Annotated in this window: 53 protein-coding genes and 2 pseudogenes (1 of these 55 running past the window's edge); 43 read left to right on the plus strand and 12 right to left on the minus strand. The window is 38.5% G+C overall.

What is annotated here, in order from left to right; genetic code table 11:
- Window positions 1-250 precede the first annotated feature (250 nt).
- The 7 genes from J2S11_RS08170 to J2S11_RS08200 all read left to right on the plus strand — a co-directional run bounded on the left by J2S11_RS08170 (window position 251) and on the right by J2S11_RS08200 (window position 4,889).
- Complete coding sequence (locus tag J2S11_RS08170) at window positions 251-829, plus strand: histidine phosphatase family protein (protein ID WP_307393297.1); 579 nt, start codon at window positions 251-253, stop codon at window positions 827-829.
- Between the two features lie 185 nt (window positions 830-1,014).
- Window positions 1,015-1,299 (plus strand): hypothetical protein, encoded by a 285-nt coding sequence (locus J2S11_RS08175; RefSeq protein ID WP_307393302.1) that lies wholly within the window; start codon window positions 1,015-1,017, stop codon window positions 1,297-1,299.
- A gap of 23 nt (window positions 1,300-1,322) precedes the next feature.
- On the plus strand, window positions 1,323-1,454 hold the full coding sequence (locus J2S11_RS08180) for a hypothetical protein (RefSeq protein WP_307393304.1): 132 nt from the start codon (window positions 1,323-1,325) through the stop codon (window positions 1,452-1,454).
- A 167-nt stretch (window positions 1,455-1,621) separates the two neighbouring features.
- Window positions 1,622-2,011 carry a GntR family transcriptional regulator gene (locus J2S11_RS08185; RefSeq protein ID WP_307393307.1) on the plus strand — a complete coding sequence of 130 codons (390 nt, stop codon included), beginning with the start codon at window positions 1,622-1,624 and terminating at the stop codon, window positions 2,009-2,011.
- Window positions 1,998-2,894 (plus strand): ABC transporter ATP-binding protein, encoded by an 897-nt coding sequence (locus J2S11_RS08190; protein ID WP_307393309.1) that lies wholly within the window; start codon window positions 1,998-2,000, stop codon window positions 2,892-2,894. Before J2S11_RS08185 ends, J2S11_RS08190 begins: the two co-directional genes overlap by 14 nt.
- A complete protein-coding gene (locus J2S11_RS08195; RefSeq protein ID WP_307393312.1) occupies window positions 2,881-3,597 on the plus strand; it encodes a hypothetical protein in 717 nt (238 codons plus the stop codon). The genes J2S11_RS08190 and J2S11_RS08195 overlap by 14 nt, the downstream gene beginning before the upstream one ends.
- A 251-nt stretch (window positions 3,598-3,848) precedes the next feature.
- A complete protein-coding gene (locus J2S11_RS08200; protein WP_307393315.1) occupies window positions 3,849-4,889 on the plus strand; it encodes an ABC transporter substrate-binding protein in 1,041 nt (346 codons plus the stop codon).
- A gap of 95 nt (window positions 4,890-4,984) precedes the next feature.
- On the opposite strand, the pseudogene ppsA reads toward J2S11_RS08200, so the two are convergent.
- The 3 genes and pseudogenes from ppsA to J2S11_RS08215 all read right to left on the minus strand — a co-directional run bounded on the left by ppsA (window position 4,985) and on the right by J2S11_RS08215 (window position 10,742).
- Window positions 4,985-7,587, minus strand: a pseudogene (gene ppsA, locus J2S11_RS08205) (phosphoenolpyruvate synthase).
- 265 nt (window positions 7,588-7,852) lie between these two features.
- On the minus strand, window positions 7,853-9,601 hold the full coding sequence (locus tag J2S11_RS08210) for a B12-binding domain-containing radical SAM protein (RefSeq protein WP_307393317.1): 1,749 nt from the start codon (window positions 9,599-9,601) through the stop codon (window positions 7,853-7,855).
- Window positions 9,602-9,710: 109 nt separating this feature from the next.
- On the minus strand, window positions 9,711-10,742 hold the full coding sequence (locus tag J2S11_RS08215; RefSeq protein ID WP_307393320.1) for a phosphotransferase: 1,032 nt from the start codon (window positions 10,740-10,742) through the stop codon (window positions 9,711-9,713).
- Between the two features lie 166 nt (window positions 10,743-10,908).
- On the opposite strand from J2S11_RS08215, the gene J2S11_RS08220 reads away from it, so the two are divergent.
- The 10 genes from J2S11_RS08220 (at window position 10,909) to J2S11_RS08265 (ending at window position 21,685) form a co-directional block, all read left to right on the plus strand.
- Complete coding sequence (locus tag J2S11_RS08220; RefSeq protein ID WP_307393322.1) at window positions 10,909-12,015, plus strand: glycosyltransferase family 4 protein; 1,107 nt, start codon at window positions 10,909-10,911, stop codon at window positions 12,013-12,015.
- Between the two features lie 68 nt (window positions 12,016-12,083).
- Complete coding sequence (locus J2S11_RS08225; RefSeq protein ID WP_307393325.1) at window positions 12,084-12,542, plus strand: NUDIX hydrolase; 459 nt, start codon at window positions 12,084-12,086, stop codon at window positions 12,540-12,542.
- Between the two features lie 170 nt (window positions 12,543-12,712).
- On the plus strand, window positions 12,713-13,222 hold the full coding sequence (gene def, locus J2S11_RS08230; protein WP_307393327.1) for a peptide deformylase: 510 nt from the start codon (window positions 12,713-12,715) through the stop codon (window positions 13,220-13,222).
- Between the two features lie 150 nt (window positions 13,223-13,372).
- Window positions 13,373-13,948, plus strand: coding sequence for a histidine phosphatase family protein (locus J2S11_RS08235; protein ID WP_307393329.1), 576 nt, complete (start codon window positions 13,373-13,375; stop codon window positions 13,946-13,948).
- Between the two features lie 56 nt (window positions 13,949-14,004).
- Window positions 14,005-14,409 carry a CoA-binding protein gene (locus J2S11_RS08240; RefSeq protein ID WP_307393332.1) on the plus strand — a complete coding sequence of 135 codons (405 nt, stop codon included), beginning with the start codon at window positions 14,005-14,007 and terminating at the stop codon, window positions 14,407-14,409.
- Between the two features lie 119 nt (window positions 14,410-14,528).
- Window positions 14,529-15,587 (plus strand): type 2 isopentenyl-diphosphate Delta-isomerase, encoded by a 1,059-nt coding sequence (gene fni / locus J2S11_RS08245; protein WP_307393334.1) that lies wholly within the window; start codon window positions 14,529-14,531, stop codon window positions 15,585-15,587.
- Between the two features lie 77 nt (window positions 15,588-15,664).
- Window positions 15,665-16,876, plus strand: a complete 1,212-nt coding sequence (locus J2S11_RS08250) for a CapA family protein (protein ID WP_307393335.1) — start codon at window positions 15,665-15,667, stop codon at window positions 16,874-16,876.
- 55 nt (window positions 16,877-16,931) lie between these two features.
- Complete coding sequence (locus tag J2S11_RS08255) at window positions 16,932-17,228, plus strand: HesB/YadR/YfhF family protein (protein WP_307393337.1); 297 nt, start codon at window positions 16,932-16,934, stop codon at window positions 17,226-17,228.
- 604 nt (window positions 17,229-17,832) lie between these two features.
- Entirely contained in the window at window positions 17,833-19,581 is a 1,749-nt protein-coding gene (locus J2S11_RS08260) for an ABC transporter ATP-binding protein (RefSeq protein WP_307393341.1), read from the plus strand.
- Window position 19,582: 1 nt separating this feature from the next.
- On the plus strand, window positions 19,583-21,685 hold the full coding sequence (locus J2S11_RS08265; protein ID WP_307393344.1) for an ABC transporter ATP-binding protein: 2,103 nt from the start codon (window positions 19,583-19,585) through the stop codon (window positions 21,683-21,685).
- A gap of 169 nt (window positions 21,686-21,854) precedes the next feature.
- Here J2S11_RS08265 and J2S11_RS08270 read toward each other — a convergent pair whose 3' ends face one another.
- Window positions 21,855-22,652: a YfkD family protein gene (locus tag J2S11_RS08270; RefSeq protein ID WP_307393347.1), complete on the minus strand. Its 798-nt coding sequence runs from the start codon at window positions 22,650-22,652 to the stop codon at window positions 21,855-21,857.
- Window positions 22,653-23,141: 489 nt separating this feature from the next.
- On the opposite strand from J2S11_RS08270, the gene J2S11_RS08275 reads away from it, so the two are divergent.
- The 4 genes from J2S11_RS08275 (at window position 23,142) to J2S11_RS08290 (ending at window position 25,007) form a co-directional block, all read left to right on the plus strand.
- Complete coding sequence (locus J2S11_RS08275; protein ID WP_307393349.1) at window positions 23,142-23,384, plus strand: YuzF family protein; 243 nt, start codon at window positions 23,142-23,144, stop codon at window positions 23,382-23,384.
- Between the two features lie 33 nt (window positions 23,385-23,417).
- Window positions 23,418-24,314, plus strand: coding sequence for a manganese catalase family protein (locus J2S11_RS08280; RefSeq protein ID WP_307393352.1), 897 nt, complete (start codon window positions 23,418-23,420; stop codon window positions 24,312-24,314).
- A 194-nt stretch (window positions 24,315-24,508) separates the two neighbouring features.
- Window positions 24,509-24,754: a stage VI sporulation protein F gene (locus J2S11_RS08285; RefSeq protein WP_307393353.1), complete on the plus strand. Its 246-nt coding sequence runs from the start codon at window positions 24,509-24,511 to the stop codon at window positions 24,752-24,754.
- Between the two features lie 34 nt (window positions 24,755-24,788).
- Window positions 24,789-25,007 (plus strand): hypothetical protein, encoded by a 219-nt coding sequence (locus J2S11_RS08290; RefSeq protein WP_307393355.1) that lies wholly within the window; start codon window positions 24,789-24,791, stop codon window positions 25,005-25,007.
- A gap of 187 nt (window positions 25,008-25,194) precedes the next feature.
- Here the strand turns inward: J2S11_RS08290 and J2S11_RS08295 are convergent, their stop codons facing one another.
- Window positions 25,195-25,338: a YjcZ family sporulation protein gene (locus tag J2S11_RS08295; RefSeq protein ID WP_307393357.1), complete on the minus strand. Its 144-nt coding sequence runs from the start codon at window positions 25,336-25,338 to the stop codon at window positions 25,195-25,197.
- 267 nt (window positions 25,339-25,605) lie between these two features.
- Here J2S11_RS08295 and J2S11_RS08300 point away from each other — a divergent pair, with 267 nt between their 5' ends.
- The 7 genes from J2S11_RS08300 (at window position 25,606) to J2S11_RS08330 (ending at window position 32,250) form a co-directional block, all read left to right on the plus strand.
- Window positions 25,606-26,472 (plus strand): deoxyribonuclease IV, encoded by an 867-nt coding sequence (locus J2S11_RS08300; RefSeq protein ID WP_307393359.1) that lies wholly within the window; start codon window positions 25,606-25,608, stop codon window positions 26,470-26,472.
- Window positions 26,473-26,968: 496 nt separating this feature from the next.
- Window positions 26,969-27,625: an SGNH/GDSL hydrolase family protein gene (locus J2S11_RS08305; protein WP_307393362.1), complete on the plus strand. Its 657-nt coding sequence runs from the start codon at window positions 26,969-26,971 to the stop codon at window positions 27,623-27,625.
- A gap of 140 nt (window positions 27,626-27,765) precedes the next feature.
- Window positions 27,766-29,019 carry a CapA family protein gene (locus tag J2S11_RS08310; protein ID WP_307393363.1) on the plus strand — a complete coding sequence of 418 codons (1,254 nt, stop codon included), beginning with the start codon at window positions 27,766-27,768 and terminating at the stop codon, window positions 29,017-29,019.
- Between the two features lie 116 nt (window positions 29,020-29,135).
- On the plus strand, window positions 29,136-30,002 hold the full coding sequence (gene sigJ, locus J2S11_RS08315; RefSeq protein WP_307393365.1) for an RNA polymerase sigma factor SigJ: 867 nt from the start codon (window positions 29,136-29,138) through the stop codon (window positions 30,000-30,002).
- Window positions 30,003-30,149: 147 nt separating this feature from the next.
- Window positions 30,150-30,587, plus strand: a complete 438-nt coding sequence (locus tag J2S11_RS08320; protein WP_307393368.1) for a carboxymuconolactone decarboxylase family protein — start codon at window positions 30,150-30,152, stop codon at window positions 30,585-30,587.
- A 146-nt stretch (window positions 30,588-30,733) separates the two neighbouring features.
- Window positions 30,734-31,240 (plus strand): hypothetical protein, encoded by a 507-nt coding sequence (locus J2S11_RS08325; protein WP_307393371.1) that lies wholly within the window; start codon window positions 30,734-30,736, stop codon window positions 31,238-31,240.
- Window positions 31,241-31,293: 53 nt separating this feature from the next.
- On the plus strand, window positions 31,294-32,250 hold the full coding sequence (locus J2S11_RS08330; RefSeq protein ID WP_307393374.1) for a glycerophosphodiester phosphodiesterase family protein: 957 nt from the start codon (window positions 31,294-31,296) through the stop codon (window positions 32,248-32,250).
- 77 nt (window positions 32,251-32,327) lie between these two features.
- Here the strand turns inward: J2S11_RS08330 and J2S11_RS08335 are convergent, their stop codons facing one another.
- Window positions 32,328-32,582, minus strand: a complete 255-nt coding sequence (locus J2S11_RS08335; RefSeq protein ID WP_307393377.1) for a hypothetical protein — start codon at window positions 32,580-32,582, stop codon at window positions 32,328-32,330.
- A gap of 446 nt (window positions 32,583-33,028) precedes the next feature.
- Here J2S11_RS08335 and J2S11_RS08340 point away from each other — a divergent pair, with 446 nt between their 5' ends.
- The 4 genes from J2S11_RS08340 to J2S11_RS08355 all read left to right on the plus strand — a co-directional run bounded on the left by J2S11_RS08340 (window position 33,029) and on the right by J2S11_RS08355 (window position 38,203).
- Entirely contained in the window at window positions 33,029-33,895 is an 867-nt protein-coding gene (locus J2S11_RS08340; protein ID WP_307393378.1) for a pentapeptide repeat-containing protein, read from the plus strand.
- A 258-nt stretch (window positions 33,896-34,153) separates the two neighbouring features.
- The gene (locus J2S11_RS08345) at window positions 34,154-35,344 is read left to right on the plus strand and encodes a M14 family metallopeptidase (protein ID WP_307393379.1); all 1,191 of its coding nucleotides are present in this window, start codon (window positions 34,154-34,156) and stop codon (window positions 35,342-35,344) included.
- Between the two features lie 169 nt (window positions 35,345-35,513).
- Entirely contained in the window at window positions 35,514-37,463 is a 1,950-nt protein-coding gene (locus tag J2S11_RS08350; protein WP_307393382.1) for an elongation factor G, read from the plus strand.
- Window positions 37,464-37,741: 278 nt separating this feature from the next.
- The gene (locus J2S11_RS08355) at window positions 37,742-38,203 is read left to right on the plus strand and encodes a DinB family protein (RefSeq protein ID WP_307393387.1); all 462 of its coding nucleotides are present in this window, start codon (window positions 37,742-37,744) and stop codon (window positions 38,201-38,203) included.
- Between the two features lie 154 nt (window positions 38,204-38,357).
- Here J2S11_RS08355 and J2S11_RS08360 read toward each other — a convergent pair whose 3' ends face one another.
- The 3 genes from J2S11_RS08360 to J2S11_RS08370 all read right to left on the minus strand — a co-directional run bounded on the left by J2S11_RS08360 (window position 38,358) and on the right by J2S11_RS08370 (window position 41,183).
- Complete coding sequence (locus J2S11_RS08360; RefSeq protein WP_307393390.1) at window positions 38,358-39,797, minus strand: hypothetical protein; 1,440 nt, start codon at window positions 39,795-39,797, stop codon at window positions 38,358-38,360.
- Between the two features lie 37 nt (window positions 39,798-39,834).
- A complete protein-coding gene (locus J2S11_RS08365; protein WP_307393393.1) occupies window positions 39,835-40,683 on the minus strand; it encodes an RNA polymerase sigma factor in 849 nt (282 codons plus the stop codon).
- 62 nt (window positions 40,684-40,745) lie between these two features.
- Window positions 40,746-41,183: an Lrp/AsnC family transcriptional regulator gene (locus tag J2S11_RS08370; protein ID WP_307393396.1), complete on the minus strand. Its 438-nt coding sequence runs from the start codon at window positions 41,181-41,183 to the stop codon at window positions 40,746-40,748.
- Window positions 41,184-41,361: 178 nt separating this feature from the next.
- Between J2S11_RS08370 and J2S11_RS08375 the strand changes: the two are divergent.
- The 4 genes and pseudogenes from J2S11_RS08375 to J2S11_RS08390 form a co-directional block, all read left to right on the plus strand.
- Window positions 41,362-42,396 (plus strand): annotated as a pseudogene (locus J2S11_RS08375) (alkene reductase); the annotation flags it as partial.
- 124 nt (window positions 42,397-42,520) lie between these two features.
- Window positions 42,521-43,678 (plus strand): PQQ-dependent sugar dehydrogenase, encoded by a 1,158-nt coding sequence (locus J2S11_RS08380; RefSeq protein ID WP_307393398.1) that lies wholly within the window; start codon window positions 42,521-42,523, stop codon window positions 43,676-43,678.
- Between the two features lie 201 nt (window positions 43,679-43,879).
- Window positions 43,880-44,230: an SH3 domain-containing protein gene (locus J2S11_RS08385; protein WP_307393401.1), complete on the plus strand. Its 351-nt coding sequence runs from the start codon at window positions 43,880-43,882 to the stop codon at window positions 44,228-44,230.
- Window positions 44,231-44,340: 110 nt separating this feature from the next.
- Entirely contained in the window at window positions 44,341-46,641 is a 2,301-nt protein-coding gene (locus tag J2S11_RS08390) for an ATP-dependent DNA helicase (protein ID WP_307393405.1), read from the plus strand.
- Window positions 46,642-46,749: 108 nt separating this feature from the next.
- Here the strand turns inward: J2S11_RS08390 and J2S11_RS08395 are convergent, their stop codons facing one another.
- On the minus strand, window positions 46,750-47,223 hold the full coding sequence (locus tag J2S11_RS08395; protein WP_307393408.1) for a DinB family protein: 474 nt from the start codon (window positions 47,221-47,223) through the stop codon (window positions 46,750-46,752).
- A 65-nt stretch (window positions 47,224-47,288) separates the two neighbouring features.
- Here J2S11_RS08395 and J2S11_RS08400 point away from each other — a divergent pair, with 65 nt between their 5' ends.
- Window positions 47,289-47,999, plus strand: a complete 711-nt coding sequence (locus tag J2S11_RS08400) for an ArsR/SmtB family transcription factor (RefSeq protein ID WP_307393412.1) — start codon at window positions 47,289-47,291, stop codon at window positions 47,997-47,999.
- A 123-nt stretch (window positions 48,000-48,122) separates the two neighbouring features.
- On the opposite strand, the gene J2S11_RS08405 is transcribed toward J2S11_RS08400, so the two are convergent.
- Entirely contained in the window at window positions 48,123-49,346 is a 1,224-nt protein-coding gene (locus tag J2S11_RS08405; protein WP_307393415.1) for an S-layer homology domain-containing protein, read from the minus strand.
- 180 nt (window positions 49,347-49,526) lie between these two features.
- The gene (locus J2S11_RS08410; RefSeq protein WP_307393417.1) at window positions 49,527-53,480 is read right to left on the minus strand and encodes a S8 family serine peptidase; all 3,954 of its coding nucleotides are present in this window, start codon (window positions 53,478-53,480) and stop codon (window positions 49,527-49,529) included.
- 413 nt (window positions 53,481-53,893) lie between these two features.
- Here J2S11_RS08410 and tpx point away from each other — a divergent pair, with 413 nt between their 5' ends.
- The 6 genes from tpx to J2S11_RS08440 form a co-directional block, all read left to right on the plus strand.
- The gene (gene tpx / locus J2S11_RS08415) at window positions 53,894-54,400 is read left to right on the plus strand and encodes a thiol peroxidase (protein WP_307393420.1); all 507 of its coding nucleotides are present in this window, start codon (window positions 53,894-53,896) and stop codon (window positions 54,398-54,400) included.
- Between the two features lie 230 nt (window positions 54,401-54,630).
- Complete coding sequence (locus J2S11_RS08420; protein ID WP_307393424.1) at window positions 54,631-55,503, plus strand: amino acid ABC transporter substrate-binding protein; 873 nt, start codon at window positions 54,631-54,633, stop codon at window positions 55,501-55,503.
- Entirely contained in the window at window positions 55,490-56,191 is a 702-nt protein-coding gene (locus tag J2S11_RS08425) for an amino acid ABC transporter permease (protein ID WP_307393911.1), read from the plus strand. Before J2S11_RS08420 ends, J2S11_RS08425 begins: the two co-directional genes overlap by 14 nt.
- A gap of 21 nt (window positions 56,192-56,212) precedes the next feature.
- The gene (locus J2S11_RS08430; protein ID WP_307393427.1) at window positions 56,213-56,947 is read left to right on the plus strand and encodes an amino acid ABC transporter ATP-binding protein; all 735 of its coding nucleotides are present in this window, start codon (window positions 56,213-56,215) and stop codon (window positions 56,945-56,947) included.
- Between the two features lie 88 nt (window positions 56,948-57,035).
- On the plus strand, window positions 57,036-57,407 hold the full coding sequence (locus tag J2S11_RS08435) for a YybH family protein (RefSeq protein WP_307393429.1): 372 nt from the start codon (window positions 57,036-57,038) through the stop codon (window positions 57,405-57,407).
- A gap of 101 nt (window positions 57,408-57,508) precedes the next feature.
- Window positions 57,509-57,671, plus strand: partial view of a DUF6501 family protein gene (locus J2S11_RS08440; RefSeq protein ID WP_307393432.1) — the 5' portion only. The gene runs 41 nt beyond the window's last position; the window shows 163 of its 204 coding nt (coding positions 1-163); it begins with the start codon at window positions 57,509-57,511; its stop codon lies off the right edge, out of view.

Genomic DNA, 57,671 nt, shown 5'->3' on the forward strand with positions numbered 1-57,671 from the left:
TTGTCTTGCCCCACTCATTTGTGACACCCTCTCCGTCTTCTTTCTTTTATTATCTACGTGTCTTTTATGAGTGTCCACTTTTTATTCTAACTGCACTTCCTATCTTATTTTCACTATTTCATGAACACCTAAACATGCCATCTAGTTAGGAATTTTTTGTATAGATACGACCATTTTTTTGTTGTGCAATTGACTGAAAGTCATGTTATGGTAAGAAGATGCTAGTCATGAATGGTGAGGTGATATAGGTATGAACACCGTATATGTGGTTCGACACGGTGAAACAGATTGGAACAAAGCAGGGAAATATCAAGGGATTGAAGATATAGAGCTGAATCAAGAAGGAGAGAAGCAAGCTCATCAATTAGGTCGGTCTTTAAAGGGAGAGCACTTTGATCTTATTGTTTCTAGTCATTTACAGCGAGCCTATAAAACGGCGTTAATTATTGGTGAATATGTCGGCATTCACAAAGTACAAGTGGTAGATGGGGTTCATGAGCGAGATTTTGGTGACGCTTCTGGATTAACCAAGGAGGAGCGCAAAGAGCGTTATCCAGATCAAGTGATTCCTGGCATGGAGCCATGGGAAACCTTTCAAGAACGGGTTGTACAGGGGCTTGTTAACGTTATGAATACGTATACCAATAAGAAAGTTATTATGGTTTCACATGGAGGCACAATTAACGCTATCTTACACAAGTTTTCAAACGGTGAGATTGGTACAGGAGTGACAAAGCTTAATAATACTTGTGTGAATATCCTTCATTTTAGTAACAATCAATGGCAGATAGAAAAGTTTAACTGTATTAAACACTTAGAAATAGGGTAGATACAAAGTAATAGAAGCCAAGGAACAAAGCAATAGAAGCAAAGAAACCAAACAAAAAAATAGTAAAAAATATTTCTCTTGAAAAATGAAATAAAAGCAGTATAATTGATCTAATTCAAGATTCTGAACATTCATTAGGAAGCTTAGCTAAGATAGTTAGCTTAACTAAGAAGGGAGGCGTACGTATGGATCTATATCTGCTGATAGAACATGACTTACTTGATCTGCTCTATACCTTCGTCTCAATGCTTAGCTTAAGCTTGTTATTTTACTATATCCATGTAAAGCTTGAGCTGAATAGATTAATAAGATCTTCACATTTAAATAAGGGTCGACTTATTAATAGAATTATTCAGCTGAGTGAGCTGGTTGTGTATTGGTTCCTTGATTGGCTGCATAAATTGAAGCCAAAGATTGCTCCAAGGCATGCTCTTTTCTGTAAATCGTTAATCAACGTAGAAAGACGATAATAATACAGAAAAGAGGAGATCATATGAAATGGGTTATTTATATTAGTGAAGGCTTCTTATTTTTAACACTTATGCCAATTCTAATCGTATTTTCAATTACTGTTGTTCGTTCATTATGTGAATACTTCGCAGACATGACTACATTTTCAAAGTAAATAAACCATAATTTTTCTGACCAAAATCCTTTTTGACTAAAGGGTTTTGGTCTTTTTAATGTAAAATTAAGTTCTTATGCTTGAAACCGATATTGACAATGTGACATTTTACTTATATGGTTAATTACAAAAGCAACTAACCAATTAAGTGATGGGGGAGGGAAGCTATGAAATATTCTCTTGATGAATCAAAGCCAATTTTTATTCAAATTGCGGAAGGTATTGAGGATGAAATTATAAATGGATCGCTTAAGGAAGGAGGGCAGGTCCCTTCAACTAATCAATTTGCTTCCTATTATCAAATCAACCCTGCTACAGCGGCTAAAGGAATTAACTTACTTGTAGAAGAGAAGATCATTTACAAGAAGAGAGGGATTGGAATGTTTGTTTCTGAGGGAGCAAAGGCAAAAGTTTTGGAAAAAAGAAAGGAGCAGTTTTTTGCGGATTATGTCCTAGCTATGCTTAAAGAAGCGCAGAAGCTGAATATTTCATCATATGAGCTAATCAAATGGATAGAATCCCACAAACAGGAGGGAAATGATCATGAAGGCAATTGAGTGTAGGGGATTAACAAAAAAGTATGGCACACAGACAGCTTTGGATGATCTCAGCTTTGTCATAGAGAAAAATAAATTTTATGGCTTGCTTGGACGAAACGGTGCGGGTAAGACTACTCTTCTTCACATCTTGAATGGTGAATTGTCACAGTCATCAGGAACTATTTTAGTTGATGGAGAAGCTCCCTATGAAAATAGAAATGCTCTGCAAAAGGTTTGCTTTATCAAGGAAGGTCAGAGCTTCAAAAAAGTTGCGAGGGTAGAAGACGTTTGCCTAGTGGCCTCAATCTTCTATCCGAATTGGGATCAGGATTTTGCGGAGGAGCTACTTGAAACGTTTAATTTAAATCTCAAAAAGTCTGTTAAAGAGCTATCTAAAGGAATGGAGTCGGCACTTGGTGTAACGGTTGGTTTAGCAAGTAGAGCACCGATCACGATATTTGACGAACCATATATTGGGATGGATGCCGTAGCTAGACAAAAGTTCTACGATTTACTCCTTGAGGAGTATACCGAGTGCCCACGAACATTTATTCTTTCCACTCATTTAATTGATGAGGTAAGTAAGCTGTTCGAGGAAGTGATTATGATTGATCAAGGCAAGCTATTGCTTCATAAAAATGTTGAGCAACTAAGGGAAGAGGCATTTTATTTAAGTGGAGAGATAAAAGCAGTGGAGAGCATTGGAGCAAATAAGAAAATCATTTCTAAGGAGATCTTTGGTCAATCAAATACATTAGGCGTTTATGGTCGTTTATCGGATGAGGAAAGAAAGAAAGCCATACAGCTTAATGTATCCATTGAACATATGCCATTACAAAAATTAATGATTTACTTAACATCGTTAAAGGAGAAGGAGAAACATAAGGATGCAAAACATTAAGGGAGTCATGACTTTACACTGGATAGATCTAAGAAAATCCTTAGTTATTTTTTGGTCTATTCTCATTCTTTTCACATTAGTAGCATTGCTTTTTACTCTAACAGTAGGAAATAGATCTATCATGATGAGCGGAAATATTGCTGCTTACGTATACCTAGGTATTACAGGTTTTATTAGTATTAGAGAGATTTTTTCTTATGCACTCGGTTTTGGAAGCACAAGGAAAAATTATATGATTGGGACGTTCTATACGTTTACAATCCTTGCTTTCTTTATGACTATCCTTCAATCCATCTACCATCACTTTGGGGAATGGCTTTTCGGATTTTTTGGTGTAGCTCCTTCTGTAGAAGAAAGAAAAAGTATATTTTTATCCATGTATTCATTTGTTGAAGGAGATACTTCGTTTCTTTTAATCTTTCTTCTAGATTTTTTTCTTGCTTTGCTTATTCTTATTGTTGGTCATTTTATAGGAAGCTTGTTATTCCGTTTTGGAAGCTTTATTACGTTAAGTTTAATAGGACTTATTGTAGTTTCTGCTATTACTCCAGGAGTGAATAGTATATGGGTAAATATGTTTGAATACTTATTTTTGTCTAACCCTAACTGGATTGTTCATTTGAATATATTGGTACCTCTTATTAGCTTAATCCTATTGTTAATCAACTGGGGCTTTATGAGAAGCTGCCCGACCCATAAATAATAATCATTAGTAATATACAATTATATCTATGTAAAACGAGATTGAATCTATAAGTCATGATATATAGACTCTCACTAAAAAGTAGGGGTGATTTAAATCAGTTACCCCTGTAATGACTAGTGGGGGTTTTTATTTTGCTTTTAAAAGCTATATTGACAGGGAAGAACCTTTTTGATACATTTTAATTGATAATGATTATCATTATTACATATTGTTGATTTTCACATGTTAACATGAATAGGGGAGAGAACATGGTTAAATTTTTGAAAGAAAGAAAAGCAGTCACTATTTCGTTATGTATAACTTTAATCATGCTACTTTTGGTAGCTTGTGGCTCTAACGAAGAGGAGAATCTTCAAGAAACGAATGCTCCTTCGAATATGGTAACGCCAGGGAATTCTAGTGAAACAGAAGAGTCGGAGGAAGGAGCGAGTGATGAGCCTGGAAAATCTGGATTTCGTAGCTTTGATACGATAAAAGGGGCTGTTGATATTCCTGAGAACCCTTTACGAATCGTAACCGATTACTATGGTGGTGAGTTATTATCTGTAGGAGCTAACGTCATAGGAGTTGAGTCCAGTACGTTTAAAAATCCTTTTTTAAAGGATCTCCTTGTGAATATTGAAGATGTTGGTGTACCGATTAATGTAGAGAAAACCTTAGAGCTTGAGCCTGACTTAATTGTTGTGATGTATGATGATCATTATGAGGAGTTAAGCAAAATTGCACCAACCCTACACATCCCTTATGGGACCACGACAAACATCTATGAAACGGTTGAGTTTTTTGGAGAGCTTGTAGGGAGTCCAGAAATCGCACAGGCGTTTATCGATGATTTTAATCAGGTGGCCGCTGAAGGGAGAGACAAATTGCAAGGTATTATCCCTGAGGATGCTACGTTTGGTCTTTATGAGCTAACGGATATGGGGGATCTATGGATCTTTGGAGATAATGCTGGAAGAGGTGGTCAAGCGGTATACAATGGACTCCAATATTCCATGCCACACCAACATACTGATGGGGAGCAAACACTGCAGCTTTCAATGGAGGTCCTTCCTGAGTATGCCGCAGATTATATGTTTCTGACAGCGTATGATCCTGAAAATAAAGGTGAAGCCTTGGAAGAGCTACAGGCTTCAATGGTGTGGAGCGGGCTGGATGCCATTCAAAATAATACATTGTTCATCAATGATTTTGATACGTTCTATCGTTATGATCCTATAGCAATAAAGGGACAAATCGATCTAATCGTCAACATGCTAATAGCTCGACATGAGGAGAACAAAAACTAAAGAGAGTGTTTTGCAAATCCCCCCCGAAAAAAGGGGGATAAGGAGTACTCTACTAAAATTCCTCTAAAGTACTCCTTGCATAAGATATTCAGAAATTACAATATTTCTATATACCCTTCTGTTCCATGCACGCGAATTCGTTGTCCATCTTTTATCAGTTTGGTAGCATGGTCCACTCCGACAACTGCTGGTAGGCCATATTCACGTGCTATTACTGCTCCATGAGTCATCAGTCCACCAACTTCGGTGACTAGGCCTTTTATGGACACAAATAATGGTGTCCAGCCAGGGTCTGTAAAGGAGGTAACTAATATATCTCCCTCTTCTAGATCGGCTTCTTCCATATTTAAGATAACACGTGCTCGTCCCTCTATCACCCCGGATGAAACAGGTAAGCCTACAATCGCTTCGGCTGGAAGGTTTTCTCGTTTGTACTTACCCGTAATGATTTCACCATCAGAGGTGATAACACGTGGGGGAGTTAGTTTTTCATATAATTTGTACTCGTCTTTACGTTTGCTGATGATCTGGTAATCAACTTTATTTGTGATCACAACTTCGCGAAGTTCTTCAAAAGTGAGATAATATATATCTTCTTTTTCATGAATAACGTTTGCTTGTACTAGTTGTTCGGCTTCTTTCAATAAAGCTTGCTTATAAACGAAGTAGCGATTAATCATGCCATATTTGGGATATTCACGATAACCGATGAAATTCCGGATTAGGTCTATCATTCGTTTTGTTTCTTTGGCTTTTTGTTTTCCATCTGGTAATTTCTTTAATCTATCTAATATCTCTTGTTCTTTTTTCAGAGCTTCCTGTCGCCCTTGTTCAAATTTGCGATTGCCTGAGCCAGGCTCAGATTCTTTTATGTGATTGAGAATCATTGGAACAAGAGTAGTTGGTTTTTCACGCCAACGAGTTTTCGTTATATCGATTTCTCCAGCACATCTCATGCCATACTTGTTGAGATAAGCTATTATGGCGTCTTGGGTTTCCTGTCCACCCTCAAACTTAACCAGTTCATCTAAAAAGTTATCATCCCTTACATGCTGTAAATAATGAATTACTTCTGGATAAGGACGAATCACATCTGCAACATCCAACAGATCCAGACCCATTTCCGAAGTAATATTGTTGGGTACAGATTGAGAAAGCGTGTCTGCTACATTTTTCTCACCTAACCATTTGTTCATTTTTTCATTGATCCATGTAGAAGCATCCATGGCAGCTATAATCACACCCAAGCTTTGTGGATCAAATAAAATCTTTGTTAATTGCTGGATATCTTCTAGAATAAAATCAAATAAATCTGATCGTGATTTCGTTTGAATGTTATGTTTTAACTCTTCTATTGATGTTTGACTACTCTTGATCAAATCAGAAATGATTGTCGGATCGTGGTCGATTTGTGCTTGAAAACCTGAAGAAGGCATACCGTTGCTGCTTTTTTGGGAACTTTATCATTTGGTAACACTTTTATAAAATCCCCACGCTCTATAATGGTCATCAGAGCGTCTTTTATGAGAGGATCGGATTCACCCATGGTATTTAATATAATATCTCTTTCGGATGAAGACAATTGATTTGTTACATCAACAAACAACCTTCCTCCAGCTTTATGCATTGGTGCAGGAGTCGTAAGCAGGAAAAAAGACAATCCCAATGGTTTCATGGGCTCGGTCATCATTTGTTGATGACTGACAGAGACATAGACGTGATTTTCTTGATCATTTGCTTCAGGGATAGGGTATAAAGTAGTGATAGGCCGACTCTGGACAATATAAAATGTATCATCAGCCAAACACCATTCAATATCTTGTGGGCTACCAAAATAAGCTTCGATCTGCCTTCCTATGCGTGCTAGTTGTAAGATTTGTTGTTCGGTAAGTGTTTGAGACTTTTGTTGAGTAGGATCAATCCGCACGGTCTCAGTTCCGCCTTCTTTTCGTCCAAAGATAGCCAATTTCTTGGTTGCTATCCTCTTATCGACAATTTTATCTTTCAGTACTGTATAACAATCGGCAGAGACCAAGCCTGATACCAGTGCTTCTCCAAGTCCAAAACTAGCATCGATTGATAGCAACTTTCGGTTAGAAGTAATCGGATCAGCTGTAAATAAGATCCCTGATACCTGTGGGAAAACCATCTTTTGAACGATTACGGATAAAAAAACTTGGATGTGGTCAAATCCATTTTGCTTTCGGTAGATTACCGCACGGTCGGTAAATAGTGAAGCCCAACATTTTCTGATATGCTGCAAGATGTCCTCTTTTCCGATGACGTTTAAATAGGTGTCATGTTGACCAGCAAAAGAGGCATGTGGTAAATCTTCCGCAGTTGCACTAGAACGAATGGCATAAGCACATTCTTCGCCATACTGGGAGAGATAATGAGTAACTGCTTTCACAATATCGGAAGGAATTTCTACTTCCATAATGATGTTTCGAATCTTTCTGCTGATATCACCAATTTGATCTCGATCCTCTACTTTTAGCAGTGTTAGTTGATCCAGCAATGTTTGCAACATTTCGTTCTGTTTCATGACTTTTTGATATCCCACTGTTGTAACACAAAATCCTTCTGGTACTTGTATTCCTTCAATTTTTGATAGTTCTCCTATATTCAACCCTTTTCCGCCAACGAGCAAAAGCTGAGTGTTTTCCATTTCATGAAACCCTAGCACCAAAGAACTCATTCTACATCTCTCCTCACCAGTAATGTCTATCAATTTTAGCAGCAGCCAATAGGAATAAACAGTCTATATTTACTATTTTTGATGTGCTATAATTTAATTAGGAAGAGGCTATACTCTACTGTTAGTAAGTTGTATCATTTGGCCAAAGAATTGTTACTGTTTCGTATTTCATCGTTAATCCTAAAGTTTTATTGTGAGAATAAAACCCCTACATCATACTAAGTCAATCAGTATGTTGTAGGGGCTTTTATTTCGTAACTTTTCGCTAGATCATTTGAGAAGAAGTAAAAGGAAGAGCTTTTGTCTCTGTAGGATCAAAGTACACAAACAGGTAGGTAGGCTTTCTTAGTACAACTCCTGTATCAAAATAGGTGTCGAGATCAAAGACGACTCGATCCAGCATCACATGCTTATGCAGCTCCTGCTCACGTAAACCTAATTGAGCAAATGATTCTGAGATAAGGGTAGGGGATTCACTTACAGCGTGCAGAAGCTTAGCTCTCTCACTCTTGTCTAAGCTACTATTCCACCAAACTTTTCTAGGCTTATACTTATGGTGAATAAAGAAATCATATTTCATCAATGATTCAATAATCTCTATATCTTGAACGGACTGCTCCACTAAAAACTGATGCAGTCTTTGGAATAAGTCTTCCAGTTGGTGCCCGATTTTTGACCAGCCTTGTTCCTCCCAATACGTTCCAAATTGCTGAAAGAAATCAAAAGGGGTTGGAAAAGTATATGAAGTCAGATACTTGATCGTTTGATCCATTCGATGAGCGTTCCAATATTTCTCTAGAATATCTTCTACCTGCTTAATTCGTACCATGTCGGAAAAAGAAAGAACGTTATTAGATAAAATTTCGTACGGTGCATGATCCATAAATACATAATCATGCTTTTCAGCCTGCAAGCGTACACCAGTTCCTCGTAGCATTTTTAAAAAGCCTAATTGTAGCTCCTCTGGCTCTAGATCATAGACATCGTTAAACGTCTTTTTAAAGGAATCATAGTCTTCCTCTGGTAATCCAGCAATGAGATCAAGATGCTGAGTAATTTTTTTTCCTTCGCGAACAAGCGTCACGGTTCTGGAAAGCTTAGAGAAGTTCTGCTTTCTCTTAACCAGTTCGTTTGTAAAGTCATTCGTGGATTGAACACCAATTTCAAAGCGGAAAATCCCTTCAGGTGCATGTTCATTCAGAAATTCAATGACCTCAGGTCGCATAATATCTGCCGTAATTTCAAATTGAAACACACAGCCCTGATGATGATCAATGAGGAACTGAAACATTTCTAACGCATAGTCCCGTTTGATATTGAATGTGCGATCGACAAATTTAATGAGCTTTGCACCATTAGCTATTAGAAAAAGGATTTCCTTTTTCATTTGCTCGATATCAAAGTAGCGAACTCCAACCTCTATGGAAGAGAGACAGAACTGACAGCTAAAGGGACAGCCACGGCTTGTCTCAATATAAACAATCCTTTTGGATAAATCTTCTAAATCCTCATTAAAACGAAAAGGAGAAGGGAGGGTTGTTAGGTCAAGCTTTGGTCTTGGGGGATTAACAATCGTTTCACCTGTACGAGAACGATACGCTAATCCAAATACAAGATGATATTTTTGCTCACCCTGAAGCTCGGCTAGTAGGTGCTTAAACGTTTCCTCACCCTCCCCAACGACGATAAAATCAATATCATTGGTGCGTTCCATCCAATAGGACACATCATAAGAAACCTCAGGACCTCCTAAGATGATCTTAACCTGAGGTAAAACTTTTTTTAGCATACTGATAATCGGTAGCGTTTGTTCAATATTCCATATATAACAGCTGAATCCAATCACATCTGGTTTTAAAGAATATAGATCTGAAACAATGTTCATAACTGGATCTTTAATGGTGTATTCCTTCATTTGTATAGGAAATTCTGGCTCTGCATAGCTTTTCAGATAACGAAGAGCAAGACAGGTATGAATATATTTTGCGTTTAGCGTACTTACAACAACGTTCATGGCTTGTTTCCCTCAATTCTAAAATGGCTTATGGAGAAAATTATAAGCATAATAGAACGTTCTTGCAAACAAGTGATCTTTTTCTATTAGGATATTCAAGCTTCTTCCACTAGCGTAGTCTTCTAGTTGGCTTTAGTTTTTCCCCGTACTGATCCAAACGACTTAGGAAGTCTCCCATTTTCCTTTCAACACCTAGTGCGCGTTTGTATTGCTTAAGTAGCTTTCTTTTTTGATGAGCTGTTTTTGGCCATTTTTTAAAAAGAAGCTCTATTGTTCGAGGAAATCTAAGCCAAACCTTAGCCAATTCAAGATCTATTGGCTTTAATTTTACAACGGAATGGTAACCATTCAAAATAGCTTCAGCAATAGCGAAGTTCCAGCCGTAGTCCTTACAACTATTATAGATGACTCGATACAGATCGTATGCTGGTAGATCTAAACGTAACGTTTCAAAATCAATTAAGTAAACCTGAGAGGAAGTAAATATAAAGTTAGATGGACCGCCATCTCCATGACAAACCTGCGTGTATGGTTTTCTGCATTCTTCTTGATATGGACTAGAGGCAAGCAAAGCAGAAGACTGTGTGGCATACTGTAATATTTCAGCTTGATTTTTGTTAAAAAAGTGAGCAAGGCCACTTTTCTTTTCATGCTGGATAGCTGATTTGATTTTCTGAGCAAGCAGCTGTTTTTTACCTTCTAGCTCTCCCGTCCACGTTTGTAGCTTGTTTACGGATTTTTCAGCTTCAGGTTTTATAGATTTACCCGCCAAATGAAAGTGAGCAAGAGTTTCACCACACCGCTTCATATCTTCCAATGATAGTGGATTTGGCCAGCGTCCTTTTATCCACGGCATTAACGCATAAGGTGGACTTTTTGGATCTAATCTGACAAATAGCTTTTTCCCATAGGATTTTTGAGCATTACGCCAAGCTAGATTTCCAAACCCTTCCTGTCTGATTTGTTGCAGAACAGAATCGATCCAACGCAGTCTTTTTATTGGATATGAGATTTTCTTTAAGCAAAGTCTCTGCCCGTTTTTTAGTTCAACCTGATGGACACCTTTGTACGTGGAGGTTGATCTTTTAACTTTTATTCCAAATTCTTTAGCTAAAAGCTTTACTTTCTTTTTCTCCTTCATCCTACTTCAGCTCCTTCAAGACAGTTTATGATCTGCCTGTTGAAGGGTTCTTCTTCCTTAAAATTTTGGTCCATACATTTCTCGTTAAAGTAGGTATTTACTAAGTTCAAAAAGGGTTTGTCTTACATAAGTTAACTACATACTTATGTTTCAAGGGGGTAGCTTTATGAAAGTGAATAAGACAGTATGGGTCATGTCGAATGAATATGCCCCACAAATCATTGGAGGCTTAGGAACGGTAACGACACAGCTAACAAGAGCATTAGATAAAGAGAAAGTAAAAATCGTTGTATTAACATCTGGTCAATCATTTGATCAATTGCTTGAGCAGGATCAAAGTACTCCACTGTATAGATTTCCTTATACTCAGGCGTACTATAATAGTAAAAAACGTTTTTTTAAAGTCGATCCTGTTGTAAAATATATGGAACAGTCTGGAGTGAACCTACCTACTTTGATTCATATCCACAGTATGGAGTTTGTCGAGATCGCTTTGTATTATAAAAGAAAGTACAACTGTCCAATTGTGTATAGCTGTCACTCTTTAATTGATAGAGACACAAAAAGATACTCTCTTGTTTTACAGAAAAAAATGCTTAGACAAGCCAGTTGCATTGTAGTTCCTAGTATTTGGCAAAAGAATGATCTTGGAAGGAGATATCCCTTCGCAAAAAAGAGAACAAAGGTTGTTAGACACGGTGTAAATCTAGTACAGGCTTCATCAACCGCATCTCATTCAAAGCTACTTTTTGTTGGACGAGTGGTTCCAAATAAAGGTGTAGAGGAGTTAATTAGAGCGATTAGTATTTTGAAGAAAAGAAACAGGAATGTACAATTAGATATTATTGGAAAGGGTTCTGTAAATTACATGAAACGCTTGCATCAAATAGCTCGCCGTTATAAGGTTTCTGCTAACGTAAATACACGGGGTTTTTACCCTCCTGATCAGATTCAGACACTCATTACTCAATATGGGGCCATGGTTATGCCAAGCAAAACAGAATCCTTTGGATTAGTTGCTCTAGAAGCGATGGCAAGTCAGGTACCGTTAGTATCTACTCGTTCTGGAGGCTTAAAGGACTTTGTGAGATCAACAAGAGCTCAGATTATTCCAAACGTTAACAGCAAGTCTATCGCAAAAGCCATTCAAAACATGTGGAGTAAACCGAATCTCACGGCCAAACGAGTTAAGCATGCATACAACTATGCTCAGAGGAATAGCTGGTCACAAATAGCGAAAAGCTATATGGAGATTTTCAACCGCTTACAATAACAGGTTGGAGGTAGCTTTTCTTCGGTCATAGGGAGTAAAAACAGATAAAGTGAGGTGAAGTATGGGGTATGGGTTATGTTGAAGCTTTAAGAAAGCTTGTTGGGCACAGGCCATTAATTTTTGTTGGTGCCGTCGTTATTATAGTGGACGAGCAAGGTAGACTGTTGCTCCAGCAGAGGAGAGTTCCCTACGGTAAATGGGGCCTCCCTGGTGGTTTAATGGAGCTAGGTGAATCAACAGAGGAAACGGCTCGTCGTGAAGTGTTTGAAGAAACCAATCTAAAGGTAGGAAAGCTTCATTTAATCAACGTCTATTCTGGTGCAAATCAGTTTATTAAAGCGGAAAACGGGGATGAGTTTTACGTTGTTACGATAGCGTACTATACGAATGAGGTTCATGGTGAGCTTATTGCGGATAAGGAGGAAGCTATTCAATTTAGATATGTTACGCCAGAAGAAATTCCTGATGATATGGTGAAAAGTCATAGACGGATGCTTAATGATTTCTTTAAAATGAAAAACACATAGGGAGTAAGCTTTCAATGTGTAAATGTCGAAAATTGGAGTAAAATCACTTAATCCATGTACCTCCCTGTTTTTAGTCTGCAATCTTCTGTATAATAAAAGCAGCGGGACTTCACCACACGAAGATGACCTACATATAGTAGTAATCATCAAGGGTAAAGGTGGGATTGGAAGTGGCTGTTAAAGAGATTGTTTTGCTAGGAGAGCCTATTTTGAGAAGGGTGTGTCAGCCAATCTCAGAGTTTGGAGGTAACGAGCTTCAGCTACTAAATGATTTGACTGATACTCTGTATGCTGAACCAGGTCGGGCAGGACTTGCTGCTCCTCAAATTGGAATAGCAATACGTATGGCTGTCTTAGATTGTGATGGTGAGCTTATCGAGCTCATTAATCCTGTTTTATTATCTTCTTCAGGTGAGCAGGTTGGCTATGAAGCATGCTTATCTATTCCTGAAGTGTTTGGTCAGGTAACAAGAGCTCACTCAGTAAAGGTTCAAACTTTAACACGAACAGGGAAAGAAGTGGTTATTGAGAGGCAGGGCTTTACAGCCGTTTGTATTCTGCATGAGTTAGATCATTTAGATGGAAAACTGTTTTTGGATCATGTTGAACAGGGTTATTTGTTTCATGAGTTGACTGGTGAAGAGTTAGATGTACAAGAGTGGATTAGGCGTTCTAAGTAAAAAGCTTTATACATCTGTTAGATATTTTGCAAGAATGGGTATACCATTAATAGGGCGTAGGATAGACAATAATATTGGTATTGATTTAGAAAATGGATAGTAAGAAGACGGATGCATAAAGCTCTATATAAAAATAAAGGGGAGTTTAGCATGTCAAATAGGAAACTAATTTTAGTTAAACATGCCTTGCCAATTATTGATGAAGAGAAAGCGTCTGGGGAATGGCATTTATCTGATGAAGGAAAAGAGAAATGCAGGGATTTAGCTAAGCTTTTAAAGGATGTACATACTCATTCTATTTATTCGAGCTATGTGCCTAAAGCGAAGGAAACGGCAGAAGGTATAGCGGAGGTTTTGGGCTGTAATGTTGTAGCTCATGAGAATTTGCATGAGCATTCAAGAAATGAAGTGAATTTTATGCCTCGTGGCGTTTTCATAGATACAATGATGAAATTCTTTCAGTATCCTCATGCCTTAATTTTCGGAGAGGAAACGGCAAATGAAGCGAAAAATCGCTTTACTCAAGCTGTGAAAGAAATTGTTTATCAGACACCACAGGAGGATGACATTGTGATTGTGGCTCATGGAACGGTGAACACGTTGTTTGTATCTGAGTTTAATGAGATTAATCAATTTGAGTTTTGGAATACGCTGGATTTACCGTCTTATGTCGTTTTAGATGCAAATAGCTTTAAATTGGTTGAGCTTGTTGAACAAGTTGGCTAAGGGCTATAAATAAATATATTCTACTCATACTATGATTGTAGAAAGGAGAATGTAAGATGGCTCAATTAAATCAAGAAGAAATTAAACAATTGCTTAAAGACGCAAAAAGAATTGCTGTGGTTGGACTATCAGACAAGCCTCATCGTACAAGCTATAAAATTGCTGAGTATTTACAGCAGCAGGGATATACGATTGTTCCTGTAAATCCTACGGTAGCAGAGGTCCTTGGTGAAAAAGCGTATCCATCCATCCTTGATATCGAAGGAGATATTGACATTGTAAACGTGTTTCGTAGAAGCGAGGAAACGGTAGAGCCAGCAAAGCAAGCAGCTGAAAAAGGAGCTAAAGCTCTTTGGCTACAGTTAGGAATTGAAAACGAAGAAGCTTATCAAATCGCCTCAGAGGCAGGCTTACAGGTTGTTATGAATCGTTGTATTCTTGTAGAGCATCAGAAAGGCTAAGAGTTCAATCTTAGCCTGCTAGAAGAGGGCTTACTCAAGCTTTATTGAGTAAGCCCTCTTAAACTGATTGAAGCTATTATTAGAGGCAAGCTGTTGTATATAAAGGGAGGTAGAGATAAATGAATCATTCTGAGGACAAGCAATCAAAACTACCGACGACTACTGAGAAGAGAAAAAATGAACATATTGAGGTATGTCTACAAGAGGATGTTCAAGGTGTTGGGATTACCAATGGCTTTGAACGCTACCGTTTTATACATAATGCCTTACCAGAAATCGATTTTGAGGATATTCAGACAGCAACGACATTTTTATCTAAGACAATGCCTGTACCCTTTTTAATAAGTTCCATGACAGGAGGAACTCAGCTTGCTTGGGAGATTAATCAGCGAATAGCACAGGCTGCAGAAGAGCGTGGCTGGGCCATGGGGCTTGGGTCGATGAGAGCTGCACTTGAAAATCCTGAAGCTGAGTTTTCATTTAAAATTAGAAAGTACGCACCTTCAATCCCTGTATTTGCTAATATTGGTGCAGTTCAGTTCAACTACGGCTATGGTGTAGAGCAGTGTTTGCGAGCTGTTGACATGATAGAAGCGGATACCTTAGTTCTTCACCTTAACAGTATGCAAGAGGTTTTTCAGCCTGAGGGGGATAAAAATTTCAAACAGCTGTTAAATAAGATGGAAAAGGTTATACACTCTTTACCGATACCAGTAGGGGTGAAGGAGGTAGGCTGGGGAATATCAGCCGATTCCGCTAAGCGCTTGAAGGAAATAGGAGTACAATATATTGACGTAGCTGGAGCAGGAGGAACGTCATGGAGTCAGGTAGAAAAGTATAGAACCAAGGATGCTCTATACAGAGAAATGGCGGAGACGTTTGCAGGCTGGGGAAATCCGACAGCTGAATGTGTGAAGGAAATTAAACAGCAACAAGCCGAGTTGCTTTGTATTGCAAGTGGCGGAATCAATAATGGGCTGGAAGCGGCGAAAGCAATTGCGTTAGGGGCTCATATGGTTGGTTATGGTCGATCCTTGCTACAGTCCTCAGTTGATTCAGTTGAGCAGCTCGCTGAAAGGCTTACAAAGATTGAACTAGAGTTAAAAATAGCCATGTTCGGAGTCGGTGCAGCAGATCTATCAGAGCTGAAGGGTACTAAGCATTTGAAGTCAATTTAACGTTTTTGTTAGATAGATAAAGTGCCATTAAAAGGACACATACCCTATAGATCTTAATAATAAAAGGGGGAAGAAGCATGATATCCTATAAAAAAGGGCTCCTACTATTAATTCTGCTAACTCTTGTTCTCTCAGGCTGTAGCTTGCTTCAAAGTGATCATAGTCAGGACTCGAACATCCCCTCTCAGGAGGAGCTGAACCAAGCTAATGGTGATGAAGAAAAAAAAGGGAATATCGTTGAAGAAGAACCAATTGATTTCGAGCCCATAGTTTCAAAAGTGACCTTACAGGCTGTAGGAGATATGCTCATTAGTGATTCCATTATCAGTGATGCGCAGCAGTCGGATGGTACTTACGACTTTACAGGAATGGTGGCTAGAATTAAGCCGTATCTTCAAACGGCAGATTTAGCGATCGTTAATCAGGAAACGATAATAGGTGGGGTAGATTTAGGGTTATCAGGATATCCGATGTTCAACAGTCCTGTTGAGGTAGCTGATATGTTAGTCGATACAGGCTTTCATGTAGCTACTTTAGCTAACAATCATACATTGGATCGTGGTGAAGAGGGGATTTTAAATGCCTTAGCTTATTATCAGACTTTAGACATTCTAACGACTGGTGCGTACGTATCAGAGGAGGATCGTAATCAAACTCCCCTCATTGAAATCAATGATATTCAATTTGCTGTTTTAAATTATTCCTATGGTACAAACGGCATTCCTGTACCAGAAAACAAAGAATACCTCGTCAACTTGATTGATAAAGAGCTGATTGAAAGGGATGTCAAACAAGCGATTGAACTGGCAGACGTGACGATTGTAGCGATGCACTGGGGCAATGAGTATGAAATTATGCCTAACGAGGAGCAGATCGAGCTTGCTCAATTTATGTCCGATTTAGGAGTAGATATTATTCTAGGCACACATCCCCATGTTTTACAGCCACCAGATTGGCTTACTGGTGAATCAGGGAACCAGACTTTTGTGGCGTACTCATTAGGAAATTTTCTGTCATCACAGGATCGCTTAAATCGTTTGATCGGTGGCGTAGTAGGCGTAGATGTGACCAAAACGATCCATGAGGATAGGACAGAAATTGAGCTTGCAGCTCCTAGCTTTCTTGTTACCTATAACTATTATTCAAACTGGAGAAACTTTGAATTGTTTCCTATGGATGAAGTTACAGAGGATCGCTTAGCAGGAGTGAATGAGGAGTATGAGCAAATCCAGCAGCATTTGAGAACGTTTATTCCAGACCTGACCATCGTCCAATCTAAAGATTTTTAAGCCAATAAAGATCAAAGAAATTAATTTATTAGTGGTTAAACAAGGAGGGTTTGTCATGGAAATCAAAGTTACACAGCCAGCACTTCATTGGTTCCAAAGAGAGATGGATGTTAAGGAAAAGGATGCTGTTCGTTTTTTTGCTAGATATGGTGGATGCTCCACCGTTCAAAGTGGATTTTCAATAGGAGTTAACAAGGAAAGTCCCAAAGAAATCGGGGCACAGGATACGGTAGGAGATGTCCTGTTTTTTATTGAGAAGAATGATTTATGGTACTTTGATGGGAAGAATTTGACCGTTAAATATAATCAAAAGCTAGATGAGATTGAATATGTTTATGAGGAACAATCTTAACCTATTTTCATTAAAGATATTGTATCATTGGCAAAAAAGTTGTTGACAGAATATAGCATTCAATAATAAACTATAAAAGTCAAAATAAGAACATTGTGTGACAAACAAATTCTATACTTAAAATAACTGAAGGGAGGGCTTGTCATGTTGAATATGAATCAAACAGTAACTTATGGCACTTTAACTATATTTAATCTGCTGGCCCGCCCTTTTGATCTGCTATGTACCGGAGCTTAATAACACGATTAGTTTCAGTGTGAGAAAGAGCTTCGAACGTAATCTTAGCCTTTGAGCTGAGAATACTTTATGCATATTCATTCCGATAGATCGTTTAGATCTGGCGTTGGTCATGGAAGAGTGACTGATTCCAGATCTTTTTAATTTTGGAAAAGGCACTCGTATGCCTTTTCTATTTCTTTTGAAAAATGACTTGTTGAAAACCCCAAAGAGCACCAGCCTGGTACTCATTTGATGATTTTATAGATAGCATTGAAAGTTAGGAGTTGGAAGGTATGATTTGGCGAAGGTTGTTCTAGATAAGCAAGGGATTACATGAAGCGCCATGTCTTCATGTTGTAGATTTGAGTTGGAAGGAAGTGTACTTGTGTTTTCAATATTTAAGAAATTAGGCTGGTTTTTTAAACAGCATAAAAAGCGATATATAACGGCTATTTCATTACTTATATTTGTATCTGTTCTCGATATTATACCTCCAAAATTAATCGGAGATGCGATTGATTACATTATTTCTGGCAATATGACCTCAGAGAGACTAACAGAGCTACTGTTATTTTATGGCGGATTATTGATTACCAGCTATGTTGTCACATACGTTTGGATGTATCAGCTATTTGGTGGTGCTTTTCTAGTAGAGCGGATCATGCGTTCAAGGTTAATGAGACATTTAATTAATATGACTCCTACCTTTTATGAGAAAAATCGTACGGGAGACCTTATGGCTAGAGCTACCAATGATCTTAAAGCTATCTCCATGACGGCCGGCTTTGGAATACTAACTTTAATTGATTCTACAGTTTTTATGGCTGCCATTATTGTAACAATGGTTGTATTGATCAATTGGAAGCTTACTTTAGCAGCGCTAATTCCCTTACCCATTATGGCGTTTCTGATCAACAAATACGGGAAGAAAATTCATGATCGCTTTATGAAGGCACAATCTGCATTTGGTGACATGAATGACAATGTATTAGAATCGATTGCGGGTGTCCGAGTTAATCGTGCTTTTGTACAAGAGAAAGCTGACGTAGAACGCTTTAAAAATATGACTAATGATGTGTACAACAAAAATATTGAGGTAGCCAAGATTGATTCCTTGTTTGAGCCGAGTATTAAGGTGCTAGTAGGATTCAGCTATATTATTGGCTTAGGCTATGGAGCATATCTTATTTTTCAAAATGAAATAACCATTGGAGAGCTAGTTTCCTTTAATGTCTATTTAGGAATGCTCGTTTGGCCAATGTTTGCTATAGGTGAATTAATTAATGTGATGCAAAGAGGAAATGCTTCCCTTGAGCGTGTGCAAGAGACATTAGCTTATGAGCAGGATGTACAGGATCATCCTGAGCCAAAGTATGTATCTGTACCTCAGACAATCGAGTTTAAGAATGTTAGCTTTCGTTATCCATCAGCTCATGAGGATCAGCTTAAGGAGATTTCTTTTACTCTAGATAGAGGTCAAACCTTAGGGGTAGTGGGTAAAACTGGGAGTGGTAAGACAACTTTATTAAAGCAATTTATAAGGGAGTATCCATTAGATCGAGGAGAAATTGTAATTTCTAATGCTTCTTTAGATAGAATTCCTATTGATCGAGTTCTAAGCTGGGTGGGCTATGTTCCGCAGGAGCAGATTTTATTCTCCAAAACAGTCCAAGAAAATATTGTATTTGGAAAGGACGAAGCAACGGAGCAGGACGTTCAGCGTGCTTTAGTGCAGGCCTCCTTTGAGCAGGATATTCAGCTGCTACCTGAAGGATTAAACACTCTTGTGGGAGAAAAAGGTGTAGCCCTGTCGGGTGGACAGAAGCAACGTGTCTCTATTGCACGTGCCTTACTGGTTAATCCTGAAATTCTTATCTTAGATGATGCCATGTCAGCTGTTGATGGAAAAACGGAAGCAAAGATTATGTCTCATTTGCGACAGGAACGAGAAGGGAAAACAACTCTCATTTCTACACATCGTCTTACAACGGTGAAGCATGCCGATTGGATTATCGTTTTAGATGATGGCAAAATAGTGGAAGAAGGAACACATGATCAGTTGATGCATCTTGAGGGATGGTATAAAACTCAATATGAAAAACAACAGGCTGAAAGCAGCAAGGAGGTGATGTAGCATGTCAAATCAAGCAAAGGATTCAGTACAATATGAAGTAGTGAGTGAGGAGAGTAGAAAGAAAACAACTAGACTCCTTTTTCAATACGCCTTACGCTATAAAAAGACAATTGCTATCGCTTTGATTCTCTTAACGGTTGCTGTTGTAGCAGAGCTAGCTGGTCCTTTTTTAGCCAAAAGGTTAATTGACAATCATATTGTAGGTGTTGATTCCTATCCTTGGCATATCACGACAGAACAAGGGACTGATACTGTTGAATATGGCGGAAGCTTGTACAAACGGAGCGATCGAATGTCCGCTGGAGAAGCTTCATTAGGAGAAGCACGTATCCTACAGGTTGGAAAGACATTCTACTTTCTCGAAGGCTCCATTGACTTTGATGGAGAACGCAGGATAGCTGGTAACAAAATGATTATCAGAAACGGAGAGCAAGAGGTGTCATATGATGTGACTCCTTTAAGCTTAAGTGAGCTTACTTCTTTTTATCAGCCGGAGATAAAATATATTGTTCAGTTACTAGCGATTTATTTGGGATTGCTCATATTTGCTTCATTTTTTCAGTATGGAAAATCTTATTTGCTTCAGGTAGCTGCAAATCGAATCATTCAGAATATCCGATTAGATGTGTTTCAGCACATTCAAAAAGTACCGATCCAATACTTTGATAATCTGCCAGCAGGTAAGGTAGTATCTAGAATAACAAATGACACGGAAGCGATAAGAGAGCTTTATATGAAGGTTCTTGCTGTATTGTTTACAAGTGTTATCTATATGACGGGAGTATTTGTTGCCTTATTTCTTTTAGATCCTACTCTAGCATCTATTACCTTACTTGTTGTACCTTTTCTTATCGTATGGTTCATTCTATACCGTAAGTTTGCGTCAAGATACAATCATATCATTCGCTCACGCCTAAGTGATATAAATGGTAAAATCAATGAATCTATTCAAGGAATGCGAATTATACAGGTATTTAGACGTAAGAAAGCGACAAATGATGAATTTACAGCTATGAATGACGAGCATTTTAAATATCAAAATAAACTCCTTAGCTTAAACGCATTAACGTCTCATAACCTAGTTCATACGTTACGGAATATCGCCTTTGTCGTCATGATTTGGTATTTTGGTGGAGCATCATTAGGAGTTGGAGCGGTCATTTCTGTTGGATTGCTGTACGCTTTTGTTGATTACCTCAACCGATTATTTAATCCAGTAACTGACGTAGTCAATCAGCTAGCTGTACTACAGCAGGCACAGGTAGCTGCTGAACGTGTATTTGAGCTTCTTGATGAGCCAGGTGAGGAGGTAGCAGAGGGTGAGATTGAACGCTACCAAGGAGATGTTAGCTTTAAAAACGTGTGGTTTGCTTATAAGGAAGATGAATACGTATTAAAGAATATCTCATTTGAAGCAAAGCAAGGGGAAACGATAGCCTTAGTTGGACACACTGGGTCTGGAAAAAGCTCGATTATGAATCTTCTATTTCGCTTTTATGATCCAAACAAGGGAAGCATTGTGATTCATAATCAAGATATTAAGAATATGCCTAAGCAACACCTGCGCAGTCACATGGGCATCGTTCTACAGGACCCGTTTTTATTTACAGGTTCCATTGCTTCAAACGTAAGCTTACATGATCCGAGGATTTCAAGAGAGCAGGTTATGAAGGCTTTGAAGGAGGTTGGAGCTGATTCTTTTATTGAATCTCTCCCACAAGGCTATGATGAGCCCGTTATTGAAAAAGGAAGTACACTTTCGGCAGGGCAACGCCAATTAATTTCCTTTGCACGCGCCTTGGCCTTCAATCCAGCTATTCTGATCCTTGATGAAGCAACAGCGAACATCGATTCAGAGACAGAAGCATTGATCCAGGATGCCTTAGAGGTATTGAAAAAGGGAAGAACAACGTTTATCATTGCCCACCGTCTATCCACGATTGTGAACGCTGATCAGATTATTGTTCTTGAACGCGGGGAGATTCTGGAGCGTGGAACACATCTTGATCTACTGAAGCTTCGTGGTAAGTATTATCAAATGTATCAAATGCAGCTTGGGCAGACTGGGAAGGAATTAGAGCTGACAGAGCAGGTATCTATGTAAGGCTTTGACGGTTAAGTTCCTTAGAATATGCTGGGCAGTTAAATTAGCTCTCAAAAGTGTGTGTCTCACTTTTGAGAGCTTTTTATTTAGCTTGAAAATATATTGTAGCTTGAAATGCCTTAGTTGCTATAAATCCCTTTTTACTTTTGGTCACTAATCTAATTATTTGTTACTTATACTTCGACGACAGCATGTATTTAAACGAAAGCTTATCTTGAACAGGAATCCAGGCACCTACACCTTTTTGTGTTACATTTTTAATAATGATTTTCTTTTGAGAGCCTTTAACATCTAAGTAAACTTCTCCGTATGTGACAATTCCTCTTTCACTTGCAGCAGGTACAAAGGCATGCAAATATCCAAGCTTGCCCACTGGAACCTTCATCAGCACTTCATGTTTTGTTCCCTTTCCTATTTTGCTCTTAAAGGCTAGATTTAAGCCTGTGTTTTTCTTTGCCGCAGCAATCATTAGTTTCCTTACATCTTCCTCAGCATGTACCTCAGTTGTAAGCCCACCGAGCACGGTGTACTCCTCATTTTGCAGATAGGTTAGATCAACCTTATCACGCCCATGTAAATTATCGAGCTTATTCAGATTGGCCTCCTTGTACTCCCAATTCACTGATGTTTCTTTTGATTGATAATCTAAGGCCCAATTACCTAAATAGATATTAGCATGAAAGCCTACAGATAGCTTTGTAGTCTTAATGTTGCTTTCATTGAGCAGGCGAATCAGATTAGGGTTGGCAATGTCATACTCACAGGTTTTAAGTAGCTCAGTTGTAGAAGAGCTAGGCTCGACATATTCGGGATCAATGTCGGAGTTGGGGTACGTATTTACTCTTGAAATATCCTTTACGGATTCAGGAATTTTAATTTTATTTGTCGCCCCAAGAATGGGTTGAGTAGGAGAAAATAGACAGCATAAAAGAACGGTACAGATTAATACAAGTACTTTTTTCTTCATAAATGTAGCTCCTTTTTGTCATTGTAAATGATTCTGAGTCTTAGAATGATCGGCTTTTTAAAAGTTCTTGTACACATTTTTCCACAACAATCGGAAGGTTATGTAAAAATAAGTTGTTAATTAATTCAAGTTCTAGGACGTGTCGTTTATTCCATAGGCTAGAAGAGAGGAGGTGAGAAGAAAAATGGCATACTACACAACTGTGTTTCACATCTTAGGGTTTAAAATCCTAAAAAGAAAGAGTGGCCATTATTTTTACAAGCTGGGGAACGGGAAAATAAGAAAGCTAAGAAGCTAAGCGATGAAAATCGTCAAATACTGGACTTGGAGGTCACATGCAAATAGAAGAAAAAGTCAGCTGGTTCAATCGATCAGTCTCTTATGTAAAATGGATAGGCTCGTCTTTAGAACGATTAAGCATAAGGTAATGATGGTGAGGCACATCATTACCTTATTTTTTAGGACATACATGGAGGAGAGTGTGACTAGATGAATGCTCAAGATGGATTAAGCTATTATCGAGAGGTTTCTCCAGAGCTGATAAGCTCGATTGATCCTTACGTCTATCAAGCCCTACAAAGCTTAAAAGGTAAAAAGGTAGTGGTTGAAACGGTCCGTGGGAGTGTCCGCGGGAATGTTCAGGATGTGAAGCCAGATCATGTTGTCGTTCAGGCACATGGTTCTTCTTTTTATATTCGTACGGCTCAGATTGTATGGGTTATGCCAACCTGAGTAATGGATTGATGGAAAAGGAGGAGAATGAAAATGTTCAAACGAATCAACAAGCTACTTATTCCACTGCCAGAGCCAGAATATCCGGACGCAAATGCGGCAGCTGCTGTTCAAGAGCTGCTTGGTGGAAAATATGGTGAGATGTCTACCTTAAACAATTATTTATTTCAATCTTTTAATTTTCGTGAAAAGAAAAAGCTGAAGCCCTTTTACGACTTAGTAGCAAGTATTACGGCTGAAGAGGTGGGGCATGTTGAGCTTGTCTCAAATACAATTAATTTGATGATTAAAGGAACTACTTTTCCAGGTGATCCAGACATTACTCCTATGCAAAACGCCAAAGACAAACGCAATTCTCATCACTTCACCTTTTCAGCGCAAACTTCCCTACCTGTCGATTCTATGGGTCGACCTTGGACTGGAGAGAATGTATTTACGAGTGGAAACCTTGTGCTTGATCTCTTGCATAACTTCTTTCTTGAATGTGGGGCTAGAACACATAAAATGAGGGTTTATGAGATGACAAATCATCCAGTAGCTAGAGAAATGATTGGCTATTTGTTAGTACGAGGGGGAGTCCATATTCTTGCCTATGCGAAGGCATTAGAAATAGCTACGGGTGTAGATGTTACTAAAATGCTTCCTATCCCTAACCTAAGTAATAAAGCATTTGAGCATGCTCGGAAATTTGAGGAGCAAGGCGTTCATCGAAAGCTATATACGTTTAGTGATCAGGATTATAAAGATATAGTTTTAATTTGGAAAGGTCAACACCCTGAGGATGGGCAATCTTTAGAAGTTATCCAAGGAACACCACAGGGAGCTCCAATTCCTGATTTAGAAGAAATTCCAGAGGAGTTTGCCCCGGGGATTTCTAAGGATGATTTTATGGAAATTGCTAAGAGATTGCAGCGTTCGGCGGGGATATAAATAGATACTGATATTTAGACCTTTTAGTTATGTAGAATTGCATAGCAACATGATGACCAAGCCGACACTCTGTTGGCTTTTTGTTTTTGAATTTTTGAAGGGGAAATTCCGCGTTTATCCCTGTTCCCCTTTTTGCTTTAGCTCCATACGATAAAAAGAGTACAAGTTTGTATGACATGGAAGGAGTGAATGTGATGAACCTTTTCAATAATATCGAAAAGTCAGCAAAAGTAGATATGAAAGAGATTCTAAAGCTTGCTAACAGCTTAAAGGGAGCAGACTTTAAAGACGAAAAAACGATAAGAAATGTAATTACACAGGTTTCAAAAATAGCAAATACACCTGTTTCAAAAGAAAAGGAAGAGAAGATTATTAAAGCAATAAAAGAAAATAAGGTCCCTAGTGACTTGGGATCCATTTCAAAAATGCTAAAAAAATAAATTATTTATCTGTCAATGTAAAGGAAGCTGAAATATGATCGTCTTAACAAACATCAAAAACTTCTTGATTCACAAAATTGATCATGGAAGTATTAACTTTGGTGTTCATGTCAGTAAGGGAAGTAAGGCTGATAGCAAAGAAGTTGGTGGTCAATCTATGATTGGTGACCACCATCATTATACTAAAGGAAATAATAAGTGGAACACCTTAAAATATAAAAAGAAAGCTAAAAATAGAAAAAGGAGCAATTAAGAATATGCAGGAGCAATAATCAAAGATCGGATATGCCGATCTTTTTTGTTCCAAATTTTTAAACCACCACACAAATGGAAGAGCCACTTCTTTCTGAGAAACTTTCTCATGAGAAGTAGCTGTTCACAAATTGTTTATTTGTTTCTTACGCTAGTCAAATACAAAAATGTTACTCAGAAAGATTTGCTTAATAGTAAGGTCTACCGTAGCCACACGGACTACAGCCACCACCGTAGGCAACAGGGCCACCATAGCCACCCATACAGCCACAGCCAACAATAATTAATAAAACAAACAGAACAACAATTAATGGAAAGTTAAATCCGCCCATGATAATATCTCCTTTCAAGTATACTTTTAGCTTAGTCATGCTGCATGAAGAGTTCACACAGAGACAAAGCGTACACTTTATCATATTGACAGATGTATAGAATTGACAGGGCGCTTATACTAGATATAATGAAAATTGGGTACCAACCTACCCAAGCTAATTTGATGCTCATACAGGTTGTAAATTACATGCTATAATGAAGGATACAAAGAATTATATACATGAAGACTAGAGACTAATATGTGAAAATATGGGGAGGAATTGAACTTGAAAATAGGGGCTAATGTAAGTATTGCAGGTACAGGATTGCTTAATGCTGTAGAGGAAAGTCTTGAATACGGAGCTACTACTTTTATGATTTATACGCGAAGTAATCGTGGGGGAAATGCTCGAGATATTACAAAGTTCTCAAAGGATGAGGCGTTTGCTTTGATGAAAGAGAATGGTTTAGACATTAAGGATGCAGTTGTACATGCTCCTTACTATATAAATTTGGCTGGAGAAGGAAAGGCCAGAAACATTGGGAAGGCTGTATTAACGGATGAAATTAAGCGTACAGAGTTTTTAGAAATTCCGTATTTGGTTTTTCATCCAGGTTCACATGTGAAGCAAGGAGTTGAGGTCGGAATTCAAAATATTATCAACTCCTTAAATGAGATTTTAACGGGCGATGAGAAAGTATTTGTCCTTTTAGAAACAATGGCCGGTGATGGAAGTAAGGTTGGAAACAGCTTTGAGGAAATTGCTCAAATCATTAATGGTGTAGATGAGGACAAGCGTCATGTTCTTGGAGTATGTATGGATACCTGTCATAATTTTTCCTATGGCTATGATATTGTCAATGATTTTGATAAGGTTATTGAAGATTTTGACCAAATTATTGGTCTAGATCGCTTAAAGGTTCTTCACTTAAACGATTCTAAATATCCGCTTGGAGCTAAAAAGGATAGGCATGCTAATATTGGATCAAGTGATGGAAATATTCCAAAGGAAGCTTTAAGAGCTATTTGTCAGCATAAGGCGATTAAAGACTTACCAATTATTCTTGAAACTCCTTTCGGACAATATAAGGAAGAGATTGAATATATGCGAGGAAATGATGATGCTAATCTTTCTGAGCAATCTTTGAAGTAAATAAACGGGAAGGAGCTGTTTCTAAAGTGGTAAATCTACTTTGGGACAGCTTTCTGTCTGCCTAAATCTCTAACGGACATAGCAGCCTCTTAGAGAGGGATTTTTAGCTATTTCTATTTCTAACGGACATTTGAGACCCTTAAGGTGAAAAAATCCAACCATTTTCCTCAAATACTCGTCTAAGCTGCATTTATGACCGTTAGAGATTGCAGAACTCAGAATAACACGGCTAAGGTGCAAATATGTCCGTTACAATTCACATCTGTTAGATAAGGTATCCTGAGCCGGCATGTAGTCAAACCGACCGCCATCATGAAGTGCTGTACGTGCGCTGGGAGCTGCGCTCGGTGCGATCATTTTCTTTTTATAAAAGTTAATAGAATTGAAGATATACTAGATTTATTTCGACCTTATACAGGCGTGTGCAGTTACGTTTCTATCTTTACCTGAATATAAAAATAGTAGATTTAATTTCAGGTAAAGGATAGAGCTGCTCATGGATAATCAAAGTAATGTTAGTGAAAAACCATTAGTATATGTAGCTTTGGGGGACTCCCTATCTGTTGGGATTGGAGCGATTCTAAAGCCTGGCTTTGTTAAAAGATACGCCAAAATGGCAGAGCTAGAAATTGGAAGAAAAGTGATTTCAATAAACTTTGCTATGCATGGATTCACATCACAGGATGTGGTTAAAAAGCTGGAACAGTCTGTCGTCCGCTTTACATTACGTCAAGCAGATTTAATTACGATTAGTGTTGGAGGCAATGATCTAAGGAACGCTGCTAAGAAGTATTTTAAGAACGGTGATGAAAAATTGTTAAATAGGGCTATCCTTCAGTTTAAGAGGAATATGGATCGGATCTTGTTTGAAATTGCTTTAATAAAGAAGAATAGCACAACCCCCTACCTTATTAGACTCGTTGATGTATACAACCCATTTCCAAATAGAAAGGATACTCATGTTTGGGTGCAACGGTTCTATGCCCTTTTAAAGAGCTATGAGCAAAAAAATGTTTCTGTGACGAATATATATAATGAGTTCCTCGGCAAGGAGAATAAACTGTTATTTCTCGATAAATTGCATCCTAATGCAGATGGATATCAATCTATCGCTTTAGCGTTACACAAGCTTGGATACAGAAGCTTAATATAAGCTGATTTGTTTTTGTAAAAAGCGATTTAATGTACTCGCTTTTTTTGTTTTGAGTCACATTTTTGTAACTTTTTATGAAATCAAACGTTTAAGATGTTGAGGGAACTTATATATTTTATAAATAGATTGGATGATACATAATGAGTCGTATAGAAAGAATGAAACGCAAGAGAAGGCAAAAGAGGCTTCATCTGGCTTTATTAAGCTTTTTCATCATGCTTACATCTGTTCTAGTGATAGGAATCATAAATCTTGAAAAAATCCAGCAAGCACAGCAGACAATTAGTTCTGAGCAGAAGGATTTATCATCAGAGGAAGAGCAGAATGATTCACATAATGGAGATTCAATTGATGTGAACGATGAGCTGGAATCTGAGTCTGGCCATGAAGAACCTAATGTTTCTGATGGGGAAAATGAGCAAGAAACAGATCCTATTGAAGAGGTAAAGGGACAGGGCTCCATTACCCTTGCATTTGCTGGAGATACAATGGCTGCTGGGAAGGTTGCACCTATCTTAGCAGACAGAGGCTATATGTATCCATGGGAGCAAGCAAAGCCTTACTTTACAGAAGCGGATTTAGCAATGGTTAATCTAGAGACTGCAGTTAGTACTAAGGGACATGAGGCAGAAGATAAAACCTTTGCATTCAATAGTCACCCGGACTTATTAAAGGGTGCAAGCTGGGCAGGAATAGATCTTGTTACGTTAGCGAACAACCATGCTCTTGATTATGGGAAAAATGCTTTCCTAGATACACTACACTATTTACACGATCACAGTCTTGAGTATGTAGGTGGTGGAAAAAATGAAGCTGAGGCCTTTGCCAGAGTGGATAAGGTAGTAGAAGGTAAAACGATTGGGTTTTTAGGCTACAGTAGAGTTCTACCCGCTGTTTCTTGGTATGCAGGAGTTGATACACCTGGTCTTGCAAGTGGGTATCAGGAGGAAAGAGTGTTAGAGCATATTGCAAAAGCGGCAGAGGAAACAGATCTTACCATCGTATATATGCACTGGGGTAAGGAGCTAGCAGATGAGCCTGAAGAGAAGGATCGAGAATTAGCGCGTAAAATGATTGAGGCAGGAGCAGACATCGTTATCGGATCGCATCCACATGTTTTACAGGGCTTAGAATATTACAAAGGGAAACTTATTGCGTATAGCTTAGGTAACTTTATTTTTACCATGAGTCATAATGAATTAGGTAGACAGTCTGCGATTCTGCAGGTGAACATATCTGAAGATGGACAGCAGAGCGCTCGTCTGATTCCGATGAAAATAGAGCATGGGGCTGTATGGGATGCAGATGATGAAACATATAAAGAAATTATGCAACGCATGGCGCGTCTATCTCATGGGGGACATTGGCACGATAATCAGTTCTTACAGAACTGAGAATATGTATGATTTTTATAAAGTCACTCAAGTAAGAGGAGGGTGACTTTTTTATGTACTTCTTTTGAGATGAATGATAGAATCAAAAAATTAAGGGTAGGAGGTGATAGGCCTTCATGCAGGAATCTATTTATGTAGAATATAAATCCTTTTTACTTTCTATGGCTTATCGTTTATTAGGTTCAAAGACAGATGCTGAAGATATTGTTCATGAAGTTATGATTAGAATAAGGGATACGGATCTGACACAAATCTCTAATTTGAAAAGCTATTTGACAAGGTCCGTCACAAATTCATGTTTAAACTACTTAAAGTCTGCAAAAATTAGACGAGAACAGTATACTGGGCCATGGTTACCAGAGCCAAACGTAAGCTATATACATAAAGCGAAAGAGGATCCGAAAGATATTCTCGTTCACAGGGAGGAAATTTCTTATGCTTTGCTAGTATCTATGGAGCAACTTGACCCTGTTGAAAGAGCGGTTTTTATATTAAGGGAAGCATTCAGCTATGAGTATAAGGAGATCGCCAATTTATTAAATAAGTCTGAAGCTAGCTGTCGGCAAATACTTAGTAGAAGCAAAAGAAAGCTTAAAGTTGATCAGATGGATGAATTTGTTTCTTTTGACGAAGAGGATCACTTTATCCAAACCTTTCTAGATGGTTCTAAGATAGGCAATTTTGATGAATTTATTCGTTTACTAACAGATCAAGCAACGCTTACTACAGATGGTGGCGGAAAGGTACGAGCTGCTTTAAGACCAATAGTGGGAAGAAAGAGAATCTTAGCTCTTTTTAATGGAATTTCTTCAAAAGGTATTTTTGAAGGAGGGGTTGAGTCTGTCCGTATAAATGGCAATAGAGGAGTTATCCTTACTATGGAATCTTCCGTTAGTATGGTCATCTGCTTTAAAGTTAATATTGAAAGAATGATTGAACATATTTATGTAATATCAAACCCTGATAAGTTAAAGCATTTATAAGGTAAGAATAATCATAATCTGTCACAAAACTAAGGGCTATCTTGTTTAATAAGTGAGGATAAGAAGCTATGACAATTAAAAATATAGGGCAAATGTTTTAGTCATAGCCGATTTCTAATCATTTATTGCATACAGGAGGTTTTCATGATGAAAAACCGGTTTTTAATGACAGAAGTTAATCCTAAGGGCTATGAGGCAATGTTTGGTTTGGAAAAGTATATGGCAGCATCTGGTCTAGATAAGAGGTTGTATGAGTTAATCAAGATTCGAGCATCGCAAATGAATGGCTGTGCATTCTGTATAGATATGCACACTAAGGAAGCTAGGAAAATAGGTGAAACAGAGCAGCGGATCTATGCGTTAAATGCTTGGCGGGAAACCCCGTATTTTACTGACGAGGAAAGAGCTACGCTTGCTTTAACGGAAGCTATTACGTTTGTTACTGAGGGGCATGTATCTGATGAAGTATATAACAAGGCTAGGGAGTACTTAAGTGAAGAGGAGATTGCTAAGATTATTATGGCAGCTGTAACAATTAATGCTTGGAATCGAATTGTTATTTCAACTAGGGTGAGTCCAAGCTGATTTATGAACGATCGATAAAAGATACAAGGTCTCGTTGAATTAGACGAGGCCTATTTTTTATTCTATAAAAGGAGAAGTTCTATGAAAAGGTGAAGGGAGAATATGGTATATTTATAGTGTATATTCAAAAATAAGGAGTGGTTGTGTTGTCACTAAGAAAGGGAATGCTAAGTCCATTGTTCGGATTATTGTTTTTCATTCTTTTGTTATCTGGATGTAGCAGTACCGAGAACTCAGCGACTAGTCATTACTATCTATCCCTAATGGGGGAGAGTCAGACTTGGAATTTGATTGGATATGAAGTGATGATAACGCCAGAAGATTTGAAAGTTGGTAACGGTACGCTACATATGAAAAATGAAGACGAATATATCGCAGAATTTTTTCGATTTAGGACCCACGCTGTTATTAATGGTGAGGATACAGTATTACAATCTAGCTCAGTAGCGGGCAATGGAATTAATATTGCGCAAGATACAACAGGGTCAGTAGAAAGTAGAGGATATGTGAACAACCAAGGAGATGCGATTAGACTTCATGAAATAAATGAAATTTATATGGTTGTTGAATGGTGGGATTTAGATGAAAGTGAAAGGAATAGCGAAAGAATAGAATTATATAATGATAATAAAGGAAGCTCCTTTTTAAACTAAAAAAGTGTTTTACGTGAACGGTTTAAATACATTTTACACTGTGAGGTAGAAACATGAACAAAACGGTAAATCCTGAGCATGGAATTGAAAAGAAGCCATCTAAAATAAGGGGGAGATTGCTTCGCGGAGTTGTTCTTCTATTACTCAGCTTTTTGGTGTGTTATGGTATATTTGCTTTATTTATACCAAAGAAAGATACCATGCCATTTTTTGAAGCTAAAGAGACCCCTCTAGTGATCGCCCATCAAGGTGGGAATATGCTTGCTCCTTCAAGTACCTTTGCAGCGTTTGACAAAGCAGTCGAGCTTGGTGTGGATGTATTAGAATATGATCTCCATATCACGAAGGATGGTCAACTAGTTTTAATTCATGACCCAACAGTAGATCGGACAACGAATGGGCAAGGCAGGGTAGAGGATTTAACTTTAGAGGAAATACAAGCATTGGATGCTGGGTATACGTTTACTGACCTTAGTGGCGAACTGAGCTATAGAGGACAAGGTCTTTATATCCCAACCCTAGAAGAGATGTTTCAGCGCTACGGGCAGATGCTACATAATATTGAAATGAAGAATACTAACTCAGATGAGCACTATGAGGAGATATATGAGAAGCTATGGACGTTAATTCAAAAGTACAATATGGAGGATAAAGTGCTTATTTTCTCCTTCGATCATCAAATGATTAAGGATTTTCAACAGTTAAGTGAAGGAAGAGTTGCCGTTAGTGCAGGAAGAGCTGAAATCATTAAATTTGTTGCTTTTCATAAGCTGCTGTTAAGCCCTTTTTATCGCACTGAGGTGCAAGCTCTACAAATTCCGGTTGAGTCTGATGGATTTAATCTTGCAGACGCTACGCTGACAAAAGGGGCTAAGCGTCATCACATGCAGCTCCATTATTGGACTATTAATGATGAAGAAGCTATGAGAGCTTTATTGGAGCTTGGTGCAGACGGTATTATTACAGACAGACCTGATCTTCTAATGGAGATTATTGCTGATTATAAGTAACCAAAATGGACGCTTGTCATTATTTGCTATAGTTAAAAAAGAAAGGTAGCTTTGATTAAACAAAGCTACCTTTTTGACTACATATTTATAATAAAGACGGCTAGAAGAATGATGGAAATCACGAAGGTGGCTACATAGATCCAAGTAAGCAAACGTACATTTTTTAAAGAGCTTTTTTCATAGGCCGTCGAGCTTAGGCTTTGAACCTGAGTTTCCTTTTGTGTGCTGGGATCACTGCTTTTAATCGTTTGGTTCACTGTCTTACCTACATACATTGTACCAATTAAAGCCCCTACACAAATCATTAAACCAAGAATCACATACCATATCATAGTGTCACCTCATTTATAAAACTAAGTAGAATGAAAAATTAAGGACAAACCCCTTATAGATAAATTTAGCTACCTTAACTATATCATAGTTAACTTATAATCGCTTAGACAATAGCTCTTTTGGGTGGTAATGTGACAGTTTTAAGTATACCGCTATGATTCGCCAACAGGATCCGTTATCATTCATTGCAATCTTCTAGCATTTTTTTGAATTTTTATATCTGACATGTCTTCCCCTCTTTCTAAATGTTATAGGAACAATAAAGTGCCTATTGAACTCCCATGTACCTGCTATGGCACGCATTGAGCAGATGGGGGTAAGAATCTCAACGATTAGTTAAGGAGGTCCCTATATTCAAAAGTAACTAGATTCTAGCTTCAACTGTTTAAAGCAAAGTGATAGACTAGATACGATAAACATTCTACATCAAGGGACGTGTACGATTATGTCAGATCTAGCAGTGTTAAAAAATAGTGGTTTGCTAGCAGATTGTGAGCAATGTTTTGGTTTGTGCTGTGTGGCTCTACCCTATGCAAAGTCTGCAGATTTTGCCTCGAACAAAGATGGTGGTACTCCATGTTCAAACTTAACGGGGGATTATCGCTGTGGTATCCATAGTGGATTAAGAGAAAAAGGATTCCGTGGCTGTACAGTATATGAGTGCTATGGAGCAGGGCAAAAGGTTTCACAGATCACATATGCTCAAAAAAGCTGGAAGGTTGATTCCGTGCATGCCAAGGAAATGTTTGAGCTTTTTCCGATCATGCAGCAGCTACACGAAATGATGTATTACTTACATGAAGCGCTTGAACTAGAAAGAACTAGGGATATTCATAGTGAATTAAGACATATGTTATCTGAAACTGAAGCTCTAACTTTTTTACATCCAGATGTTATTTTTGCAATTGATCTTGCTGCACACCGTACTAAGGTTAATGAACTTTTACTTGAAGCAAGTAGACTGGTCCGATCCTTAGTCATGTTAGGGAGAATGAATAAACCTAAACAAGAGGGAAAAGGTAAGGAAAAAAGAAAGCAACGTAAAGGAACTGACTTTATAGGAGCTAAATTAAAAGGAATTAGCTTAAGTGGTGAGAGCTTAAGAGGCGCTCTATTTATAGCCTGTGATTTACGAAATGCGGATCTGAGTTTCACAGATCTGATTGGTGCAGACTTTAGAGATGCTGATTTAAGAGGAGCAACACTTACAGGCAGCCTTTTTCTAACACAAGCACAACTGAATGCTGCAAATGGTGATCGTACAACAAAACTACCTTCTGCTTTAAAGCATCCTGAGCATTGGCCAAAATAAAAATTTTTATTGAGCCTGAAACAATACTGTGAGCTGGCGAAAGGCACACCTTATCAAGAAAGAATGTTTTAAAGAAAAAGCATTTCTGGATTTTCGGTAGGAACGAAGATCAGGGATGCTTGTTTTTATACAAATGGATATCTTGAAGCAATGATTCTCTTTTTCGTACTTGAATAAAATTGATGCCCCTAGGAGTTTCTTTTTCTTCTCTTCATACATACGCTATCATAATTAGCTTTTTCAGAGGAGGAAAGGAAAGTGAAAGTTAAGATTAGATTGGGGGACTCCTTTTGGCAGCTTAGCCAGCTTTTTAACATTCCTTTAGTACTACTTCTTGATTCAAATCGAAATGTAAATCCTAATTCGCTTCAAATAGGTCAAGAGATCAATATTCCAGGTTTCGTGTCTGTCAATGTTCAAATCAGACCAGGGGATTCTTTTTGGAGAATTGCTATTGAGAGAGGGATTTCTGTTGAGCTTTTGTATGCCTTAAATCCTACCGTGAATCCCAACCAGCTAAGACCTGGACAAATTATTCAAGCACCATTACGAGTGACTTGGATGGTCGTAGAAGGAAATCGCAACTATACTTATGAAGCATTCATTCAGGATATTAATAGACTTATTGGCGTCTATCCATTTATCAGGCTAAATATAGTTGGAAATTCAGTGATGGGTAAGAACCTGTATGAGCTTCGTTTAGGGAGAGGTACGAAGAAAGTACATGCAAACGGCTCGTTTCATGCTCAGGAATGGATTACTACTCCTGTCATCATGCGCTTTTTAAACGCCTATGCTTTGTCTTTAACGAATCAACAGCCGATAAGAGGGCTGTATACGCTACCATTGTATAACGCAACTGACTTATCTCTAGTTCCTATGGTTAACCCTGATGGAGTAAACCTTGTTATTCAGGGTGCAAATGCTGCTGGCGCGTACCGAGACTCTGTTTTAGCCATTAATGGCGGCAGAACTGATTTTTCTCCATGGAAGGCAAATATTCGTGGGGTCGATTTGAACAATCAATACCCTGCAAAATGGCAGACTGAAGCAAACCGCAAGCCCAAACAGCCCGCTCCAGCTGACTTCCCGGGGACAGCTCCGTTAACAGAGCCTGAGTCGATTGCTATGGCTAACTTAACAAGAACTAGAGCATTTGACCGGGCGTTAGCTTTTCACACGCAAGGGAAGGTCATTTATTGGGGATTTGAAGGTCTTGAACCCCCAGAATCGGAGACGTTAGTGAATGAATTTAGTCGGGTAAGCGGGTATACACCTATTCGTTATATAGATAGCTTTGCTGGCTATAAGGATTGGTTTATTCAAGATTTTCGGAGACCAGGTTTTACTGTTGAATTAGGTCTGGGCAGAAACCCTTTACCACTTACACAGTTTAATGAAATCTATGAAGAATCTTTAGGTATTTTATTAGCTAGTTTATACATGTAATTGGTTATATGTTCAAGCAGGTATATGTAGGATAGATCTTTAGTATCTTTAATTTCGTTATGGTAAAATAAAGTAATTAAAAAAAGGAGGCGTTTTTATATGCGCAAATTCAATATGAATAACCCACAAAAAGGAGAAAATATAATGCAAAAAAAGAGGATAATGATCTATGAAAATACTAAATATTGGAGTACTGGCCCATGTTGATGCTGGTAAAACAACATTAACGGAGCAAATTCTATATAAGTCTGGTGTTATTGAGCATGCAGGCTCTGTCGATCAAGGCACAACCATAACTGATTCACTGGATGTTGAGAGAAGGAGAGGGATAACTGTTAAATCGGCTGCAGTATCCTTTACAGTCAACGAACTAAAAGTCAATTTAATCGATACCCCTGGTCATGCTGATTTCATCTCCGAGGTTGAGCATTCCTTAAGTGTACTTGACGGTGTCATTCTTGTCATTTCCGCGGTTGAAGGAGTTCAAGCTCAAACTAGGATATTGATGCAAACGTTAAAGGAACATCGAATCCCGACCCTACTTTTTATGAATAAAGTAGATCGGATGGGCGCTGACTACAAACAAACACGTGACATGATTAAAGAATTATTAGATGAGCGTATATGTGAAATGAATGAAGTTATTCATGAAGGTCATTCAAATGTTCAAATAGAGCAGGCAAATCCAGCAAAAGCAGCATGGATTGACACTCTCGCATTGACTAACGAAGACCTTTTTAATATATTTGCTAATGACTTACCTATTAAAAGTGAAAGACTTAGAGCAGAGTTGCGTCTCCAAACAAAGAACGGCAATGTTTTTCCGCTATTTGCTGGTTCTGCCGTAAAAGGAATTGGAGTTAGTCAGCTGATTGAGAGTCTAGGCGATTTCTTCCCTGTTCATACTCAAAAGGAAGAGATGACAAAGCCTCTTTCTGCTATTGTCTTCAAGGTCATGAAAGATCTAGATGGGAGACGAAATGCCTTCATTCGGTTATTTCAGGGAAGTATTCAACTACGCGACGAAATTGAGCTGAGTTCACAGAGTAGAGAGACGATTTTCTACAAAGTAAAACAACTCCAAATTCTACAAGATGGAAAATGGATGTTTACTGATTACGTAGCTCAAGGTGACATTGCCATACTAACAGGAGGCGATGTAAAGATAGGAGACATTTTTGGTAATGTCTCGGACAAAATGAGGAGATTCAACTTCCACAAGCCTCCCATGCAGGTCAAGGTTTCCGTTGAGTATGAAAAGGATGAGGGTGCTCTTCATAACGCTCTGAGTGATTTAGTCATCGAAAGTCCTTTTTTACAGTATATTCAGGACAAAAACACAAAGGAGAGCATCATCCATGTGTTTGGAAAGATCCAGCTAGAAATTCTTGCTGAAACAATTAAACAGCAGAATGATATTGATGTGATATTTTCAGCACCTAAAGTGATCTGTATAGAAAAACCATTTTCAACTGGGGAAGAAGTTGAATATATTAATGATTCAAATAACCCCTTCATAGCAACAGTTGGTTTACGTGTTGAGCCTGGTGTAGAAGGTTCAGGCTTGCAGTATCGACTCGATGTAGAGCTTGGATCGCTTCTTCTATCTTTTCAGAGGGCTATTAAAGAGACGGTCATATATACTTTGCAAGAAGGATTGTATGGTTGGAATGTGACAGATATTATTGTTACGCTTACACATACAGGCTACGATAGTGTTCAGACAACAGCGAAGGATTTCCGCAGCTTGGTTCCTCTTGTATTAATGAAAGCTCTCCAAGAAGCTGGAACTAATGTGTATGAACCTGTACACGCTATGCAGCTAACCTTACCTGAATATAGCCTAAGTAAGGTCTTATCACGATTATCCTTGTTAGAAGGCACTTTTCAAGAGCCTCAATATATCAGAAACAGCATACACTTAAATGGATCCATTCCTGTACGCACCTCGGAATTGCTCAAATCTGACATTTATTCGTTAACGAGTGGGGAAGGAATGGTAGCGCTTAGGCCTGGCGGGTATATGCTTGTCCAGTCCAATATTCCTAAGAATATGCGCAGACAATTAAATTCATTAAACCGTGGAGAATATCTACTTCACTTAAACAAGATCAAATAGTTTAGGCAATCTGGGTGGCGTTTCTGTGTCGATTTTTGGACTTAGAAACGCCATTTGTATATCAGAAAATCATTGATATAGCCATTGTTTTCTTAGAGGAAAGATCATCATGTACAAATTACTAATTAAAATAAATCTAACATACATAACTTTTATTGATGGTTTATGTACAAACATATATTAGTTTTATAGCTGATGATAGGATATGATTAGACTAATAAAGTAACTATGTGGAATTAGCAGTAGAATAAATCGTCAAAGAGGGAGGTGTCCGTATTATGCTAGAGATACTAAGGAGTCATTTAAAATCCCAACTTGTTGAAATGGATAACAAACTAGAAAATATATTAAGGGATTTGAACGACGAGGACGTAAACTGGAGAGAAAATGATGCTAGTAACAGTATAGCTAACCTTATCGTGCATATTTCTGGACATGTAAAGCAAAGAATTGGTCATCAAATCTCAGGTGAAGCTGATGTACGTGATAGGGATGCAGAATTTGACATACAGATGTTTATGGGTAAAAAAGAACTAATGGAAATTAGTAGGGTTGCTTTTAGTGAGTTTGCAAAAGTTTTGGATCAATTATCTGAGAATCAGCTGTTACATAAGCAAGAAGTTAAAGCAGGTCAAATCATGAGTAATATTGAACTTATGCTTAGGTGTGTGATACATTACTCAGAGCATATAGGTCAGATTATATATATAGCTAAAATGCTTAAGGCTAATGAGAGATAGACTATTGTTATATTTATTTAATCAATACTTTCCTAGTGATTACACATTATAGGATAAGAAACGCTTGGGATCTTACGATCCAAGCGTTTCATTAACGTTTTCAACTAGTTTTCAGTCTTTGATGAAGCTTATCAAAATCAGAGGCATGTCTCCATCATTTCTTTTTAATTGGCAGAAAAATATCTAATATTGTTAGATCATCGCTAGCTAATAGTGTCATTTCAATAGATTGAACATTTTTGTCTTCCTCATACCCTTGTTCATCCACCCAAAGCCTTAGCTTCTCAAGCATTTCATCTCGCTGCTCTGGTAATCCGTCAATATGTGCAAACTCATTTTCAACGGAAACATAAACCATTCCACTAGGTAATTGTTCCATGTTAGACACAACCTCAAAGCCAGTCGTATAGCCGATCTGTTTGTCTTCTTCAGTACGAGGCTGGTATACAACTGTTTCAATCGTAAATCGTGACGTAATTTCATAATCTCGTACTAGTATGCTATTCCGTGCTTTTGCCAGATCCTTATTTAGATTCTCAGGTAAGCTATGATGCTGTTCACCAATGACTTGGAATTTTCTCTGAACCGTCCTGCAAGTCATAAATTCCTCAATCTCATACTCTTCTAAGCTCTGGTATAAGGATTCTAGAATCTTAACACCAATCTTTTCTGCTTTAAATGCATGTTCTAAGTATTCTACTGCTTTACTTCTGCTTTTAGGATCCTCTGGATTTCCTCCTTGGGGGAAGGGGAACAGTGCTTGTAGCTTAGCCATTTCTGTGGCTACATCAGAATAAACCTGCTCAGCTTGTTGGAATAAATCAATTATTCTTAGATCTAAGGGACTTTCTGCTGACCATTTCTGAGCAAGTTGGTTAAAGAACTGATGGGCAAATTTCCTTGCATCGGCAACCACTTCAGCGTTATATGCATTCCCAAACGGATCAATCTGCTCCCCTTTAAAAGCATGCAACCAAGCTTCGTATCCAGCTAATCCATGCTTATATTCAGGGGAAGACCAACTACAGCTTTGATTAAGTAAATGGTCTATGCTTGTCCGTAAGCCATCTTTAAGCATATGGACCAAGTGTCTTGGTCTAACATCATTAATTACGGTTATATACATATGATTGTTTGGGCGTTGATCAAACTTGTTGTACGGAATTTCTCCATCTTTATCTACATCCTTGGCAAAAAGAAGCTGCTTTTCATGATCATAGCCATATATTAATCCGAATTCTGGGATAAACAAATCCCAGCCTATTACAGGAAAACCACCATCAATCCCTCGTTGGATGATTTTAATTGTTTTTTCTAGTGATGCTGGGGGAAGCGGAGTTTCTCTAGAAGCGGTAATACTATGTACTCCAAGTGTATATAAGCCTTTTGCTACCAATTGATAAGGGTCAAACATAGTTGGACCAGCAGGACTCACCGTTTCTGGATGAATATTGATTCTAAAAGCATGAGAGGTAAAGCCCATTACTTCTGCTAGACTTAAATCTAGCCTATCGGTGTACTGTAAAACAGCATACATACATTGTGCAGCAGATGTCCAAGTCTTTTGCTCTTGATTTATTTCTAATGTTCTCATCTAACAATCTCCTCTTCTTATATTTAGAATAAGCATGCTATAGGTTTATAGGTTTGTTTAGAATGTTGCGAATCCTTCCTTCAGCAATAACCGGTTCCAATTGCTTTGCTAAAAAGACCCTGATGTGCTCTCGGCGCACCTTCCCCTTTGAGCGCGATAGGATATTATACACATTACTTGTTGTTGTGCTGAAAATCCTAGCGATTTCCTGTGGGGACAATTGCTCAAAGAAGAAGGACTCAAAGATCGCTTTCTCACGCTTAGAAAGGCACTGTAACATTTGGTTTATTCCTATAACCAGTTCTTTTTTCATCAAAAGATTTTGGGGATCGGCTTGATAGGATTGAGTATGTACAAGATCTAAAGATAGTTTACTGGTAAGGTGGGTTAGAACATGATCAATATTAGACCAATCCGTTTCATTCTGTTCAATGTTCTTTCTCTGTTCATAATGAGAGAAAGGTTTTTCCTTGGCATATGGACCTCCACGACGCAAGCTCATATACACCTGATTCGTCACAATTTTTCTTAACCAAGGCAGAAACCGATTTGTGTCCATAAGAGAGCCTAGATTTAAGAAAGCTTTTATTAAAGCCTCTTGAACAATATCCTCAGCGAGAGTGTGATCTCGTGTAAGGCTATTAGCCCAGATGAAAGCCTGCTTTCTATACTTTCGTACAAGCTCACCGAAAGCTTCTCTGTCACCCGAACGAGCTTTCTCTACGAGCGAACACATATTATCTTTTTCAGACAATTCCCTCAATGCTTGAGATGATTGTGTAATCCTTGGGGCTGAACGCTTATCAGCCTGGACCTCCTCTTGAGAGCCTTCCTGAAAGTACAAATAGTGTTCGAACGCAGATTTATGTCTATCAATAAAACGCAACCATTCAACCTCCTTTCGCATACCCTACCTATATGATGCCAAGAGGACTTTAAATCTATCAATTATTTTTCCGTAGAAGGAATTAAAATTTTTGATTCAATGGGTGAAGATAATACGATAAGAGTGGTGGAGTCTCCATGAGCTCCGCTTTTATTAATGAATGCTTCGAGAGTTGGCATTGACTCTGTCACTATTTTTAGTAAGTAGTTGTATTGACCACTTATTCGGTGAAGCTCTATAACGTCATCTGATTCTTCACAAAACGCAATAAATCGTTCACAGTCTTTTGTATGAAATAGGAGATAGCTGACGATTCCTTTATTTAGCTTATCGGCAGAAAGAATGGCTCGATAATCCTGAATCACTCCTTTTTCTTCTAGTCTTTTTACTCTTTCAGTGACAGCAGGCTGTGATAGAGAAATGATCTTACCTAACTCTGTCATTGAAAGTCGAGCATTATTCTGTAGCTCCAAGAGAATTTGCTTGTCTATGTTATCCATGTTTTTACCTCACATTCATTTTATAGGTTCATTAATCGGAATAACTTAATTATATAGGTGAGTCTATAGTAATACAATGAATGGGCTATGTAAGATAATAATGAGTTAGATTATCATAATAGAGAAGGAACAAATAAAAAGGAGTGGAGTAGTTGTGGGTATGATTGCAAATGAAGCGCTTCTCAAACCAGTTAAATTAGGAGCATGGCACCTTAGAAATAGAGTAGTAATGGCTCCTATGACTCGCTGTTTTGCTGATGATATAACGGGAGTTGTGGGGGAGGATGTCGTAGAATACTATCGTAAACGAGCTGAGGACGGTATCGGTTTAATCATCACTGAAGGGATTATCATAAGTCCAAGAGCTAAGGGAACAATAGGCGTACCAGGTTTATATTCAAAGGATCAAATTGAAGGCTGGAGAAGGGTAACGGATGCTGTTCACAAAGCGGGTGGAACGATCATCGCTCAGCTTTGGCATGTTGGAAGACTCACTCATCATGAAATAGCAGGTGGCTTACCTCCACAAGCACCTTCAGCCATTGCTGCTAAAGGACATGTACATCGTTTTGGGAAGCCGTTTGAAAAGCCTGAAGAAATGTCCATATCGGATATTCACGAAGTTATTGATCAATTTGCTCTGGCGGCACGTCATGCTATGTTGGCAGGCTTTGATGGAGTGGAAGTACATGGAGCACATGGATACCTTATAGATCAATTTAACTCAGACATCTCGAATCACCGTAAAGATGGTTATGGAGGGAGCTTGAGACAAAGGTTAACATTTATGAAAGAAGTATTACAAGGAGTCGTTCAGGAGGTTGGAGCAGAGCGTACTTCCATTCGATTTTCAGCTTTAAAGGATGATCAACCTGATTATATGTGGGACAATCCAGTAATGTCTATTAAAGAGTTTCTAAATCTCTTTCGTGAGCTGGATTTAAGTGTTATCCATCCTTCAACTAATCATTTTAATGCTAAAATAGATCAGGGAAAAACTCTACATGAGATTGTCCAGGAGAACTGGGAAGGGTCAATTATTGGAGTAGGAAACCTAACTCCAGCCAAGGCTTCTCATGCTATAAAAAAGGGGACGATTAATTTAGCCGCATTTGGTCGGCCACTGCTTGCAAACTCAGATTTCATAAATAAATTAGTACATGGTAAGCAGTTAACTCCTTATGACTCAAAGCATTTATCTTCCTTATTCTAATTTTCTTCCTTAACTCAGTTCAGCATATTATCGTAGCTTTTGAAAACTTTTTGGTTTCTTGAGTATACCAAGTATTTTTAGGGTAAGAAGGTAGTATCTAACATGAGACTGGAGGTAAATAAAGGTGAAATCTATTCAAATCACTGCGTTAAGTGTTGCACTAAGCTTAGCTTTAGTAGGGTGTGCAGCAGAAACGGAGGAAAATGGTGTTGAATCTGAAATCATTGGACAAGATCCTAACGAAACAGAGGTAGATGGAAGTGAGAACGGTGAGGCTAATGAGGCAGATGATACGGGTACAAATGAATCTCAAGGATTTATTGATATTATAGAAAGTCGGGATGTAGCTGGAGGTCTAAATATTCCTTGGTCAATTGTTCATCATGAGGATATCTTTTATCTAACAGAAAGAGAAGGAGTTATCGCAAAAGTAGAGAACGGTGAGGTTACAAGAGAGGAATTAGACGTAACTGAAGAGGTTTTACATTATGGTGAAGGTGGTCTGCTAGGTTTTGTCTTAGATCCGAATTTCGCAGATAATGCAAAGGCTTATCTTTACTATACTTATGGAACAGAAGCTGAGGCTCTTAATCGTGTAATAGAAGTAGAGCATAGAGAGGGGACATGGGTGGAAACGGCCATTTTAATTGACGAGATTAAAGGAGCGCAATTCCATCATGGTGGTCGATTAGCTATTGGGCCAGATGACAAGCTTTATATCACTACAGGTGACGCTTTAGAGGAAAGCCTCTCACAGGATCTTAATGATGTGGCTGGTAAAATCCTGAGACTTGAGTTCGATGGCTCCATTCCTGAGGATAACCCAGATCCAAGCTCTCCAATTTATTCCTATGGACATCGCAATCCACAAGGCCTTGCATGGGATGAAGAAGGACAACTGTTTAGCTCTGAGCATGGACCATCAGCTCATGATGAAATAAATAGAATTGAACCTGGCCTAAATTATGGCTGGCCTGAGATCATGGGAGATGAAACGGCTGATGGAATGGAAGTAGCTTTATACCATTCAGGTAATGATACGTGGGCTCCATCTGGAATGGTTTACTTAGATGGGCATCTTTATGTAGCTGCACTACGTGGATCCATGGTGATTGGCTTTGATACGAATGGTGGTCAGTCTGAGGTTATCTGGGAAGGAGAAGGTAGAATTCGAGATATTTTTGTAGAGGGGAATAGCCTCTACATCATTACGAATAATACGGATGGTAGAGGTATGCCTGGCCCGGAGGATGATCGCTTAATTGAGCTTATTTTTGAATAATTGACCGGCGAAAAAGGTTGCGCTAACTAGATAAATCATATAAAATAGTATAAGAACTTTTGTTCGTTTATAGGGAATTAAGCACGCTATACTTTAGCATGCTTTTTTCTTTTGGCTCTATTCGTCTGTGTGTCAAAAACCGGACTATACAACAGTTGAAATGTAAGATGTACATAAGTTTTGATAACAGAGGTGATTGTAGTGAAGTATATAGTTATAAAAAAACACAGAACGAATTATTCGGACCCTATTACTTTAGTTAAGGGACAGTTTATAATTGTTGGTGAAAAATATATTGGTCCAGAAAAGTGGGATAATTGGTATTTTTGTACAACATCAGAAAATAAAATTGGCGGTTGGGTTCCAGGACAACTGATTGATTTAAGGGGAGCAGAAGGGATTATCTTAGAAGATTATACCGCAAGAGAATTGGATGTTAACAAAGGGGAGAAGCTTGTTGGTTTAAAAGAGCTGAACGGTTGGATTTGGTGTTTAAGAACTCTCAACTCAGAAGAGGGATGGGTCCCTAAAGAAAACTTAAAACTAGAGTAAACATAAAAGGTTGCACTATCTTTTTGAAAAAAAAATTATCTTTTAGAAAACAGTCCTTCTTCTTAAAGCTATGTTTTATAACAAAATATATAAGGGTCTTAGGAGATAACATGCATATTATTCATCTATCCATCCGATCATTAGTTGAATTTGTACATCGTAGCGGGAGTATTGATGCTGTTTCCTTTCGTAGCACAAGAAGTATGCAGGAGGGAACAAAGGCTCATAAGCTTGTGCAGGATTCACAGGATGAATCTTATAAAAAAGAAGTTTATTTAACGGCTGAGGTTGAGGAACAGGATATTTTGTTTCAGCTTGAAGGGCGATGTGATGGTCTGTTTCAAAGTAACTCTGTGATGACTATAGATGAGATAAAATCAACCTCACGACATGTTGATCAAATAAATGAAGATGATTACCCGGTTCATTGGGCACAGGGAATCTTATATGCGTACATGTATGCCAGTAAATTCGGTGAGAAACAAATGAATGTTCAATTAACCTATTATCATTTAGCAAGTGGAGCTAAGAAGCATTTTCAAAGAAGTATGCTGTGGCAGGAGCTTGAAGAATTTGTTCAGAAAACCTTAGAGCATTATGCTTCTTTTATTAAAGTTAGATTAAATTTAAAGCAGGAAAGAGATGCTACGATTCAAGCACTATCCTTTCCGTTTCCGTATCGTCAAGGTCAGAGGGATTTTGCCGTATCTGTATATGGAGCGATATTACATCATAAAAGACTTTTAGCTAGAGCCCCTACAGGAATTGGAAAGACAATTTCAACTCTTTTTCCAGCAATTAAGGCTTTAGGAGAAGGAAAAGCAGAGCAAATTTATTATCTAACAGCCAAAACGATTACACGAACAGTTGCAGAGGAAACCTTTACCTTACTAAAAGAACATGGCTTAAAGATGATAGTGGTGGCATTAACAGCTAAAGAAAAAATCTGCTTTCAGGAGCAGGTTCACTGTCATAAGGATGTCTGCGAATATGCTAACGGTTACTATGATCGTATTAATGAGGCTGTTCTCGATATCCTAGAGCATGTCGATTATATATTTAGAGAGGATATAGAAAAGTATGCTCGTAAGCATAGGATATGTCCTTTTGAGCTATCGCTAGATTTAACAAACCAAGCTGATTGCATTTTATGTGACTATAACTATGTGTTTGATCCGCGAGTATCATTAAAGCGTTACGGTGATGAACAGAAAAAAAGAACCATATTACTTGTTGATGAAGCTCATAATTTAGTGGATCGTGCTAGTGAGATGTTTTCTGCAGGTGTTGAAAGCTATTCATTTTTGACAGCACACCAGCTTTTAAGAGCTTCTGACTACGAATTAGCAGTCGCTTCAAAGAAGATCTATGATGAGCTTGGTAGACTATGGGAAAACGAACGAGCACTTTATGATGGCTTACATCATGTATTACCAGAGCAACTAAGTGAGCTCATCCAAACCTTTACTGCTGATTTAGGAGAATGGCTAAGCGGGAATGGACAATCTGATGGATCTCAGGAGCTACTTTCTCTTTACTTTTCTTGTTACTCATTCTTAAATATCAGTAAGCTGCTTGACCAGCATTTTTCGATTATTATTGATGGAAATAAGGAGAGCGTTCATATTACCTTACGTTGCCTTGATCCTTCTCAGCAATTAAAGGAGGCAACAGAGAAATATCGGTCAACCATCTATTTTTCTGCTACTCTTTTTCCAATAAAGTATTATAACCACTTGCTAGGTGCAGAGGAGGAGGATTATAGAATATCATTAGCTTCACCCTTCAACCCAAGTCATTTAAATGTTCGTTTATATCCGCTTTCAACGCGATATAGGGATCGAGAGAAAACAGCCAATCAGCTTGTACATGTAATTGAAAAGCTCATTGATGAACGGAAAGGAAATTTTCTTGTGTTTGTTCCTTCGTATTCGTATATGTACCGAATATATGATGAATTTTTAGATCTAAGTGCTACTCAGGAAAAAGTGAAAACACTAGTTCAGCATGAAAAAATGTCTGAAGAGGAACGAGAGGATTTTCTGAAGGCGTTTAAAGATGATGCGGATATACCTGTTATTGGATTTGCCGTGCTAGGCGGTGTGTTCTCTGAAGGAATTAATCTTAAGGGAGATCGCTTGCAGGGTGTTGTTGTGGTTGGAGTTGGCTTGCCTCAGCCGAGCATAGTAAGAGACAAAATGAAGGAGTATTTTGACAAACAAAATTTACCTGGGCGGGAGTATGCGTATGTATACCCGGGAATGAATAAAGTGCTTCAAGCAGGTGGTCGTTTGATTCGAACAGAAGAGGATAAGGGAATACTGGCATTAGTAGATGATCGTTACCTCACACCTACATATCAGTCTCTTATACCACATGAATGGAGACACCATGAAGTGAAATTTAAATAGATAAAACAAGCTCAAAATATAAGCTGATACACCAATTGTATGTGGTGTACCAGCTTATTAACATGATATTTAATTAATCCATTCTAGCTCTATTCATTTAACACTCGATTAATCCCAAATTAGAGGTCGTTGTAAACCAGTCATACGCATATATTGTAAGAATTGTCCTGCATGGACGGACTCATGATAGGCAATTCTCAAGAGCATATCTCCTAAATATCGTTGATAGCCAACATCAGATCGATCGATAAGCTTTGTTGAAAGCTCTTCCTGAGTAATAGTTTGAATGTAGGCAATAAAGTGATCAAAGTATGGTGTTGCCAAATCTATCTCCTTTTCAATTGAGACAATAGGAGAAGCTGCAAATGGATCTTCTGTTTCAATTTTAATAGAGCCATTATTCTTTAATATCATATGATAGTGATAGGTTGCGCTCCATATATGGCGTATCATCTCCCCAAACGACATCGCTTCATGATCAGGTCGCCACGCTATCCAGCTATCAGGAAGTGACTTCCATAGTTTAATAGAACGTCTTCGTGATTCCTGTAAGTTTAATAGGATAAGTTCAGTACTGTCCATTTCAATTCCTCCTCTTAAGATTCAATCTCATTGTATCAGCTAAATATTTAGGGTATGATCGAAATATGAATGTATATCCGAATATCTCATATATTGCAAAGCTAATTTCAGAGCCTACTCGAGCGTTGATTTTGGAAAGTTTATTAAGTGGTCAAGCTCTACCTGCTAGTGAATTAGCCTATATGGCTAAGGTAAGCCATCCAACGATAAGCTCTCATCTAGCTAAGCTAGTTGAAGGTAATCTGCTTACCGTGGAGCAGTCGGGCAGACATCGCTATTATCGGCTAGCTAACGAAGATATCGCCGAGGTGCTTGAAAAATTGGGAACGATTGCACCAGTGGTTGAGGTTCGTTCCTTACGCCAATCTGATCAACTCAAGCAGGTTCGTTACGCTCGTACCTGTTACGATCATCTTGCTGGTGAACTTGGTGTTAAGGTTGCTGAATGGCTGCTTAGCAGTGAATATTTGGCACTAGACGATGACGGTATGTATGTAGTTACACAAAAGGGTGGACCGTGGTTTTATCAGTTTGGAATTCATATTGAAGAGGCAACAAAAAGAAGAATTTTTGCCAAGCCTTGTCTTGATTGGAGCGAGCGACGACACCACATAGCTGGTTGGCTTGGAGCGGCTATAGCCACTCGTTTCTTTGATCTCGGTTGGATTGTAAGAGGGGATAGTACTCGTGCTGTACATCTTACTGAAAAAGGAGCTTTGGCTCTGAAGGAACAATTCGGCATTGAAATGAAAGCAGGATTGAAAGTGAGGGAGTAGTGTTATAGGAAGAGTTACTAATAAGTACAAAAAAGGTACATGGAGATATAAAAACAGAGCAAGAGAGGTGCCTAAAGTCTAGTGACTTTTATGACACCTCTTTTTAATTTGTTATACCTATCTTTAATCGAAATCTATGAATCTCTTAAGAAGAACACTGACCTCAGCTCTTGAAGCATTTTCATTTGGTGCAAAACGATCAGCTGTCCGACCTTTCATAAGACCTTTTTGATATAAAAGATGGATATCTGCAGCAGCCCAATGTGATGCTTGAACGTCTTTAAAAGGATGTGCCTCGGCTCCTTCTAGTGCTGCATTTTTCGATTGCTTCATAACTCTTGAAAGAATAGCGGTAATTTCTGCTCTAGATATAGGGTCTTGGGGTAAAAAGACTTTGGCTCCATTTTTCATCGTGCCCTGAATAAAACCGTACTCTGCAGCTGTTTCCACATAATCGTAAAACCAATCCGTTTTCTTTATATCTGTAAAGGTAGGATGTTGTTGTTGTTTCATATCTAAACCAAGAGCAATAACAGCAACTTTAGCAAATTCAGCTCTTGTCATGTTTCTTTTTGGAGAGAAGTTCCCTTCATTGTCACCTTGAATCACTTTGTCTAACGCTAACGCAGAGATAGCTTGCAGGGCCCAATCCAGCTGAAAGATACTTTGATGATCTTTAAAGGAGCGAATCACTGTTTCAGGGGTACTGTCTATCGTTTTATTTTTTGGTGCTTGTCCAATGGTTTCTTTTTTCTCTCTTAGAACACCTTGTTCAGAGGATGCCCCTATGGTCACCGTTGGATGATTAATCGTATGTCGAATATTAACTCCAGGATTATCAGGCATTATCACTAGGGATTTCTCTTGAGATAAAAGTGCTGCTCCAGCTTTTTTAGCATGAAAAGTAACTGTACCTATTTTCCCGTAGCCAGAAAACAATCCTCGATCACGTTGAGTAAGAACCTGACCAATTTTAACTTTTCCTTTTTCATCGATGGAATTAATTAAGGTCATAGGTTGATGTGCTGTCTGAAATACAGAATGTGGTTTAATCGTCTTTTCTTCAGAAACTGGAGCTATAAGCTCTGGATCAAAGTCAATATGTACTTCATAGCCTTCAATGTCACTATGCTGACCAATAAAGCCTTGTAGCCAAATAGCAACTTCAAACGTTTCTCCAACAGCAACATGTGAAGCAGATGGAACAAGACGAATTTGTGGAGTCTGTCCATTGTTTTCCTGTGAATAGACGGAGCTTGCATTCATGTTCAGTACTGTCAAAGAAATGGATAGAAAGAGAATGATAGCTGTTAAGAAGCTTAGGTTCTTCTTCATTCTGAATGGCATCTTTTTTCCCCCTTTTATTTATTAAACTCCTTGATATAGGTATTCATAGATATTTATAGACAGTAGACGTATCAATAGCCTATTTAATTGAATTCATAGGGTTGTTTTAATATGGTATAGAGGGGATAGAAACCTATCCCCTCTATGATTGATTAGTAACCTGTTAGACCTAGATCTGAATTAGTTTGAGTTAAAATTGTGCAGGATAAAGGATACATCCAATAGATCTACGACATTGTCTCTATTAATATCAGCCGCACTAGAACGAGCATTGGACCAGCCTGTACCTCTTACTTTTCCATACTCTCTAGCAACTAATTGAAGATCTACAAGATCAACCTTACCATCTTGATTCACATCTCCAGCCGTTAATGGGCCAAAGTTTCTAGTTACATTTTGATCAACGGTAACAGAAGTGGATTGACCAATGTGACCTGGAACAGCTACACGTACAGTGTAAGTTCCTTCATCTACTTGAAGCACATAGCTTCCATCAGAGCTTACTTGAGCAATGGCTGCTACAGTTCCGTTAGAGTCAACGGCTTCAACAAGTACGCGGTGGACTCCGTCAGAGCCTTGATACCATGTCTCACTGTAATCAACCTCAGGACCAAACGCTTGAGCATTGATGTTACCTGAAATTGTGTACTCTGGATCTGGCTCAACTGGACCTGTTGTCACTGTGACAGTTGTACCAGTAACATCACCATAATCGACATCCTCAGCATCGCTGCTGATGACACGAACATTGGATAGGTTTAATTGATACGTTCCAGCCGTATCACTTGCAAAGTTAAATGTAGCTAGGCTACCAGAACCAGTATAACCTTCAAAGTCACCTGCTAAGGAAACGATGTAATCCGTACGAACTTTACCGTCACCAGCATCCACTGTATTTTCATTAACAATGAGGGATACACTAGGATTTTGATCCTCCTGATAAGCAGCAAGTGTTACACTTGGAGCTGTAGTTCCTTTATTTAAGGCCGTATCGTACGTTAAACTGAATTGAGTTGAATAAACATCTGTTAACTCTGTAAAGTCAATGGACACCTGGAATGCTTGTCCTACCTGAACCTCTGAAGGACTTGCAACAGCGGCTATTCCTGGCTCATCAACAGGCGGTTCTGGCTCTTCATCATCATCATGCGTGTATTCAACAACATGTGCTGGTGCAGCAACACCATTGTCAGCTATGTCATAAACATAGATCTCAAACGTGTTAAGCCCAGCTTTAACTGGAACTTGAATACTGAAGTTTCCATTCTCATTAATAGTTCCGTCAGCTTGCTTCCATCCATTATCCTGATAAAGGGCAGCTACCGCTATAGCAGAATAGTCTCCAAGAAGATCTACTAGGAAATCTCCAAGAATTTCACCTGTTATGGTTCCAACACCATCAGCAACAGTAATAGCAGGATCGTCTAATCTAGATTCTGGAGCGTGTAGGTCTACAACAAATGGAGATTCTTGATCTAGAATTGGGCTTATGGAGCTAAGAGTTCCTACCCAAGGAATAACTACATAGAATCCTTCATCAAGATCAGTAGAACCAAATAGATCTACTACTGTACCATCCCAGTCACGGACAATATAGTTTCCTGGAGTTATACCAGTAAGGGTTTCAATAATTGTACCTTGCCATTCTAGGGATACTGCGTCATAAACATCTAATGAGAAGTATTGAGTTGATTCATTAATTCTAAATCGAATGTCAGTTGTATCTGAATAACCATCATCATTTGGTGAGAAGAACAATGGATCTAATGTAATATTTGTGACTACATCTGGTATTTCAGCTTCTCCTGTGAATATAGCAAAAGGAATTTGAATAAGATGTCCATTTGCTTCTTCTAGGATAATTTCACCTTCATATTGACCATCAGGAATTGTTTCACTAACTGCTAAGCTTACATTGAAATCTGTGGAGCCATTAGCAGCGACTGAAACAGAAGTGTCACTAAGTGTCAGCGTTCCTGCAGCAGGTCCATACCATGCTGTTGAAACCGTATAGCTCGAGTTTTCACCAACCACATCCTTAAGAGTTACTGTGCGGCTATCTGTAGAGCCCTGTGCTAGTAGACCAAAGGAGATGCTTCCTGTCAAATGAGAAATCACTTGTCCATTGTCTGTTGCATCTGTAAATTCTTCAACAAGGGCTACTGCTTTGGCAGAAAGAGTATTCTCTAGGTCAACACGTCCTGCCCCTTGATCCATATGGGAATAACGTTGTCCTTGTCGGTCACTAATTTTTAATGCATTATTCATTAGCAAGGATTTCACTTCAAATGGTGTTAGTGAGCTATCCTTTTGTAATAATAGTGCAGCGGCACCAGCAATATGTGGAGCAGCCATACTAGTTCCGCCTTTAGGATCATAGGCATCCTCATAATTCCCATCAAAGGCTGGAACAGTTGAAAGAATCGCAACACCTGGAGCTGAAACGTCTGGCTTAATCGTTAAACCTGGAAGAGTTGGACCTCTAGAGCTAGAATCTGCCATGACGTCTTCGACAAATTGACTATTGAACGTAATTGAATAGGCATCCTCAGCTTCATTTATCTTAGCAAGAATAGCTTGTCCTTCTTCTTGAGAAAGACTAAATGTAGGTACATAATCACCAGGCTCACCTAATGTTCCACCAAAGTTGCCAGGAGCATTATTGAAAATGATGACTGCTTCTGCACCTGCATTTTGTGCATTTACTGATTTCTCTCCGAAAGAAATAGCTCCACGTTGGATTAGAGCCACTTTTCCAGTAAGGTCTTTGCCAACAAGATCACTAGGTTGACCCAATCCAGCATATTCTATTTCAAACGTTTCACCAGCTATCTCTTCAACGTCTGGAGAGTATGACATGATACCGAGATAAACAGTGTCAAGCCCGTCCCCATAAGCAACTGGCTCATAGAGTGGTGGGTAAGAAGAACCCACAGAAATAGCAAGGTCTGATGTTGCAGGAATTCCAACCGTATATGGTTCTGGACCGGCATTTCCGTTAGATGTAACTGAAATGACTCCGTCAAGAGTTGAATAGTTTAAAGCAATGGAGATAGGGTCATAACGTGTATTTACATCTGCACCTAATGAAAGATTAATAACATCCATTCCATCAAGAGTAGCCCGCTCAATGGCAGCAAGAATATCTTCTGTTGTACCTCCACTAGGTCCTAAAACACGATATGCGTAGATATCAGAATTATACGCTACTCCACGAGTCAAACCTGTTGCACTGTTAGGGTCATCAGGATTTCCACGCCCTCCGACTGTACCAGCTACGTGAGTTCCATGGTCTGTCTCAAACCCTGGAATATTAGACTCCATTGGATCGTCATCATTATCCACAAAATCATAACCACCTTTATACGCATCTGCTAAGCTAGGGTGGTTATAATCAATTCCTGTATCTAAAATCCCTACTTTAATTCCAGTTCCATCAAAACCAAGATCCCAGAAAAAGTTCGACCCAATATGTGGAGCACTTTTATCCATGCTTGGAGTTATGCTATCCATTGGATCAACATTGAAAATGATGTCTTCATAGATGGCTTTTACGCCAGGGATTTCGAGCAGTCGATCAACCTGATCCGCTGCAATTGTTAGGGAATATCCGTTAAAAACATGAGAATATTGGCGATTAATTGAAGCGTTTAGCTTCTTCGCTGCAGTAGCAAAGCTTTCTTGCTCCGCTGTAAGTGTTCTTTGGTGAGCAACATCTGACTTGAGCAAACCGCTTTTCACCATTGCTCTGTAAGCAGCTGTAGGTTCAGTTTGAAGCTCAACAATAACAGTAATTCTTTCTTGGCTATCTGAGGCAGGAACAAAATTCTGTGCCTGTACAAGCTCATTTGAAGAAACTACACTGCCATCTTCCCTCTCGGCTTGAAACTGAGAGCGAGACACCGAAGCGCTGTTTTTGGACTGTTCCACAAGCTCTAGCTTATCCTTGTGATCAATAGAGGCTGAATCTACCTGGATGGAAGGAAGTGAAAGAGAATCTACTTGTAAAGTAGAAATGAGATTCTTTTCTCCGTTACCTAAAGCAAAGGATGGGAAGGCTAAAGTTAAAACTAGAGTAAGAACTAGCCAAAATGAGAACCGTTTTTTACTATTTTTTGTTCGATTGTGTGACATCGAATCCCTCCTAATCTAATCTTTTACGACAAAACAAACCAAGCCAGGGTCAACATACTAGAGTTGCTTCCAATCCCTCCTTTCTCTGACCGACTTCCTTGACTGACCTAGGAGTGCGTGTGTCATACTATGTATGTCAACACTAAGTGTAATAGATAGATTAGGAAAATAATGTCATAATATAAGAATCGTTTTTTCAAAGATTGTGCGAATATTCAACCAAATTTGACATGAATGGGAAGGATCATCTTTTTTTTGCGGCGTACAATTCGTAGGGAATGCTGTAGAATCAAGATACTTGTCCAAAAATAGCAAAACATTTGATTGTTAAGTGAGAATATGATAGTTTTTAAAGGAGTTCATAGCTTTCAAATGAAATAAATTTGAGAATTGAGAAAAAGGAGAGATTCGTAATGGCAAATGTAACATTTAAAGGAAATCCAGTTACTTTATTAGGAAGTGAAGTGAAGGTAGGGGACAAAGCCCCTGATTTTACAGTATTAGCGAATGACCTATCTCCTGTAACACTTAATGACTCAAAAGGAACAGTACGTATCATCAGTGTTGTTCCATCCCTTGATACAGGTGTATGTGATCAGCAGACTCGTAGGTTTAATGAAGAAGCAAGCAATCTTACTGGTGTCAAAATTTTAACGGTTAGTGTGGATCTACCATTTGCTCAAAAGCGTTGGTGTGGAGCAGCAGGAATTGAAAATGTTCAAACTGTATCTGATCATCGTGAGCTATCATTTGGAAAAGCTTACGGAATTGCGATTGAAGAGCTTCGTTTATTAGCACGTGGTGTATTCGTTATTGATAAGAATGATCAAGTTGTTCATGCTGAATATGTACCAGAAGCTACGGAGCACCCTAATTATGAGGCTGCAGTAGAAGCGGCAAAAGCAGCTAGTAATCAGTAATCAGCTACAAAAAAGTGTCAAATTTAAAAAGTAAAGCTTCCCTTTCACAAAGTTGAAGAGGGGAGCTTTTTTGTTTGAGTTATTACCTTTTCATTTATTGGACAAAATATGAAGAAAGAAATGAACTAAAATTTTTTGAGCTTTCTAGTTGCCAAATTCATGTTGTACTCCTATAATGAAAGTTGCACTATAAAGACATAAAAACATATAGGAATAGGGTGGATTAAAAAATGAAGACTTCTAGAAAAAATATTCTGCTTTTCTTCTCTCTTTTACTTACTGCCATTCTGGTTTTGGGCTGTGGACAAAGTCAAGATACTCCGAATGAGGAGTCAACAGGAGATACGTCTGGATCTTCTGAAAATGATGTGAACCAAGATATATCAGAAAATGGTGAAGAAACTCTCTATGATAAAATTCAAGCCGAAGGTAAGCTGCGTATTGGAACAGAAGGAACCTACGCTCCTTTCACCTTTCACGACGATACGGGCAAGCTTACTGGTTTTGATGTAGAGATAGCTGAAGCCATTGCTGAACAGCTTGGTCTTGAGCCTGTATTTATGGAGACTCAATGGGATGGAATGTTTGCTGGATTAGATGCGCAGAGATTTGATCTGATTGCTAACCAGGTTGGAATAAGACCTGACCGTCAAGAAAAATATGATTTCTCAGATCCGTATATTACATCAACTGCTGTTTTAGTAACTCATGAAGATAATCAAGCTGTAAATGATTTTGAGGATATAGAGAATCTTAAAGCGGCTCAAACATTAACTAGTAATTTGACGGATATTGCTAGAGAGAATGGGGCAGAGATTGTAGCTGTTGAAGGGTTTAACCAAGCCATAGAACTTCTCGTTTCAAAGAGAGTAGATATTACGATTAATGATGGCTTGTCGCTTTTAGATTTCTTAAATCAAAGACCAGAAACACCAATTAAAATTGTGGCTAAGCATGAGGATGCCGCCTATAATGGCTTTATGTTCAGAAAGGGAAACCCGGAGCTGGTTGAAGCAGTAAATGAAGCATTAGAAGAAATTAAAGCAAATGGAACGTATTTAGAAATCTCTGAGAAATGGTTTGGCACCGATGTTTCTGAGTAACTTTTTTGAAAACCCCGATCGAGTGATTCGCTTGTGGGAAATTGCACAAAGCTCCTTTTGGCCTTTGCTTGAGGGAGCTTTAAAATTTTCAATTCCATTAGCTCTGATTTCCTTTGCCATAGGATTAATGTTAGCAGTCCTAACTGCTGTGGCCAGACTATCTGGACTTTGGCCGTTGCGTTTACTAGCTCGGTTCTATGTTTCCATCATTCGCGGGACTCCTCTGCTGGTTCAGCTTTTCATTATCTTCTACGGATTACCCAACTTAGGAATAGTCATTGAACCATTTCCTTCTGCGGTAATAGGCTTTTCCTTGAGTGTTGGAGCTTATGGGTCTGAGATTGTTCGAGCTGCGATTTTATCCATACCAAAAGGACAATGGGAAGCGGCTTCCTCCATTGGTATGACGTATGCTCAGTCGCTAAGAAGAATTGTATTACCTCAGGCCGCAAGAGTTTCTATACCTCCGTTATCCAACTCGTTTATTAGTCTAGTGAAGGATACATCGTTAGCGGCCGTTATTCTTGTTCCGGAGATGTTTAGAAGAGCACAGGAAATTGCTGCTTTCCGTTATGAGCACTTATTAATTTATGTTGAAGCGGCGTTAATCTATTGGGTAATATGTATGATTCTATCCTTTGTACAGGATCAAATAGAGGCAAAATTAGATCGGTATGTAGCTAAATAAACTAGAAAGGAGGAATAAACGTTGATTTCCATACGAAATGTGCACAAGTCGTTTAATGACCTACAGGTGCTTAGAGGTATTGACTTAGAGGTGGAGAAGGGGAAGGTCGTGGTTATTATCGGTCCTTCTGGCTCAGGAAAAACCACTCTGTTACGCTGTCTCAATGTACTTGAAATTCCAACACAAGGCACTGTATCCATTGATCAGCTTTCTCTTAGCTTTGAGCAAAAGGTAGTCAAAAAGCAGTTGTTGGAGCTACGTCGAAAAACAGGGATGGTGTTTCAAAGCTATAACCTATTTCCACATAAAACGGCATTGGAGAACGTAATGGAAGGGCCAATGATAGTGAAGGGTCTGCCTAAGGAACGTGTCGTTTCATTAGCACAAGGGCTATTGGAAAAGGTAGGATTAGGGGAAAAAGCAGATCAGTATCCTCATCAGTTATCTGGTGGACAACAGCAGCGAGTTGGGATTGCCAGAGCCTTAGCTATGGAGCCGAGTGTCATGCTTTTTGATGAGCCTACTTCCGCTCTTGATCCTGAGCTAGTCGGTGAAGTGCTAAAGGTAATGAAGGATTTGGCACAGGAGGGCATGACCATGGTTGTTGTGACTCATGAAATGAAGTTCGCAAAAGGGGTCGCGGACGAAGTTGTATTTATGGATCAGGGTGTCATAGTTGAGAGGGGGAGACCAGAGGATGTTTTTAATCAGCCTAAGCAGGAACGTACAAAACAGTTTCTTTCCTTAATTGAATAAGGATTAAAAAAGATAACTAGCCGTTTTGTTGATTAGATGGATATGCTAGACTAAGAGGAAATATAATTTAGGCTAGCAGGAGGTAAAAATGTCGTATAAGGCTGCACTGGAGACGTACATTAACGCTACGAATACTCATGATTTTACTCAGGTTGAACAAGTCCTACATCCGGATGCTGTTTATTGGTTTTCAGATAAAACATGTACAAGTATAGATGAAATCAAAGATTACTTTAACAGGGCTTGGGATATGATTAAAGAGGAGAAGTATACAGCAACAGAAATACAATGGATTGCTGCTGATCAGCACGTAGCCACATGTATTTATACGTATAACTACGAGGGCTATCTTGAAGGTGGTTTTGTTTCTGGAAAAGGTAGAGCAACCAATGTGTTTACTCAAGTAGATGGTAAATGGAAGCTTATACATGAGCATCTGAGCAGCCTATCTTCCTCATAAGGATCAGAGTGAGATGTTGTACCTTTTTAGGATTCGTTTGCTCATCATGTTGTCTTATCATATAATAGGTTTACGAATAGAGTAGAGGAGAGAGAACAGTAATGCTACATAAAACCTGGCAAAACGATCAGACAATTAAAACGGTAAAATGTATCCATACAAACGCAGAAAAATTCGTGGTCAATAAAGTATTAACTGAAGGTAAAACATACGAAGTAAAAAATGAAACAGATGAGTTTTATTTTATTATTGATAACTCCGGCA

The sequence above is a fragment of the Bacillus horti genome (assembly GCF_030813115.1).
Taxonomy (GTDB): Bacteria; Bacillota; Bacilli; order Caldalkalibacillales; family JCM-10596; genus Bacillus_CH; species Bacillus_CH horti.

Excerpts from the sequence above, each read along its gene's own strand:
- J2S11_RS08170 (WP_307393297.1), top strand. The coding sequence starts at position 251 with ATGAACACCGTATATGTGGTTCGACACGGTGAAACAGATTGGAACAAA.
- J2S11_RS08175 (WP_307393302.1), top strand. The coding sequence starts at position 1,015 with ATGGATCTATATCTGCTGATAGAACATGACTTACTTGATCTGCTCTAT.
- J2S11_RS08180 (WP_307393304.1), top strand. The coding sequence starts at position 1,323 with ATGAAATGGGTTATTTATATTAGTGAAGGCTTCTTATTTTTAACACTT.
- J2S11_RS08185 (WP_307393307.1), top strand. The coding sequence starts at position 1,622 with ATGAAATATTCTCTTGATGAATCAAAGCCAATTTTTATTCAAATTGCG.
- J2S11_RS08190 (WP_307393309.1), top strand. The coding sequence starts at position 1,998 with ATGAAGGCAATTGAGTGTAGGGGATTAACAAAAAAGTATGGCACACAG.
- J2S11_RS08195 (WP_307393312.1), top strand. The coding sequence starts at position 2,881 with ATGCAAAACATTAAGGGAGTCATGACTTTACACTGGATAGATCTAAGA.
- J2S11_RS08200 (WP_307393315.1), top strand. The coding sequence starts at position 3,849 with ATGGTTAAATTTTTGAAAGAAAGAAAAGCAGTCACTATTTCGTTATGT.
- J2S11_RS08210 (WP_307393317.1), bottom strand. The coding sequence starts at position 9,601 with ATGAACGTTGTTGTAAGTACGCTAAACGCAAAATATATTCATACCTGT.
- J2S11_RS08215 (WP_307393320.1), bottom strand. The coding sequence starts at position 10,742 with ATGAAGGAGAAAAAGAAAGTAAAGCTTTTAGCTAAAGAATTTGGAATA.
- J2S11_RS08220 (WP_307393322.1), top strand. The coding sequence starts at position 10,909 with ATGAAAGTGAATAAGACAGTATGGGTCATGTCGAATGAATATGCCCCA.
- J2S11_RS08225 (WP_307393325.1), top strand. The coding sequence starts at position 12,084 with ATGGGTTATGTTGAAGCTTTAAGAAAGCTTGTTGGGCACAGGCCATTA.
- J2S11_RS08235 (WP_307393329.1), top strand. The coding sequence starts at position 13,373 with ATGTCAAATAGGAAACTAATTTTAGTTAAACATGCCTTGCCAATTATT.
- J2S11_RS08240 (WP_307393332.1), top strand. The coding sequence starts at position 14,005 with ATGGCTCAATTAAATCAAGAAGAAATTAAACAATTGCTTAAAGACGCA.
- fni (WP_307393334.1), top strand. The coding sequence starts at position 14,529 with ATGAATCATTCTGAGGACAAGCAATCAAAACTACCGACGACTACTGAG.
- J2S11_RS08250 (WP_307393335.1), top strand. The coding sequence starts at position 15,665 with ATGATATCCTATAAAAAAGGGCTCCTACTATTAATTCTGCTAACTCTT.
- J2S11_RS08255 (WP_307393337.1), top strand. The coding sequence starts at position 16,932 with ATGGAAATCAAAGTTACACAGCCAGCACTTCATTGGTTCCAAAGAGAG.
- J2S11_RS08265 (WP_307393344.1), top strand. The coding sequence starts at position 19,583 with ATGTCAAATCAAGCAAAGGATTCAGTACAATATGAAGTAGTGAGTGAG.
- J2S11_RS08270 (WP_307393347.1), bottom strand. The coding sequence starts at position 22,652 with ATGAAGAAAAAAGTACTTGTATTAATCTGTACCGTTCTTTTATGCTGT.
- J2S11_RS08275 (WP_307393349.1), top strand. The coding sequence starts at position 23,142 with ATGAATGCTCAAGATGGATTAAGCTATTATCGAGAGGTTTCTCCAGAG.
- J2S11_RS08280 (WP_307393352.1), top strand. The coding sequence starts at position 23,418 with ATGTTCAAACGAATCAACAAGCTACTTATTCCACTGCCAGAGCCAGAA.
- J2S11_RS08285 (WP_307393353.1), top strand. The coding sequence starts at position 24,509 with ATGAACCTTTTCAATAATATCGAAAAGTCAGCAAAAGTAGATATGAAA.
- J2S11_RS08290 (WP_307393355.1), top strand. The coding sequence starts at position 24,789 with ATGATCGTCTTAACAAACATCAAAAACTTCTTGATTCACAAAATTGAT.
- J2S11_RS08295 (WP_307393357.1), bottom strand. The coding sequence starts at position 25,338 with ATGGGCGGATTTAACTTTCCATTAATTGTTGTTCTGTTTGTTTTATTA.
- J2S11_RS08305 (WP_307393362.1), top strand. The coding sequence starts at position 26,969 with ATGGATAATCAAAGTAATGTTAGTGAAAAACCATTAGTATATGTAGCT.
- J2S11_RS08310 (WP_307393363.1), top strand. The coding sequence starts at position 27,766 with ATGAGTCGTATAGAAAGAATGAAACGCAAGAGAAGGCAAAAGAGGCTT.
- sigJ (WP_307393365.1), top strand. The coding sequence starts at position 29,136 with ATGCAGGAATCTATTTATGTAGAATATAAATCCTTTTTACTTTCTATG.
- J2S11_RS08320 (WP_307393368.1), top strand. The coding sequence starts at position 30,150 with ATGAAAAACCGGTTTTTAATGACAGAAGTTAATCCTAAGGGCTATGAG.
- J2S11_RS08330 (WP_307393374.1), top strand. The coding sequence starts at position 31,294 with ATGAACAAAACGGTAAATCCTGAGCATGGAATTGAAAAGAAGCCATCT.
- J2S11_RS08335 (WP_307393377.1), bottom strand. The coding sequence starts at position 32,582 with ATGATATGGTATGTGATTCTTGGTTTAATGATTTGTGTAGGGGCTTTA.
- J2S11_RS08340 (WP_307393378.1), top strand. The coding sequence starts at position 33,029 with ATGTCAGATCTAGCAGTGTTAAAAAATAGTGGTTTGCTAGCAGATTGT.
- J2S11_RS08350 (WP_307393382.1), top strand. The coding sequence starts at position 35,514 with ATGAAAATACTAAATATTGGAGTACTGGCCCATGTTGATGCTGGTAAA.
- J2S11_RS08355 (WP_307393387.1), top strand. The coding sequence starts at position 37,742 with ATGCTAGAGATACTAAGGAGTCATTTAAAATCCCAACTTGTTGAAATG.
- J2S11_RS08360 (WP_307393390.1), bottom strand. The coding sequence starts at position 39,797 with ATGAGAACATTAGAAATAAATCAAGAGCAAAAGACTTGGACATCTGCT.
- J2S11_RS08370 (WP_307393396.1), bottom strand. The coding sequence starts at position 41,183 with ATGGATAACATAGACAAGCAAATTCTCTTGGAGCTACAGAATAATGCT.
- J2S11_RS08390 (WP_307393405.1), top strand. The coding sequence starts at position 44,341 with ATGCATATTATTCATCTATCCATCCGATCATTAGTTGAATTTGTACAT.
- J2S11_RS08395 (WP_307393408.1), bottom strand. The coding sequence starts at position 47,223 with ATGGACAGTACTGAACTTATCCTATTAAACTTACAGGAATCACGAAGA.
- J2S11_RS08400 (WP_307393412.1), top strand. The coding sequence starts at position 47,289 with ATGAATGTATATCCGAATATCTCATATATTGCAAAGCTAATTTCAGAG.
- J2S11_RS08405 (WP_307393415.1), bottom strand. The coding sequence starts at position 49,346 with ATGCCATTCAGAATGAAGAAGAACCTAAGCTTCTTAACAGCTATCATT.
- J2S11_RS08410 (WP_307393417.1), bottom strand. The coding sequence starts at position 53,480 with ATGTCACACAATCGAACAAAAAATAGTAAAAAACGGTTCTCATTTTGG.
- tpx (WP_307393420.1), top strand. The coding sequence starts at position 53,894 with ATGGCAAATGTAACATTTAAAGGAAATCCAGTTACTTTATTAGGAAGT.
- J2S11_RS08420 (WP_307393424.1), top strand. The coding sequence starts at position 54,631 with ATGAAGACTTCTAGAAAAAATATTCTGCTTTTCTTCTCTCTTTTACTT.
- J2S11_RS08425 (WP_307393911.1), top strand. The coding sequence starts at position 55,490 with ATGTTTCTGAGTAACTTTTTTGAAAACCCCGATCGAGTGATTCGCTTG.
- J2S11_RS08435 (WP_307393429.1), top strand. The coding sequence starts at position 57,036 with ATGTCGTATAAGGCTGCACTGGAGACGTACATTAACGCTACGAATACT.